Origin of the sequence: Nostoc sp. NMS2 (assembly GCF_017115105.1) — a bacterium.
Classification (GTDB): Bacteria; Cyanobacteriota; Cyanobacteriia; order Cyanobacteriales; family Nostocaceae; genus Nostoc.
In genome coordinates, this window is record NZ_JABXKH010000156.1 from 1 (window position 1) to 57,671 (window position 57,671).

33 protein-coding genes and 2 pseudogenes (1 of these 35 running past the window's edge) are annotated in these 57,671 nt (G+C 41.7%); 14 read left to right on the plus strand and 21 right to left on the minus strand.

Annotation, left to right across the window (positions count from 1 at the left end; all coding sequences use genetic code 11):
* The first annotated feature begins 147 nt into the window (after positions 1-147).
* From HWQ36_RS27900 to HWQ36_RS27915, 4 genes are all read left to right on the plus strand, one after another.
* A complete protein-coding gene (locus tag HWQ36_RS27900) occupies positions 148-996 on the plus strand; it encodes a CmcJ/NvfI family oxidoreductase (RefSeq protein WP_292708876.1) in 849 nt (282 codons plus the stop codon).
* 362 nt (positions 997-1,358) lie between these two features.
* Positions 1,359-2,261, plus strand: coding sequence for a PDZ domain-containing protein (locus HWQ36_RS27905; protein WP_292708878.1), 903 nt, complete (start codon positions 1,359-1,361; stop codon positions 2,259-2,261).
* A gap of 29 nt (positions 2,262-2,290) precedes the next feature.
* Entirely contained in the window at positions 2,291-3,127 is an 837-nt protein-coding gene (locus HWQ36_RS27910; RefSeq protein WP_292708880.1) for a trypsin-like peptidase domain-containing protein, read from the plus strand.
* Positions 3,124-3,756, plus strand: coding sequence for a response regulator transcription factor (locus HWQ36_RS27915; protein ID WP_292708882.1), 633 nt, complete (start codon positions 3,124-3,126; stop codon positions 3,754-3,756). Before HWQ36_RS27910 ends, HWQ36_RS27915 begins: the two co-directional genes overlap by 4 nt.
* Before the next feature lie 98 nt (positions 3,757-3,854).
* On the opposite strand, the pseudogene HWQ36_RS27920 reads toward HWQ36_RS27915, so the two are convergent.
* From HWQ36_RS27920 to HWQ36_RS27965, 10 genes and pseudogenes are all read right to left on the minus strand, one after another.
* Positions 3,855-4,019: pseudogene (locus tag HWQ36_RS27920) on the minus strand (Tn3 family transposase); the annotation flags it as partial.
* Between the two features lie 277 nt (positions 4,020-4,296).
* Positions 4,297-4,977, minus strand: a complete 681-nt coding sequence (locus HWQ36_RS27925) for a DevA family ABC transporter ATP-binding protein (RefSeq protein ID WP_366829833.1) — start codon at positions 4,975-4,977, stop codon at positions 4,297-4,299.
* A 47-nt stretch (positions 4,978-5,024) separates the two neighbouring features.
* On the minus strand, positions 5,025-6,197 hold the full coding sequence (devC, locus tag HWQ36_RS27930; protein WP_292708886.1) for an ABC transporter permease DevC: 1,173 nt from the start codon (positions 6,195-6,197) through the stop codon (positions 5,025-5,027).
* 14 nt (positions 6,198-6,211) lie between these two features.
* Complete coding sequence (locus HWQ36_RS27935) at positions 6,212-7,453, minus strand: ABC exporter membrane fusion protein (protein ID WP_292708888.1); 1,242 nt, start codon at positions 7,451-7,453, stop codon at positions 6,212-6,214.
* Positions 7,454-7,647: 194 nt separating this feature from the next.
* A complete protein-coding gene (sbnB, locus tag HWQ36_RS27940; RefSeq protein WP_292708890.1) occupies positions 7,648-8,673 on the minus strand; it encodes a 2,3-diaminopropionate biosynthesis protein SbnB in 1,026 nt (341 codons plus the stop codon).
* Positions 8,674-8,736: 63 nt separating this feature from the next.
* Positions 8,737-9,753: a 2,3-diaminopropionate biosynthesis protein SbnA gene (gene sbnA / locus HWQ36_RS27945; protein ID WP_292708892.1), complete on the minus strand. Its 1,017-nt coding sequence runs from the start codon at positions 9,751-9,753 to the stop codon at positions 8,737-8,739.
* A 389-nt stretch (positions 9,754-10,142) separates the two neighbouring features.
* Positions 10,143-11,456, minus strand: a complete 1,314-nt coding sequence (locus HWQ36_RS27950) for an MFS transporter (RefSeq protein WP_292708894.1) — start codon at positions 11,454-11,456, stop codon at positions 10,143-10,145.
* Position 11,457: 1 nt separating this feature from the next.
* Entirely contained in the window at positions 11,458-16,851 is a 5,394-nt protein-coding gene (locus HWQ36_RS27955; RefSeq protein ID WP_292708895.1) for a non-ribosomal peptide synthetase, read from the minus strand.
* Between the two features lie 311 nt (positions 16,852-17,162).
* Positions 17,163-21,884, minus strand: coding sequence for a non-ribosomal peptide synthetase (locus HWQ36_RS27960; protein WP_292708896.1), 4,722 nt, complete (start codon positions 21,882-21,884; stop codon positions 17,163-17,165).
* 181 nt (positions 21,885-22,065) lie between these two features.
* Entirely contained in the window at positions 22,066-32,391 is a 10,326-nt protein-coding gene (locus HWQ36_RS27965) for a non-ribosomal peptide synthetase/type I polyketide synthase (protein ID WP_292708897.1), read from the minus strand.
* Positions 32,392-33,166: 775 nt separating this feature from the next.
* On the opposite strand from HWQ36_RS27965, the gene HWQ36_RS27970 reads away from it, so the two are divergent.
* The 4 genes from HWQ36_RS27970 (at position 33,167) to ftsH3 (ending at position 37,381) form a co-directional block, all read left to right on the plus strand.
* The gene (locus tag HWQ36_RS27970) at positions 33,167-33,952 is read left to right on the plus strand and encodes a hypothetical protein (protein ID WP_292708898.1); all 786 of its coding nucleotides are present in this window, start codon (positions 33,167-33,169) and stop codon (positions 33,950-33,952) included.
* A 244-nt stretch (positions 33,953-34,196) separates the two neighbouring features.
* Positions 34,197-34,616, plus strand: coding sequence for a GNAT family N-acetyltransferase (locus HWQ36_RS27975; protein ID WP_292708900.1), 420 nt, complete (start codon positions 34,197-34,199; stop codon positions 34,614-34,616).
* Between the two features lie 17 nt (positions 34,617-34,633).
* Positions 34,634-35,431, plus strand: a complete 798-nt coding sequence (locus HWQ36_RS27980; RefSeq protein ID WP_292708902.1) for an aminotransferase class IV — start codon at positions 34,634-34,636, stop codon at positions 35,429-35,431.
* A 108-nt stretch (positions 35,432-35,539) separates the two neighbouring features.
* Positions 35,540-37,381, plus strand: a complete 1,842-nt coding sequence (gene ftsH3, locus HWQ36_RS27985; protein WP_292708903.1) for an ATP-dependent zinc metalloprotease FtsH3 — start codon at positions 35,540-35,542, stop codon at positions 37,379-37,381.
* Positions 37,382-37,780: 399 nt separating this feature from the next.
* On the opposite strand, the gene HWQ36_RS27990 is transcribed toward ftsH3, so the two are convergent.
* The 5 genes from HWQ36_RS27990 to HWQ36_RS28010 form a co-directional block, all read right to left on the minus strand.
* Positions 37,781-37,999 carry a hypothetical protein gene (locus HWQ36_RS27990; RefSeq protein ID WP_292708905.1) on the minus strand — a complete coding sequence of 73 codons (219 nt, stop codon included), beginning with the start codon at positions 37,997-37,999 and terminating at the stop codon, positions 37,781-37,783.
* A 944-nt stretch (positions 38,000-38,943) separates the two neighbouring features.
* Positions 38,944-39,678 (minus strand): redoxin family protein, encoded by a 735-nt coding sequence (locus HWQ36_RS27995; protein WP_292708907.1) that lies wholly within the window; start codon positions 39,676-39,678, stop codon positions 38,944-38,946.
* A 76-nt stretch (positions 39,679-39,754) separates the two neighbouring features.
* The gene (locus HWQ36_RS28000; protein ID WP_292708909.1) at positions 39,755-40,684 is read right to left on the minus strand and encodes an alpha/beta hydrolase; all 930 of its coding nucleotides are present in this window, start codon (positions 40,682-40,684) and stop codon (positions 39,755-39,757) included.
* 21 nt (positions 40,685-40,705) lie between these two features.
* On the minus strand, positions 40,706-41,527 hold the full coding sequence (locus tag HWQ36_RS28005; protein WP_292708911.1) for an SDR family oxidoreductase: 822 nt from the start codon (positions 41,525-41,527) through the stop codon (positions 40,706-40,708).
* Between the two features lie 135 nt (positions 41,528-41,662).
* Positions 41,663-42,148, minus strand: coding sequence for a glutathione peroxidase (locus HWQ36_RS28010; RefSeq protein WP_292708913.1), 486 nt, complete (start codon positions 42,146-42,148; stop codon positions 41,663-41,665).
* Between the two features lie 1,376 nt (positions 42,149-43,524).
* Between HWQ36_RS28010 and HWQ36_RS28015 the strand changes: the two genes are divergently transcribed.
* Positions 43,525-44,997 carry an ammonium transporter gene (locus HWQ36_RS28015; RefSeq protein ID WP_292708915.1) on the plus strand — a complete coding sequence of 491 codons (1,473 nt, stop codon included), beginning with the start codon at positions 43,525-43,527 and terminating at the stop codon, positions 44,995-44,997.
* 122 nt (positions 44,998-45,119) lie between these two features.
* Positions 45,120-45,575, plus strand: coding sequence for a DUF2141 domain-containing protein (locus HWQ36_RS28020; RefSeq protein ID WP_292708917.1), 456 nt, complete (start codon positions 45,120-45,122; stop codon positions 45,573-45,575).
* A 2-nt stretch (positions 45,576-45,577) separates the two neighbouring features.
* On the opposite strand, the gene HWQ36_RS28025 is transcribed toward HWQ36_RS28020, so the two are convergent.
* The 3 genes from HWQ36_RS28025 to HWQ36_RS28035 form a co-directional block, all read right to left on the minus strand.
* Positions 45,578-46,708, minus strand: coding sequence for a peptidoglycan-binding protein (locus HWQ36_RS28025; RefSeq protein WP_292708919.1), 1,131 nt, complete (start codon positions 46,706-46,708; stop codon positions 45,578-45,580).
* A 245-nt stretch (positions 46,709-46,953) separates the two neighbouring features.
* Positions 46,954-48,015, minus strand: coding sequence for an EamA family transporter (locus HWQ36_RS28030; protein WP_292708921.1), 1,062 nt, complete (start codon positions 48,013-48,015; stop codon positions 46,954-46,956).
* A gap of 1,394 nt (positions 48,016-49,409) precedes the next feature.
* Positions 49,410-51,062 carry a Ppx/GppA phosphatase family protein gene (locus tag HWQ36_RS28035; protein WP_292708922.1) on the minus strand — a complete coding sequence of 551 codons (1,653 nt, stop codon included), beginning with the start codon at positions 51,060-51,062 and terminating at the stop codon, positions 49,410-49,412.
* A gap of 529 nt (positions 51,063-51,591) precedes the next feature.
* On the opposite strand from HWQ36_RS28035, the gene HWQ36_RS28040 reads away from it, so the two are divergent.
* Both HWQ36_RS28040 and HWQ36_RS28045 read left to right on the plus strand, forming a co-directional pair.
* A complete protein-coding gene (locus tag HWQ36_RS28040; protein ID WP_292708939.1) occupies positions 51,592-52,473 on the plus strand; it encodes a 4-hydroxybenzoate solanesyltransferase in 882 nt (293 codons plus the stop codon).
* Positions 52,474-53,000: 527 nt separating this feature from the next.
* Positions 53,001-53,780 carry a thioredoxin domain-containing protein gene (locus HWQ36_RS28045; RefSeq protein ID WP_292708924.1) on the plus strand — a complete coding sequence of 260 codons (780 nt, stop codon included), beginning with the start codon at positions 53,001-53,003 and terminating at the stop codon, positions 53,778-53,780.
* A gap of 6 nt (positions 53,781-53,786) precedes the next feature.
* Here HWQ36_RS28045 and HWQ36_RS28050 read toward each other — a convergent pair.
* Positions 53,787-53,882: pseudogene (locus tag HWQ36_RS28050) on the minus strand (acyl-CoA thioesterase); the annotation flags it as partial.
* A gap of 30 nt (positions 53,883-53,912) precedes the next feature.
* The gene (locus HWQ36_RS28055; RefSeq protein WP_292708926.1) at positions 53,913-54,386 is read right to left on the minus strand and encodes a thioesterase family protein; all 474 of its coding nucleotides are present in this window, start codon (positions 54,384-54,386) and stop codon (positions 53,913-53,915) included.
* A gap of 1,016 nt (positions 54,387-55,402) precedes the next feature.
* Here HWQ36_RS28055 and HWQ36_RS28060 point away from each other — a divergent pair.
* On the plus strand, positions 55,403-56,200 hold the full coding sequence (locus HWQ36_RS28060; protein ID WP_292708928.1) for a sulfite exporter TauE/SafE family protein: 798 nt from the start codon (positions 55,403-55,405) through the stop codon (positions 56,198-56,200).
* A gap of 32 nt (positions 56,201-56,232) precedes the next feature.
* Here HWQ36_RS28060 and HWQ36_RS28065 read toward each other — a convergent pair whose 3' ends face one another.
* Positions 56,233-56,895, minus strand: a complete 663-nt coding sequence (locus HWQ36_RS28065; RefSeq protein ID WP_292708930.1) for a cadmium resistance transporter — start codon at positions 56,893-56,895, stop codon at positions 56,233-56,235.
* A gap of 126 nt (positions 56,896-57,021) precedes the next feature.
* Between HWQ36_RS28065 and HWQ36_RS28070 the strand changes: the two genes are divergently transcribed.
* On the plus strand, positions 57,022-57,671 hold the 5' portion of the coding sequence (locus HWQ36_RS28070; protein WP_292708932.1) for a cadmium resistance transporter. It continues 58 nt past the right edge of the window; 650 of the gene's 708 nt are visible here — the first part of the coding sequence; it begins with the start codon at positions 57,022-57,024; its stop codon lies beyond the right edge, outside the window.

The following is a 57,671-nucleotide window of genomic DNA, read 5'->3' on the forward strand; positions in this document are numbered from 1 at the left end:
AATTACGAATTACGAATTACGAATTACGAATTACGAATTACGAATTACGAATTACGCCTTGCGGTACTAGTCCGCTCACTCAAACGGGACACACAGCTTATAATTACTCAAATTTAAGTATTTAACTATACTGAAAAAGGATGTTTTATGAGCCTAGACAGTAGTTTTTTACTTGACCTGCCGCATGTTGAGGCAAAACTAACTTACTTTACGCCAATGGCAGAAAAACCTGTCATCTATGCCTACGAACCACCACCAGGGATTCCACCATCCAACCGGAAGTTCGAGACACACTTGATGCCAATCTATAATATCCGGGCGGTTTCACAAGACATATCCCTAGATCGAGAAGGCTTTAGACAAGTTGTAGCTCATAGCAGTGTCCGCAATTTTTATGACGAAGATGAGATTCTTCGTGTCTATTATCCTGAAGCCGAGCAACTCTTGAAAGAGGTAACAGGTGCCCAAAAGGTGGTGATATTCGATCACACTCTCCGTAACGCTCAACGCTCTTTATCCGGTGAAAGCGGGATCAGTGAGCCGATCAAGCGTGTACATAACGACGTGACAGCCAAATCTGGCTATACTCGCGCACGCAAGGAATTGACCTTGAGGGGGATAGATAACATTGATGAATTGCTACAGCAAAGATTTGCTTTCATTAACATTTGGCGAGCGTTCGCCCCAGTTTATGAGTCACCTTTAGCCGTGTGCGACGCTCAAAGTATCGCACCAACAGACCTAGTAGCTAGTGACCTCGTGTACCGCGATTACGTTGGTGAAAGCTACTTAATAACCTATAATCCAACACATCAATGGTTCTATTTCCCCCAAATGCAACCCTCGGAGGCACTATTGTTTAAGTGCTTTGACTCGGCAGAGGACGGACGGGCGAGGTTTCCTGCTCATACTGCGTTTGATGACCCAACAAGCCCACCAGATGCCCCAGCTAGAGAAAGTCTTGAATTGCGGACGCTGGTTTTCTATCCTAAATAAGGATGATGACTGCTGGTATCCCAAACGGAGGAGGGAAAATCGGGAGTGCGTTTATCAATTCGTTGCCCCTGATGATCAGCGTGATTCGATTTTCGGGCAGTGGTTTAATCGGGATGAAGCATTTTCTTGTGATTCGGTGTCAGTCACGAACAATATAGAGTTACAAACACCAGGTATTGACACGGAATCTCTTGACATTCCCCAAACATTATTGCATTTTATTTAATCCACGTTCCTAAGTGGATTTACGCCGTGCTGTACTAGCCATTTTTCTAGGATGAAATCTCCCCATTTTTCCGATGCCATCTGTGTTGATCAAACGGCACGATATGAACATCTAAGAACGTTGGCGGAAAAATCTTATGTCTTCATTACTGGCTTTATCCAACAGTTTAGCTGACACCGTAGAACAAGCCGGGAGTGCTGTGGTTGCGGTAAATGGGGGTACACGTCTCTCCCCAAGTGGCATTCACTGGCGTAATGGCATCATTGTTACCTCTGATGAGTCTCTCCAGCGCTATGACGATATCATAATTACCTTGTCAAATGGTAGCACTGCACCGATAACACTCATCGGTCATGATTCTAGCACTGATTTAGCTGTTTTTAAGCTAGAAAATGTAGAAATACCTGTGGCAAAAGTTGGCGATGCCAAAACGCTCAAAGTCGGTCATCTGGTGCTAGGACTGGCAAGAGGTAGCGAAGGTGACTTAAGGGCGGCGATGGGTGCGGTCAGTGTGGTTAGCGGTGCTTGGCGGAGTATGAATGGCGGGAATATTGACCAATTCATCCGTCCAGATATCACCCTTTACTCTGGTTTTGCAGGTGGGCCGCTCGTGGATGCCGCTGGTTTTGTGGTAGGTATGAATACATCGGGGCGACGTGGTACTGCTCTGACTATCCCCACTGCTACAGTTGATCGCGTCATTGACCAATTAGTAGCAAAAGGACGCATTGACAAGGGCTACTTGGGTGTGGGAATGCAACCTGTACGCTTACCAAAGAATCTAACAACTGCTCTCAATTTAAGTTCTGCAACTGGTGTAATCGTCGTTAATGTTGAGGCTTCAGGCCCCGCTGAAAATGCAGGTGTACTGCTTGGCGATGTTTTGGTAACGTTCGATGGCGTAACTGTGGGCGATACAGGTGATGTGCTGGCGCTGCTTAATAATAGCGATCGCATTGGTAAAGCTGTCAACGTACAAGTTGTGCGGGGTGGAGTGTTAGTTGAGTTAGCTGTGGCAGTTGGCGAACGACCTTTGTAATTCGTAAGAAAGGAATTCGGAACTTTGAGATGATGGCAAACATAACATTAACTAACGTTGCTGCGGAATTGACAGAGGTAGCTGCTAGGTTACGCGATTGCACTGTCAAAGTGAAAAGCGGCTCTCTGGGAGTCGGTTCTGGTGTAATTTGGCAATCTGACGGACTAATTATCACTAATGCCCACGTCGCAACCAGCAACCGCGCAACTGTGGAATTGGCAGACGGCAGGGTATTTGATGCGGTGCGTACACAATTTGATCCACAGCAGGATTTAGCAGCGTTAAAAATTGTCGTCACTGATTTAACCGCTGCAACCATCGGTAATTCTGAGGCGCTACGAGTGGGTGAATTAGTCTTGGCGGTGGGTAATCCCTTTGCTGACAGTGGTGCTGTGACAACTGGGATTATCTATGCAAATAATCAGCAAGCAGTTATGGCCGATTTACAGTTATATCCGGGAAATTCTGGGGGGCCACTTGCCGACTGTCAAGGTCTTGTCGTCGGAATTAACACCATGATTGTCAATGGTTTAGCTGTGGCAGTTAAGAGCAACACCGTTGAGCGTTTTTTACAGGCAAATCGGCGGGAGCAACTGGGAGTCACACTGCAACCTGTGCTTTTAGATCGGCGTAGCTTGGGTTTATTGGTGTTGTCAATTTTACCTGGCAGTGCGGCAGAAACTGCTGGAGTGCAAATCGGCGATGTTTTAGTTGGAGTTTCGGGGCGATTATTCACTAGTATGAATGACTTAACTAAATATCTCCATGAAAGTAAAGCAATGCCGATACAACTCCTACGCGGTGGGCAGCAATTCCTGATTTATGTTGCAGTGCAAGCTGGGAAAACTGCTGTGGAGGCGACATGATCCAGGTGATGGTAGTTGCTACTTCCCCTGTAGTGCGGGCAGGGTTATCAGCTGTGGTGACTACCAATCCTCGGTTGACGGTTGTAGGGAGTGCATCCGATTTGGATGTATTGACAAGGGAAGTTGGGCAATTACAACCAGATGTGGTGCTGGTAGATTTAAGCGGTAATCTTCAACAATCAGTGTGGGAAAAATTGCTGGTCATTCAAGAAGATCAATACCCATTGGCAATGATTGTCATTGTTGAGGATCTCGACAGCATCGACTTAGAGACGGCGTTACGTTCTGGTATCCGGGGGATATTGCCCAGTACTAGCACAGAGTCAGAAATTGTCGCTGCTGTGGAAGCGATCGCTTCTGGTTTGCTGGTGCTGCACCCGAATGCTGTAGAATTACTGTCTATTCGAGAAAAAGTAGTCACAAATCCTGTAAAAAGCCTGACACCACGGGAGATAGAAGTTTTAGTCATGCTGGGGTCAGGGTTGGGAAATAAAGCGATCGCTAAACGTTTACATATTTCTGAGCATACCGTCAAATTTCATCTCTCGTCCATTTTTCAAAAGCTCAGTGTCTCCAGCCGCACCGAGGCTGTTGCTTTGGGTATAAGACTGGGTTTGATTATGCTTTGATCCAATAGCACTAAGTTAAGAAACAGCCCTGACCCTGACTGGTATCGCATTTTCAATTTTGCTCAATTACAACGTCATCATTTAGTATTGGATCTAAATGCCTCCCCCACATCAGCCAGGCGGGGGCTGAACTGGTAGCCCAGTAGCCAGAAAAGACCGAATATCATATCACTGTAACCGCTTGTATCAGTCATGATCTCCTTGGGACAAAGAGAGGTCTGTTGCTCCAAAAGCCCAACTAATACAACCAGGGGAGCAACGCGATTTTGTGAGGTGATTACTTAACCGGAATCCTACCTTGTTTTTGACCTTTATAAATCATCTCAAAAGCTAAGGGTAGCGATCGCAGAAGTTTTCGGCCTACTGACTTTGCTGCCCTAGAGAATCAAGACTTAGGCGTGGTTAAATATCTCCGAAAGCCAGTCACCAAGCTGAATTTATCCCCCTCTCCCCATACACGATTATCATTCTTCTTAAGACTATTTTGAGTATTTTAGCTGATTAACAAAAAGCGCTTTATTCTAAACTCTCACGGATGCGCTAATACAAACACCCATCTTCCATATGAATAATGCGATCAGCAATATCAAGGATGCGGTTATCATGAGTGACTAGCAAGATTGCACAACCTTGGTTTTTTGCAAGTTGTTGCATCAATTCAACAACATCACGTCCACTATTTTTATCTAAAGAAGCAGTTGGTTCATCAGCAAGAACTACTCTCGGTTGACTAACCAAAGCCCTAGCGATCGCAACTCTTTGCTTTTGTCCTTCAGAAAGTTGTTCAGGATAGTAATTTATCCTGTGCATTAAGTGAACTACATCTAGTATTAACTCTGCTCTTTTATCTAGTTCGCGCTTAGAAAGATTATGATGCAAATTCAGGGACATCTGCACATTTTGAGAAGCTGTTAAAAATGGTACTAAATTATGTCTTTGAAAAATATAACCAATTTGGCGACGTAATCGCAGAAGTTGTTTATCGCTAGCTCTATAAAGTTCACAGTCTAATACTTTAGCACTTCCTTCTTGAATTGACCTTAAACCAGCAACTAAAGTCAATAAAGTTGTTTTTCCCGAACCAGAAGGCCCAGTCAAAATTACAATTTCACCCGGTTGCATTGTTAAATTAATATCAAATAAAACTTGCTTACGTAATAAATGTTTACCAAAATAGTGATTAAGATTTTGAATTTTAATAACTGGTTGCATCTTTGTTATTTGTTATTTGTCATTTATCATGATTTATTCTTCTAACTCCCTACTAATTAGCGAAAGAGATCGGCAGGATCAGCTGAACGTAGTTTATTCATAGCTAGTAAGCCAGCGATTGAACACATTGTAGTTGTGAGTAGAAAGACAATTATGGCTCGACTCAAAGTCATAAACATGGGTAGACGAGTTGCATCTTGAACAAATTTATATAGATAAAGACATAGAGCAAATCCAGGAATGTACCCCATCAATGACATTAAAACAGCTTGTTGAATGACAGTACTTACTAAATATAAATTAGAATATCCAATAGCTTTGAATGTTGCATATATATATAGGTTGTCAGCAATTTGTGCATATAAAATTTGATAAACAATCACTCCACCAAAAACTAAACCTATAAGTGTACCTAAATTAAAAATAAATCCAATTGGAGTGGAATTCTTCCAATGTTCTTTTTCCAGTTCCATGAATTTATTTAATGTAATTAACTTGACAGGAACAGCATCATTTTTGTCAGGGAATCTTTTGGAGAATTCTTCAATTACCTTTTCTGGTTGAATACCTGGAGCAAGTTTGACAACTCCAACAGCAACTTTTTCTAGCGGCACATTAAGTAATTGAGAGTAATTTAAATCACTAGTAATGATCAGCCCATTTTGAGACATGACTCCTCCTCCTAATGAAAATAAACCAACAACATTGATTTTGTGATTTGATAATTCAGTAGTAATCAAACCTTTATTTTGAAAATCTGAAGCAATAGGGCCATATTCACCTCGTGATAATTTATCGAATAAAACCGTATCTGGTTTTTGTAAAGTATCTAATAACTGATTCACATCTGGTAAATTTAAAACTGGTTGATCGGGTCTAAACGCGCAAACTCCTATAGTCTCTGTCACTGAAGTTTCAGGATTTTTAAATTTACCATCGGCAAAATATAATGGGCTAGCTGATGCTACACCATTAATTCCTGAAATCATATATAAATAATTTCGAGGAAATTCTTTGATACCGAAAAAGTAGTTAGTGTCAGCATGAAGTAAAACTAAATCTGCTTGAATGGTTTTATGTATAGTTATTGCGTCTTCATATAGACCATCACGAAAAGCTAATTGTATGAACATAAGAAATACTGCAAAAGTTACGCCCATTAGAGTGACTAATAAACGAGACTTTTGGTATGTTAGTTGTAGCCAAGCTATAGGTATTTTGGGAATCATTATTAAATAAAAATTTATGGATTGATATTAATTCTTACTTCAACTTGTAAGTTAATTAGTTTGGCTGCTTCCTCGGTATCCAATGAATTAAGACGAATTTTAACTTCGACTACCCTAGCATCTATGTCTAGAGTTTTATCCCCGTTAAATACTTCTTTTTTCCCAACTTGTAAACCGATTTTCTCAACTTTGCCATTTAGCTTTTTAGACAATGAACTACTAGATATGGTAGCTTTATCTCCTATTTTTAGTTTACCAACTTCAGTTTCATAAACTTCAGCCATTACATACATATCTTTGGTTTGAGCTAAATCAACTATTCCCTTATCACTAATGCTTTCTCCAGCAAAAGTGTGAATTTTTAAAATTGTGCCATCTACAGGAGCATGGACATAAGCTAAATCTAAATCTGCCTCTGCTTCAACTATGGCTGCTTTTGTTTGTTCATATTGAATTTGAGCAACTTGTACATCTTCTGGACGAACTTCTTTGAGCTTTTCTAGGTTGGCTTTACTCTCTAAAATCTGCTTGGGAGAAGTTGATAAAATTCTATTGAGATTAGCTTTTTCTTCATTGATTTGTTCTTGAAGAGTAGCAACATTTAAACGTTTACTATCAATTTCGGAAGCTGCGATCGCACCTGCTTTATATAGCTGCTCAAAACGTGAATATTCTGTTTGAGCGTTCTTCAATTCTGCATCTAAACGGGCAATTTTTGCTTTTTGAGTAGCTATTTCTCCCTGAGATTGGGCTTCTATATTAGCAATTTGTGCCTTCTGAGCAGAAATTTCTCCTTGTTTGGCATCACCACTTTTTATTTTATCAAGCTCTGCTTGAGCAACTTTGGCTTTTAACTTAGCTTGTTGTAGAGCAGCTTGTAGTTTAGCTAAACTGTCTAAAATAGCAATTACCTGTCCACGCTTAACCTGATCTCCTTCTTTGATAAAAATCTTAGATACCCGCGCATATTGAAAAGACGAAGAACCGGAGAGGTTAATAATTTTATCCTTAGGTTGTATGCGTCCTAAAGCAGTAACACTTTCATTAACAACAGGTTTAGAGGTAGGAATTACTGTAGTAGCTTTCTGACTTTGCTTAGGAGATTGAGAACTTAGAAAAATATAGAGTGGGAAAGCGATCGCAACTCCAATTACAGCCAAAAATAAGGGCACTGTCAAATTAAAGTTTATATGTTTTTTGAGCTTCATGTTCTGACTCTCATAAAAAGATTGCAGCTTTTCTAAATTCTTGGGCATGGCCATATATTTCAATTACTCCTAATAACCGATACTAATTCGTAGTTCCTAATTAAGACATACTGCAAAATGTAGAATTAACGAACTTTGGGGGTTTAAGTCCCCTGTCTCTACAGACAGCGAGTTTTGGGTCGGGGTCTAAATCCCCGTCACAAAACTTAATTACGAATTACGAATTACGAATTACGAATTATTTAATTGCGTTGTAGCCAGGAAATAGGGAAAAATGATTGAATAATTGTTCCTTGATTTTCTTTAGTAGCTAAATCGTAGGCTAGCTTTCCTAAAGCTAAGTCAAGGATGCCTAATCCAAAAGGACTGAATACAGTAATTTTGTTATCTTGTCGTGGTTGAGCGACACCATTAAGAATACTGCCTATACTACATCTAATAAAATCTCGGTTATCTGTGAGTTGTTCAGCAAGATGAATAGATGTTTGAGCACGGCATACATGGTCTATATCATCAACAATATTGTCGGCTGATAAAATGAATTCTGGTGATAGATCTCGTAGAGATATATGCAAGATTATTTTATTAGCATTACTATCTAAAGTATCGAATATATATGGTTTACTTGCTGTTGTGCCAAAAGATATTAAAGATGCAGCTTGTAAAACACTGCTGGGATCTTCCAGAATAAGAATATTTAAATGCTCACATAGCTGCTGACATTTAAGTTTGAATTGCTTTGCTCTAGCTAAACTTAAATCATGAATAAATAAGGTTTCTATTTCAGGGCGACTAGCTAAGAGAAAACGCAAGGTTTCAAAATTAATTAAACCACAGCCAATCATACCTACTTTAGTTAATGATTGCTCACCCTGCAAATGATCGGCCGCGATCGCAGCACTAGCAGCAGTACGTTTTGCACTAATCACAGAGCTTTCCATCATAGCTTGGGGACGGCCATTCTGTGTTGAATTTAAGATTAACACAGCTGAGGCTCGCTCCATATCCATAGCTAAATTGTCTGGAAAAGAAGCAATCCATTTGATGCCTGCTGCCTCAAACTCACCATCTAAATAAGCTGGTAAAGCAATAATTCTATTTTTAGTATTTTGTGGAAAACGCAAAAAGCTAGAATGAGGCAAGAAACTATTACCTTGTTCATAAGTTTGATAAGCAGATTTAATGATTTGCATTATTTCCAAATCACGGTTTTGAAATAACGAGACAATTTCATCGCCTTTCAAAATAAGTATTTGATCATCGTTCATACGAAAAACCTCTGTTGTGTAGTAAATAGAAAATACCTAAAAAATGAAGATTTTGCAGATAATTTAATCTTGCCAAGCAGAAGAAACATTACCAAAATGGTTTTCAACCCAATTATCTGAATAAATTGTGTCAAGGTAGCGTTCACCGCGATCGCATAAAATAGCAACACAGTTTGCACCATTAGGTATCTCTCGTGCTTTCTTGGCAATTGCAGAGATAATTCCTCCTGATGAACCTCCGGATAGTATTGCCTCTCGTTTGAGTAAACTACGACAACCCACAATACAATCTAAATCAGATACATACAAATGTTCATCCTCTAATCCAGGTTCAAATAACTCTGGAATTCTTGCTGCACCAGGCCCAGGGATGAGTCGTTTACCTCGTTTACCTCCGAAAATCACACTTCCTTCAACATCAACAGCAATAATTTTTGTCTTGAGCTTTTTACCCTTAACATATTCAGAGCAACCACGAAGTGTGCCACAAGTACTAGTAGCACAAAACAAGTAATCAAGCTGTCCATGTAGTGCTGTAACAATTTCATGTACAGTCTGATAATGAGCATAAGAATTATTTAAATTGGCATACTGATTGCACCAAAAGCTATTGGGAATAGAAGCAATCAATGACCTCACTTGATTAATTCGAGCTGGCAAATAATCTCCTGTGATTGGATCTGGCTTTGCCACTAGAACAATCTCTGCTCCATACGCCTTGAGAATATTGATATTTTGTTGTGTTGTTCTCAAGTCAACTACACAGATAAAACGTAAGCCGAGAAAAGTACATGCTTGCGCCAAGCCGATGCCTAAATTTCCGGAACTAGATTCGATTATTGTAGTTTCAGAATCAATCTTTCCTAATTCAAAGGCTCTTTTGAGCATATTAAAAGCTGGACGGTCTTTGATGCTACCTCCAGGATTAAACATTTCTAGCTTGCCAAAAAGTTGAAAGCGATCGCATTGCATAACCCGGTTTAACTTAATCAAGGGTGTATTACCAATTGTCCCTAAAATCCCCTGATTAATTGAAAACAAATCCAGATGTGATATATCCTTTTCTGTAGCTAATATCATTTTTTACTCCTAAAAATTTAATGTAAGTTAGCAATATCAGACCGATTACACAAATATTGAATAACCTGAAGACATAGATTTATGACTTACACACAGATTGTGGAAAAACGAACCGTAGAGGACATGGAGGATAAGAGCTTAAGATGCTTCTTAAGCTTGTAATAGTTAGCTTTTGAGTCTATTTTGCACCTTTACAACTTTGTGTGAGCTTTTAATTAATATTGTCAGCAATACCAAAGTTATTTATGCAAAAAATCTATGATTAATTCAATTCACAATAGTTGACTGATCGCCGATGACTGTTAAGAGATTTTTATAGTTTGTTGTGAATTGCGTTCATGACATCTCTTGCATAAATCTTTTTTTTAGTCAACAGTCAACATTGTTATTCATATAACATCCGGTAGTTCATCTTCTACTAGCCGTAAACGAGGGTACTGGTAAGCTGCTATAGCCACTAGTACAGTTAGTGCTCCCATGAGGATTAACATTAGACCAATGCCGCGACCTGGGCCAACACCGATAATTTGTCCAATACTTCCGGCTAAGGGGCCGTTAGCAACCATTAAAGGCTCAAATACTTTGTCAGCTAGTGGCCCGGCGATGACATAAGCCAACGGAAACGATGCATCAGCAACCATTTGCCGTATTGCAAAAACTCTTCCTTGCACATCAATGGCAACTTTTTTTTGAAAGATAACTTGAGCACAAGCGTTTATAATCGGCCAGCCGAAAAAGAATAGAAAAGCAGCGAGAGTAATCAGTGGGACGGAAGCGCGTAACCCAGCAACTACAATACAAAGCCCACCAAGTAACTGAAACCCAATCACGCTGTGAATTAATCGTTTTGGCCCGCCACGAGTACTAATAATCAAACTGCCTGCTAGCAAACCAATACCAGCAAAGGATGTCATCGTACCCAGGACAGCAGGTGAGGCAAAGGACAGCACCAATGGTCTAATTAGCACTTCAACGGCTCCCACAAGCAGATTACTGATGGTAAAGAACATTAACAGCCCTAAAAGCCCTGGTCTGACAGTGATATAATCCCAGCCAGAGGTAACCTCTTGCAGTAAGGAACTTTTTTGAACTGTCTGAGGGTGACTTATACTAGTGATTTTCGGTTCAGGGAACTTCACCAGTAATAAAGGGATGATGCCAAAGAGGAAGCTGAGGAAATCAATTAGAATAATTCCCTGTAGCTGAATGGTGACTAAAAGTAAGCCCCCCAGTATTGGTGATAGGAGTTGAGCGACTCCCCGTCCTAACTGGATCATGCCACTGGCGCGGTCAAGGTATTGTTTAGGAACCAATAAAGTAGTAGCAGCACTATAAGCTGGCAACTGAAAAGCGCTGAATCCAGAACTGACGGCGGAAGCGATGCAGATGTGCCAGACTTCCAGCTTACCAGCGAAAAGTAGTAAAGCGATCGCCAATGTACTCAGACCAGCACCAAAATCACTGAAAATCATTACCCAACGACGCGGCCAACGGTCTACCAAGACACCAGCCACCGGGGCGATTAAGCTTGATGGTAAGCTAGCAGACAGGAGAATTAAAGCCAGCAGGGTTACAGACTGTGTATTCTGATATACCCAAATTCCTAAGGCAAAACTTGTCAGAGACGAGCCGATTAGAGAACCCATCTGACCCAACCAGATGAAGATAAAGATTCGCATTCCAGTTTTAGAGTGTCGGCTCATGTTATTTCACTCCACTATTTACCTGTGCTTTCTCAATGCATGTTTGCAAGCGATCGGCTAGAGTCAGAACATGGGGTTGAGTCATCATTGTTACATGGTCCCCAGGGACAATATGAACCTCTACTGTTTTGCTAGAAAACTCGTTCCAGCCTAAAGCCGGGTCTTGTAGTATCTCTGAATATTCAAACAGGCTAGAAACATCATCAGAATTTACCTCACTTGCCCGAAAACAGGTAATTTGACTCGGATAGACATGCTGTGGCAGATAAAAATCAAAAGCTTCGCCTGTGGCTTTACTAACCTTTAAAAAACCTCGTAGTTGTTTTGTTCCTACCTGGGGTGGTAATAGGTTAGCTACTTTCAACCTCTCTGCAAGGTAATTCAATTTTGCTTCTGCATCTAGAGTCAGCAAAGTTTCATAAGAAAACTCGACTTTCTTTTCAAAGAAGCGCTCCATTAACCGAATCAAGTAGATTAGATCCTTAGCATCATCCCCGTCAATAGTTACAGGCTTATTGAGATTAGGAACTATGGCCATTACATCTAAAATGGCAAGTAAGGCTACTTCATGCCCTTGCTGTTGCAATTGTTGAGCCATCTCAAAAGCCACGTAACCTCCGAAAGAATGACCGCCTAGAAGGTACGGTCCTTGTGGCTGAATTGTCTGTATAGCTGCGATATAGCAACTAGCCATCTCTTCAATGCGGGTATGGGGTTCAAGTTCTCCATCTAAACCCCGTGGTTGCAAACCGTAGAATGGTTGCTCTGAACCTAAAGAACGAGCAAGATGATAAAATTCAATCACATCCATCGCGCCCCCAGGCACACAGAAGAAAGGTGTCTTAGAACCGTCTGGCTGAATTGCTACCAAAGGCGACCAAGACTGGGAATCTTGATGCTGGCTGATAGTACTGGCCATTTGTTCGATTGTGGGGTTTTGTAAAAGTGTCGCTAAGGGGAGATTTTTTTCTAACTGCTGCTGAATTTGAGCCATTAGGTGTACAGCTAACAGAGAATGACCACCGAGTTCAAAGAAGTTGTCTTGGACGCCGATAGGGTGAAGATTAAGAACTCCTTCCCAAATTGATGTTAGTTGTAGTTCTAGAGAACCACGAGGCGGGACAAATTTAGTCTTTCTAATAAAGTTGGATTTATCTGGTGCGGGTAGGGCGCGGCGGTCTACCTTACCGTTGGGTGTTAATGGTAGAGACTCCAGCATCACAAAAGCTGAGGGCATCATATACTCAGGTAGTCTTTCTTTGAGAAAGTGACGCAGTTGCACTTCTAAATCTGGAGTTTCCACTTGCCTATGTGGGACTACATAACCCACTAAACGCTTATCTCCTGACTGTTCCCAAAGGATGACCACGCACTCTTGCACTTTGGGGTGTTGTGCTAGCACGGCTTCAATTTCTAAAAGTTCAATGCGGAATCCGCGAATCTTCACCTGATAGTCAATCCGACCCAGAAATTCAATGTTACCGTCATTGAGGTAGCGGGCTTTGTCGCCAGTTTTGTAAAGGCGAGTTCCCGGTAGCCCAAAGGGATTAGGAATAAAGACTTTAGTTGTGAGTTCGGGATTGTTGAGATAGCCACGACCAACTCCTGTCCCTCCAACATATAATTCACCTGCTACCCCAATCGGTACGGGTTGTAGTTGGGGGTTTAGGATATACAGTTGTGTATTGGCTACAGCCTTACCAATGGGCGTATTGAGAGTTTCTATCCCTAATGGGTGGTATATAGGGTAATGCGTGACATCATCAGAACATTCTGTTGGGCCATAGGCATTTAACATGGGGATGGTGGGGTAGTATTCTAACCAGCGATCGCACAATTTGGGCGGCAATGCTTCACCTGTTAAAATCAACCAGCGTAACTTAGATAAATGAGGACGCTTTTGGTTATGTAAGTCTATTTCCTGAAGCATCATCTGCAACAGCGAAGGCACAACCTCTAGAATAGAAATTTCGTGTTGCTGAATCTGCTCTAACAATTTTGCCGGGTTACGCACAACCTCATTGTTGAAAATGTGTACCCGTCCACCTACAAGTAATCCTACCAGCAATTGCCAAACCGAGATATCGAAACTTTGGGGCGCAGTCTGAGCGATCGCATCACTTTCTGTAAGCTTGAGATCCAACACCTTAGCATATAAATGATTCAGCATCCCGCGATGGGTAATCATCACCCCTTTGGGCATCCCCGTAGAACCAGAAGTGTAGATGACATAAGCCAAGTTTTCACCTGTCACCACAGTATCAGGATTCTGCTGACTATGTTGAGAAATAACTGGCCAGTCTGCATCTAAGTAAACTACATCTGCTTTATGCTCAGGCAATTTAGTTTTTATGCTCTTGTGAGTCAACAGCACTGACACCTGCGAATTTGCAAGAATGTAGGCTAAACGTTCTTGGGGATAGGCAGGATCTAATGGCACATAAACCCCACCTGCTTTGAGAATCGCCAGAAATGCCACCAGCATCTCCAAAGACCGTTCAATATAAACACCTACTAATACTTCTGTTTTTACCCCCAAAGACTGTAAATAATGAGCTAGTTGATTAACTTGAGCATTCAACTGAGCATAAGTGACCGTATGTTCTGCAAAAACAACGGCTACTTGCTCAGGTGTCTTTTGAGCTTGGACTGTAAAAAGTTGGGTAAATATTTGCTCTGGAAATGCTGTTTGAGTTTGATTAAAATCAACTAAAATCTTCTGTTTTTCCAGTTTTGCAAGCAAACTAACCTGCAAGATAGATTGGTGACTATCCTCTAACAATGCATCTAACACCTGAAGAAAATGTTGAATTGATAAGTCAAGTGATGCCTGAACAAAAGTATCACAGTGAAAATCAAAATCAATAATCAGATTATTAGATAAACTAACATCACGTATTTGAACATTGAGACTTTCATTAGCATGTCCAGTATGAATCCAGTCAAAAGCAATTTTAGTTTCAGCGAAGTTGACAAATGTCGATGTATGATAGTTTAATACCGCATCATAAACTGGATTTTGGCGAGGGTTTCTCACTACATATTGACTATAACGTAAGCTAGTCAAAATTGTTGTGCCAATCTTTTTAATTAACGATTGGAAATTGTCGGTTTTTTCAATTTCAATGTGCAATGGTAAAACTTGCACAAAAGAGCCTATAGTCTTTTTAAAAGTTGGTGAACGTCGATTGTGTAAGGGAATGCCAATAGTTAGTTGTTGGTTCCCACTGATGTGATACAGGTAGATTGCCAATACTGCCAAGAAAATATTAAACATAGCAGTATTTTCTGTGACTGTGGCACTATCTTCTTGAATAGCCAGGGTTTTAATTTTTTGAGTGCGTTCAAAGCCTAATTCATAAGAAACCCTGTGAGCGAAAGTTGTTGTCTTGATGGGTGTTTTACCATAGAAACTAAGTGGCTCTATCGGTTCAGCTAGCTTTTGTTGCCAATAGTTTTTTACCTTGTGGTAGCGTTCAGAATCTCGATATTTTTTCTCATACTCTATATAATCTTGAAACTGAGGTATTTGTATTACCTTTGGTAGGCAATTATTGATGGCAATAACATATAATTCTGAGAGATAGTTAAAGATTAAAGATAGAGATAAGCCATCTCCGATAATTTGATGAATATTGAGATACCAAACAAACTTGTCTGGAGAAAGTTTGATTAAGACTGTATCAAACAAGCATCTTTCTAAATCGAAGATTATTTGAGAGCGTTTGTATAATAAATTAGAGACGGCTGTAGCAGAGTCAGCAACTTGCGAGAAATCTACAAAATTTACTACATAGTCAAAGTAGGGAAGTACTTTCTGTTGTGGTACACCATCTACTTCTAGAAATACCGTTCGTAAAGCATCACTAGAATTAATTAAAACTTGAAATGCAGCTTGAAAGCGGATTAAATCAATGGCGGTAGGGATAGTGAATGTCAAAGGATTATTGTAGATTAAGGCATTTGGATTAAATTTATGTCCTAACCAAATTAAGAGTTGATGCTCTGTGAGGTTAGATTGCTTACTCACATTATTAACATCTTCTGTTTTGGCCTTAAGTCCACTAGCTAGCAAAAGCTGTGAGAGAGATTGCTCTGGTTGAATTACAATATTTTCTAGTAAACTTTGTAAATGCTGCAACATTTTGGCGATCGCAGCATCATCAAAGCGGCATCGATCATAACCAATCCCTAGAGACAGTTCTGGGCTAGTTTCAGCTAGCATTGTCAGTGGATAATTGTTGCGTTCAAAAAAACGTAGATTGCCAATTTCTAAGCTGCCATACTGTTTTTGATGAGAAATGTCAGGATAGTTCTCAAATACCAAAAGGCTCTCAAATAGAGACATTCCTCTAGGTAGTTCACTCCATTCCTGAATATCAATCAGCGAACTGTATGAGTATTGCTCCCGTTCTACTTGCTGCGCCTGAAGTTGCTGTAACCAGAGAATGAGCGAAGCTGCTTTTGATATTTGCGATCGCACTGGTAGAGTATTGATAAATAATCCCACCATCGATTCTACACCTGCTAGCTCTGGTGGGCGACCAGATACGGTAGTGCCAAAGACTACATCTGACTGTCCACTGTTGTGGCTTAACAGGAGTCCCCACACACCTTGAAGCAGGATGTTCAGAGTCAAATGATGCTTGCGGATCAGAGCTTGTAAGTCTTCTGTCAGCGCCATTGACAAGTGGATTTCCTGAACACCATAAGTCTCTTTTTGACCAAGTGGATTACTGACATCTTTGTTACCGAGACGAGTAGGAGCAGTAAAGCCTTTGAGTACTTGTTGCCAGAAAGTTTTAGCAAATCCTTGGTCTTGTTGTTGTAACCAAGTAATGTAGTCTTTGTAAGGGCGTGGCGATGGTAAATACAAGTTGTGAGCTTTTTTGCCTGCTTCGTAGTAAGCTAAGACTTCTTTAATGATCAAAGATGAAGACCAACCATCAAGCAGTAGATGATGATGACTCCAAACAAATTGGTGGATATCCTCAGCTAGCCTGATGAGGGCGCAACGCATCAGTGGAGCCTGGTTTAGTTGAAAGCCTTGTGTTCGATCTGCCTCTAAAAAAGCCTCGACACGTTCTTGTTGTGCAACTGAGGATAATGTCCGCCAATCATGGTTAATCCAGGGTAAATTTACTGACTTGCGTACGATTTGTAAAGGTTTTTGAGTGTTTTCCCAAACAAAGAGAGTGCGTAATACTGAATGTCTTTGTACTATTGTTCGCCAAGCTTGCTCGAAGGCTGAAACATTTAATTTGCCGTAGAGGTTGTAGCTTGACTGCTCGAAATATATACCCGAATCTGGCGCGAACAGGGTATGAAAGAGCATACCTTGTTGCATGGGAGATAGGGGGTAGATGGATTCAATGTTTTTGTTATGTTGATTCATTTGCTTATGAAAAAACGAACCACCGAGGACGCAGAGAACACGGAGAAATGAGAGTTTTTGCGTCAGTTTTGGAGTTTACTTCTCTTTCTTTCTCTGCACCTCTGCGTGAGATAAAAAAGATTTTGGTACGAACCGCCAAGACGCTAAGAATTAAATAATTCGTAATTCGTAATAGAGCCTCCGGCACGCTACGCGGTTTTCATGCCCAAAGGGCTGTACGTAATTCGTAATTAAGTTTTGTAATGGGGATTTAACCCCAACACAAAACTTGCTTTTTTATTGAACCGGGGGACTTAAACCCACGGAACTTGTTAATCTAAATTGAGTTGGGCGACTAAATCATCGAGTTCTTGTTGATTTAACTGCGCTTCTGGAAAGTCTGAGGGTGTAAAACCTCCTGCTTGGGGGGATTGACAATGAGTAATTATATCTGTCAATGTCTTGATGAAAGTCTGAGCTAGATGCTCGATTGTGGATTGTTGATAAACGTTTTTGCTATAAGTTAAATTCAGTTGTAGTTTACCTAATTCCACGAATCCATCGATTTCTAACTGATAGTTGCGATTTCTCCAAGGAGTGTAATTTTCTCCTGAGGATTCTTGTGCAATTCTTAATAGTGGTGATTTGGAGATTGCTTGATCAAATTGGCCTAAGTAGTTAAAGCATACTTCTGCTTGGGGTAAGGCTGCTAGTTGTGACTGTTTTACTGTGTCTTGGCTGAGATATCGCAGGATGCCGTAGCCGATGCCTCGATTTGGTAGATAACGCAACTGTTCTTTAACTGATTTGAGTAATTCTCCTAGATGTTCAGTTTCTCCTAGCTGCAACTGGATGGGGAATACAGTCGTAAACCAGCCGACTGTACGCGATAAATCTACGTCTTCAAATAGTTCTTCTCGTCCATGTCCTTCTAAATCAATTAGTAGGGAAGGTTCTCCTGTCCACTGGCAGAAAGTTTGCAGTAAGGCGGTAAGTAGTACATCGTTAATTTGAGTGTTATAGACAGCAGGTACATCATGTAGGAGGGCTTGGGTTTGTTCTATACTCAGAGAGACTGACACTTGAGCGGCAAATGCAACTGTGTTAGCTGTTTTGGTTAATGGATAATCTATTGGTAAGGGAGCAACAGTACTAGATTGAGCTAACCAATAATCCCATTCGCTAGCTACTGTTTGCGATCGCCCATACTCGATTAAGCGAGAAGCCCAATCTTTAAAGGCGGTTGTCTTGGCGGGTAGTTGAATAGGTTCACCTTGGCTAAGTTGTTGATATGCTGTTGCTAAATCTTCTAGTAAAATTCTCCAAGAAACGCCATCAACTGCTAGGTGATGAATAACAATTAACAATCGACTTGGTTTCTCGTTGCCAAGTTTGAATAAAGCCACGCGGATAATTGGGCCGTCTGCCAGGTTGAGGCTAGCTTGCAGTTCGTTAGCAGTGGCTTCGAGGAGCGATCGCTGTTTTTCGTCAGTCAGTCCTGATAAATCTGCGACTGTAAACGGCACTGTCTCATCTACCCCGGCGTTAACTTGCTGCCAACCATTCGCGCCTGTAAACCGCAGCCGCAAAGCATCATGATGCATTAATAATTGCTGCACGGCTTGCTTGAGTAGTTCTGGATTGAGTGGTAGTACTTCCACCAGTACAGATTGGTTGTAGTGGTGTAACTCTGGCTGATTTTGGGCGAAGAACCATTGCTGAATCGGGGTTAGCGGTACTTGGCCTGTAACTACTCCCTGTTCAGCTTGCACTTTGAGCGTTGTACTGACTACAGTAGCTAATTCGGCGATCGTTTGGTGTTGAAATAGTAATTTAGGAGTAACTGAAAAACCTGCTTGGTTAGTTCTAGCAACTACCTGAATGCTCAGAATCGAATCTCCCCCTAATTCAAAGAAGTTATCGTGAATCCCAACCTGTTCTTGTCCTAAAACGTCAGCCCAGATTTTGGCTAGGGTTGCTTCTGTAGTAGTGCGGGGTGCAACAAAGTTCGCTTCTAAACCAGTTATTGATGAATCTGGTACAGGCAAAGCCCGCCAATCTATCTTGCCATTAGGTGTTAATGGGAAGGAGTCTAGTACTACAAAGGTTGACGGGATCATGTACTCAGGCAGTTTTTCTCTGAGAAAACGCCGTAGTTCCTGGGCGGTGGCTTGCTCATGGTTGGGGATAACATAGGCTACTAAGCGCTTTTCTGTGGGGTGATCTTCTCGTGCAATTACTACAGTACGTCGTACTTCTGGATGTTGCGCCAATATCGCTTCGATTTCTCCTAATTCGATGCGGATTCCCCGAATTTTGACTTGGTTATCAATTCGGCCGAGAAAATCAATAGTGCCGTCGGGAAGGTAGCGCACTAAATCCCCAGTTTTATAAAGTAATTTGCTATTAATTTCTGCAAAGGGGTTAGGAATAAAAACTTTACGAGTTGCAGTTTCGTTATTTAAATAACCAAGTCCTACACATTGCCCACCAAGATACAGCTCACCGGGTACGCCAATAGGGACAGGATTTAAGTGTTGATCGAGTATTAATGCATAAACGTTATGCAGTGGTTTACCGATGGGTATAGGTTCTGTAAATGTAGGGGAAACTTCATTAAAAATAACACCAATTGAAGTTTCTGTAGGACCATAGGCATTACTAATGCTGATAGATGGAAAATACGACTTAAACTGATAAATTGCTTTTGCGCTCATCGCTTCGCCACCAACGACTAGTTGTCGCAATGAGTGGAGGTGACAACGCAATTGGGGATTCTCTACTAAATAATCGAGGAGGATATTAAAGACAGAAGGAACAAAATCTGTAATCGTTACCTTTTGCTTTTCAACGATCGCAATTATCTGCGGCAAATCTAAACCAAAACTCGGAGCAGGTATAACTGTACGGGCACCATTGATTAATGGCCAGTATAATTGCCAAACACAAGAATCAAAAATAAAGTTGCTGGTAAATAAAATGACATCATCTTCTTGAGAACCATAGCGATCGTTCATATTGAAAAATCGGTTGACAATACCACGATGTTGATTGATGGCTCCTTTCGGTTTTCCTGTCGAACCAGAGGTAAAGATAGCGTATATCGGATCGTCTAAATTGATAGCAACATTTAAATTAGGTGTTGCCTCTGTTAGCTGCTGTTCATCAACAACAATACAAGACCACTCTGCTAATGCTTCCCAATGCGGCTTGTCTTGACTGACAAGCACAACTTTAGTGTTTAATTCATGCAGAATTTCTTTAATTCTTTCTATCGGCCATTTGGGGTCCATTGGCACAAAAGCAGCACCAGCTTTCATAATGGCTAGATGAGAAAGCAGCAACTCTAGACTTTTTTCCATTAACACGGGCACAAATTGGCCTCGGTTAATTCCCTTTGCTTGCAGTAAAGATGCTAACTGGTTGGCTTTATGATTAACTTCTGAGTATGTGAGTGTTTTGTTTTCAAAGACAGCAGCAGTGCGCTTTGGAGTTTTCTCCACCTGAGCTTCAATCAATTGATGAATGCATTTGTCTTGGGGATACTCTTTATAAGTATTATTCCACTCTACTAGTAATTGTTGGCGTTCCGATGCTGTCAGTATGGGTAATGCAGAAATTTGCTGCTGGGGATTAGCTACAACCCCTTTTAACAAGGTGTAGAAATGTCCAACCATGCGTTTAATAGTGGCAGCATCGAACAAGTCTGTATTGTATTCCCATGCCCCTATTAATTCTTGCTCTGTTTCTTCAATTGATAGACTCAAATCAAAATTGGCTGTGACATTCTCCATTTCTAAACTGAGGCTCAATCCAGCTAGTTCTAGTTGCGGTTGTGGTGTATTCTGCAAAACGAACATCACTTGAAAGAGCGGGTTATAACTCAAACTTCTTTCTGGATGTAATTCCTCTACGAGTTTTTCAAAAGGAACATCTTGATGAGTATATGCATCTAAAGCAACCTGCCGGACTCGATGGAGTAACTCAGAGAAACTTGGTTCGCCTTGCAAGTCCACACGCAGCAACAAAGTATTGACAAAAAAGCCAATTAATGGCTCGATTTCCCTACGGTTACGGTTAGCAATTGGAGAACCAACGACAATATCTGACTGATTGCTGTAACGTGAGAGTAAAGTTGCAAAGGCTGTTAACAAAGTCATAAACAGAGTTGCCCCTGACTGTCTGCTTAGATCCTTAAGTTTCTTCGTCAAATCGGGGTTAATCTGAAAACGTTCGACATCACCTCGGAAAGACTGAATATTCGGGCGGGGGCGATCGCTAGGCAGAGATAATAAAGCAGGTATCCCAGCTAATTGTTGCTTCCAGTAATTGAGTCCTTTTTCTAATAGTTCACCTTGTAACCACTGTCGTTGCCAGTGAGCAAAGTCAGCATACTGAATGGGTAATGCCGCTAAAGGCGAAGGTGTTCCCATCACCAAGGCTTCGTAGAGACTAGTCATCTCCCGGAAAAATATTTCTATCGACCAGCCATCAGAAATAATGTGGTGTATCGTTACCAGCAGTACATGTTCCTCTTGACTCAACTTGAGTAAGGTGATTCGCAATAAAGAGTCATAAGCCAAATCAAACGGTTTATCTGCTTCTGCTTTCGCCAACCGTTTTATCTCAGCTGACTTTTCTGCTACTGTTAACGTCTGCAAATCCACTACAGGTAAAGTCACAGTTAAAGTTGGAGCTATGACTTGCACAGCAGTGCCATTCACCGTCTGAAAATTGGTGCGTAAAACCTCATGACGTTGGACAATTGCCGCAATCGCCCCTTCGAGTGCAGCCACTTGCAAACAACCAATCAACCGCACTGCCGCAGCCATGTTGTAATTAGCACTCCCATCTTCTAACTCATCCAAAAACCACAAACGTTGTTGAGCAAAGGATAAAGGAATTGTCTCATCTCTGGAGATTGTGGCGATCGATGAAAATTGGTCTATCTTGCCTGTGGAAAAAGTTTGTTTCTTCTGTGTTTTTAGCTTCTGAAGTAAAAGTTCGCGCTTTTCTATAGAAAGATTTTCCAGACGTTTATGCAAATCAGTCATAATAAGATTTTTCCTAAAATGATTTCAGAAAAATGGATGGGGGGAGGACTGTTTATTCAACAGTTAATAGTCTAGGGCTTATGCAAGAATTCTTTTTTTTGTCTCACGCAAAGGCGCAAAGACGCAAAGAAGAGTAAGAAAAGTAACAAAATAACAGGTCTAGTCCATCAGTCAACAGTCATCACTCAGCCAATAATTGCCTCACTTCTTCATCCGATAACTCGTCAATTTCAGTCAAAAGTTGCTCTAGCATATTAGTTTCTGCTTGTTCAATCTGTTGAGCAGTCAACAATTCAGCTAACTCAGCAATGGTAGGACTTTCAAATAAGTAACGCAGAGGTAACTCAATAGAGAAGGCTTCGCGCAGCCGAGAAATAAGTTGAGTGGCTAATAAGGAATGTCCTCCCATTTCAAAGAAGTCATCGTGAATGCCAACTTTTTCTAGTTCTAAAACCTCAGCCCAAATGTCAGCCAAAATCTCTTCTGTAGGAGTGCGAGGTGCAACAAAGTTATTTTCAAGGCAGATTTGAGATGGATCTGGGGCTGGTAGGGCCCAGCGGTTGATTTTGCCGTTAGGTGTCAGGGGTAGAACATCCAGTTGCACGAAAGCATAAGGAATCATGTAATCGGGCAACTTTTCTTTGAGCAGCTGGCGCAGTTCATTAGAGGTGAGTGCTGATTGCTGGAAAACAACATAGGCTACAAGACGCTTGTTTCCTGGTTGATCTTCTCGAACTAAGATCACAGCTTGGAGAATTGCAGGGTGCTGGGTCAATATAGATTCAATTTCTCCTAGTTCAATGCGGAAACCACGAATCTTGACTTGATGATCGAGACGTCCTAAGAACTCAATGTTGCCATCATTCAGGTAGCGGGCGCGATCGCCTGTTTTATAAAGACGGGTGTCTAAAGTACAATGATGGATGAATTTCTGTTCGGTCAATTCTGGTTGATTGAGGTAGCCACGAGCCAACCCCGCACCACTAATGTACAGTTCACCAGGAACGCCAATCGGAACGGGTTGTAAGTTCTGGTCTAAGATGTAAATTTTTGTATTGGCAAACGGACGCCCAATCGGAACCAGTCCATCAGCAGACAAATTAATTGCAGCACTTTCAAAATATGAACTGTCGATGGTGGCTTCGCTCACTCCATAAGAATTAATCAAGCGAGTCTCTGCACCTAAAAACTTTTGAAATTGCTGATACTCCTGTACATACCAACTATCTGAACCTGCGATCAATAATTTCATAAAGCTCAGGTTTTGCTCTGTTTTCTCTAGGTACTGAATTAAGTTCCTAAGCACAGGTGGCACAAACTCGGCACAATCAACTTGCTGTTGTTGCAACAAGTTATATAGCTTTTCCGGTTCTAAAAGCCACTCTCGTGGACAGATGACTAGTTTTGCCCCAGAACAAAGCGCACGCACCATGTCCCCAGAAAAAACATCAAAGGAGAAACTCGCCATTTGTAAATGACTGGTACACGAGGAGCGCAGATGATAAGCATCTTCCCAAGCCATATAGGCGTTAACCAAGTTGCGATGAGTTATCATCACTCCCTTCGGGTTACCAGTAGAACCAGAGGTGTAGATGATATATGCCAGGTTCTCTGCTGCTACTTCACTTACCGGATTTTGCTGACTTTGTTGAGAGATTGTTTGCCAGTCTGTATCTAAGCAGATGACATCAGCTCTGTGTTCAGGTAATTCCTTTACCAATTTCTTTTGAGTCAATAGCACGGATACTTGTGCGTCATTTAACATGTAGGCTAGGCGTTCTTGGGGATAGTCTGGGTCTAAGGGTACGTAAGCCCCGCCTGCCTTAAGGATTCCTAGTAATCCCACAATCATCTCTAGGGAGCGCTCAACACAGATACCTACAGGAACTTCTGGTTTGACGCCTAGAGTTTGTAGATAATGGGCTAACTGGTTAGCTCGATCATTTAACTCTCGGTAGGTAAGTTGTTGATTGTCAAATACTATTGCTACGGCTTCTGGTGTTTGCTTTGCCTGTTCTGCAATGATTTGATGGATGCACTGGTTATTGGGATAATCTACTTGAGTATGATTCCACTCGACTAACAACTGATGTCGCTCGGATGCGCTCAACAAGGGCAATTCTGAAATTCGCTGCTGTGGATGAGCAACAATTACCTTGAGCAAGGTTTGAAAATGTCCTAACAAGCGTTCAATTGTGGCAGCGTCGAATAAGTCGGTGCTGTAATCGCAGTCTAAGACAATCTCACCATTAATTTCGGTGGCGTTTAAATTCAGGTCGTAATCAACAGAACTAATGGGTTGCCAAAACAAATCTGTCTCGATTCCCAACATATTGACAGCCACAGGTCGTTCTAGGTTAAATGTGACTGTTACTAAAGGTGAACGGCTGAAGTCCCAACCTCCTCTGAGTTGATTGAGCAGTTTGGCAAAGGGATAATCATGGTGTTCGTAGGCTTCCAATAACAAACCCTTCAAATTATCCAGAAACTCAGAAAATTTTGCTTCTCCAACAACGCAACTTCTAATGGGCAATATGTGGGCACAATAGCCAACTAAGCGATCGCTACCCTCCAGAGAGCGTCCAGCAGAAGGAATACCGACTACAAGGTCATCTTGGGTTGTGATGCGATGCAGTAAAATTGTATATACTGCCAGCAGCGTCATAAATAGAGTACAACCCTGCTCTTTATTTAATTTTTTCAGATCACGATACAGGTTCGCGTCGAGTCGTATAGTTTGCCTACTACCTTGATAAGTTTTAATTGCCGGACGAGAGCGATCGCTCGGCAAGTTTAAAACAGGAATTGACTGACCAAACTTTTCCAACCAGTAAGACTCATGGATTGCCATTGCTTCAGTCTGGCTTTGCTGCTCCTGCCACTCAATATATTCTCTAAATTGCATTGGTGGTTGGAGTTGACAAATCACTCCCTGATATGCTGCTGAATATAACTCGCCCATTTCTTGCAAAATCACACTCATTGACCAGCCATCAACGACAATATGATGAGCCGTTAAAACTAGCAAATGCAGTTGTTCTTTTAGTTTGAGGATATGAATACGGAACAGTGGACCTTGGCTCAAGTCTAAAGGTACTTGGCTATCTTTCTTAAACCACTCAGCTACTCTAGACTCGCGTTCATAACTATCTACATCTGAAAAATCAATCAAAGGAACGTCTATCTTCAAAAACGGTAGAATGTGCTGAAACTCACCTTGATTATCAATAACTGTCCGTATGGCTTCATGGCGGTCTACAACTTTTTGTACTGCTTGATGCATTGCCGCTAGACTAAACATCCCCCGCAATTGCAGACTCAAGGAAACGTTATATGCTAGAGAACCATCATCCCCGATCTGCGTCAAAATCCAGAGTTGCTTTTGAGCTTCTGTAAGAGGAACTATTTGTGTGTCTTTTGCTGCTTCAAATGAATGCTGACTGCTGACTGATGACTGCTGCCTCACCTCGACTGCGCTCGGCGACCACCTGCCTTCTGCCTCCTGCCTCCGGTCACTGAGCGTAGCCGAAGTGCTGCCTTTCACCTCGACTGCGCTCGGCGACCACCTGCCTTCTGCCTCCTGCCTCCTAAGTAAAAATCCTCCTTTTCGTAACTCCTCGACGCTATCTTGAATTGCTTGAATCACATAATCAATATCTGCATCTGTGTGGGCTGTGGAAAGGAAACATGTGCGTCCTTCCCAAATGTAGACTCCTTTTTCGATGAGGTGATAAAACAACAAATCCAGTTCTAAAGGCTGGTACAAATAGCTGGAATTACCTGATAATACAAAACGGAAGAATGAGCTAAAGTGTACTACCTTGATTGGCACATCCTCTTGTGCAAAATAAGCATTGAGTGTTGTGGTCAACTGTGATGTGCGCTGATTTAACTCTTGTTGTAGTGTCGCTCCTTCCGTTATGAGATGGTTGAGTACAGCTTGTGCGGCTGCCATCGTTAGAGGATGTTTGGAAAATGTACCTGCAAAAAACGTTGTTGCGGTTTGGGGATATGACTCATCTCCATAGTTCCACATGCCACCGTCAATACTATCCATGTATGCAGCCTTGCCAGCAACAACGCCAATCGGCATTCCACCACCGATGAGTTTGCCATAGGTGACTATATCTGCATTAATGCCAAACCATGCTTGTGCACCACCAGGATGAATGCGGAAGCCAGTAATAACTTCATCGAAAATTAACACTGTACCTGCTGCTTGCGTTAACTGTCTAAGTTCATGAAGAAAGGTTTTTGGCTGTAAATCTGGTCTGCGACTGGGTACAGGCTCGACTAAAACAGCAGCTAATTCATGAGCAAAAGCTTTGATGATTTCGAGAGATTCCGGCTCACCATAGGGGAGAATCAGAACATCATCAACTACATTTTGCGTTACTCCTAAAGCCATCGGAACAGACTGGCGCTTACCATCGATAGTTCTGGCTATAGCTAAAGTGCCGTCAGAGTGTCCATGATAGGCATCTTGGAACATTACAATCTTGTCTCGACCTGTGACGGCACGAGCCAAACGTAGAGCTGTCATCACGGCTTCTGTACCTGAGTTACAGAAGGTGACTCGCTCCATACCCGTCAATTTACAGATTAATGCTGCTACTTCACCTGCAAGTTTTGATTGGGGGCCGATTTGGATACCTTGCTGAAACTGCTTTTCTAAGGCTTCTGTGACGAAGGGAGTACGATGACCAAATAGATGTACACCAAACCCCATAGAGATATCTATATACTCATTGCCATCGATATCCCAAATTCTAGAACCTAAAGAGCGATCGCCAACAATCGGATAGAGCATTTCTTTTGTTTCCAAACGGAACCCGGTTGATGATCTCCTGTCGGCAATCACTGGACGATAAGTTTGTGTTCTTTGCTTTGATTGTTGAGTACGGTTTGTATATCGTAAGATAAGTGCTTCTAGATGCTGCTGTTGCTGTACACTCAGTTCCCTAACTTTCGGCGCTTCTACTTTAAACAAAGCCTGAGATTTTTGTCTAGCAGTATCAGAATGAACGAGCGGTACGTTTGTGGGATGAGCTAACGCAGATAGTTTGTTGCTTGATGATAAGCCATTGCTACGCAAGACATCTAATTGCTGAGACATCACCTGAAGTTGCTGCATCATAATTTTTTCTAGTGCAGTTTCAGGTATATTTTGCTCCTGCCTTCCATTTTGTCTATCCTGCACTTCCGGCTCAGGTGAGGAATCTGTCACAGCCCATTCTGATGAGAGATTCTTGTCTAGGTAGAGTGCTAATGCCTCGATGGTTGTTAACTCTTCAAATAACTGGCGAATGGTAATTTTAATCGCGTAAGTGTTTTCAATGTTTCGTATAGCATCAATGAGAACAATTGAATCAGCTCCCATATCTAAAAAATGAGCATGAATCTTGACTTCAGACGGGGCTACCCGCAACAAATCTCCAACTATACAACGTAATTTAGAGACGATAGCATCCTGACGTTTTTGAGATGGTTGGACTCCATTCACACTAATTTTATTCTCTGCGATTAATAAGTTTTCTGCTTTTGGTAAAGAATGGCTAGTAAGTGAGGGTTGATTTTGTGAGTAGTCTTTATTAGATCCAATCGAGTTAAAATTCGCAGATGGTCCTACATGTAACAAGTCTTTGACATTGTGCTGTTTGATGGCCGAGTCTTCTGCAATCCAATAACGTTGTCGTTGGAAGGGATATGTGGGGAGTGACAGCAAATGTCGTGAGTAGTCTCGATCAAATCCAGTCCAGTTAACATCTATTCCCTGCACATAGATAGTAGATAAACTTGCTAACAACACCTGCCAATCATCTTGTCCTTTTACTAAAGAAGGTAGCCAAGTTGCAGTTCCTTGCTGCTGACGTTTGCCCAAAGTTGAGAGAATAGGTTTTGAACCGATTTCTAAGAATAGTTCGTAACCTTGTTCAAATAAAGTATTTATTCCTACCATAAATCTCACTGCCTCACAAGTATGGCGTCGCCAATAACTAGCATCTGGGATATAACCTGGCGGTAGCATCTGACCTGTGAGGTTGGAAATAATGGGAATACAAGGAGCTTGAAATTGGATGCGACTAGCTATATGTTGAAATTGATCTAGTATTGGCTGCATCAAGGGCGAGTGAAAGGCATGGGAGACTTTTAACCGTCTAGTTTCAATTCCTTCTGTTTCTAAGGCTGCAATGATTTTCTCTACTGACTGACGCACACCGGAAATTACAATATTTTTCGGCGCATTAATAGCAGCGATCGCCACTTCTTGAGAATATGGTTGAATAATCGCTGCAATTCTGCCCTCATCGGCAAATACAGCTACCATTTCCCCATTTTGGGGTAGTGTTTGGATGAGGCGCGCCCGCTCGGCAATTAACTTTAAACCATCTTCTAAACTGAAGACCCCAGCAACACAAGCTGCAACATATTCACCCAAACTATGACCTACAACTACGTCTGGAACTATGCCCCAAGACTTCCATAACTGGAAGAGAGCATATTCTAGAGCGAATAAAGCAGGTTGAGTATAAGCTGTCTGATCTAGCAAAGAACTCTCTTGTGATGTAGGGTAGAGGACTGAGAGCAAAGGCTTTTCTAGATAGGGACGCAGAATTTCATCACAGTAGTCGAGAGTTTGCCGGAAAGTGGGTTGAGTGTCGTAGAGTTGCCGTCCCATCTCAATATACTGGGAGCCTTGACCTGTGAATAGAAATGCTATCTTCGGACGTTGTTTACTATCGAGTTGATTACTTACTAGTTTGCTAGTCTGTTTACCACTAGCAAAAGCATCTAATGTTTCTCGTAACTGTATTGTAGATTCAGCAGCGATCGCTAGTCGATGATCAAAATGCGATCGCCCGGTATTAGCTGTAAAGCAAATATCTGCAAGAGATGCTGCCGAATTACGTTCTAAGAATGTTTGATAACGCTGTACCAATTCCCGCAAAGCTGGCTTACTCTTAGCCGATAAAGTCAGAAGTTGCACAGGACGCTCGATTGCATCTATCTTTTGAATTTTGAATTTTGAATTTTGAATTTCTAAGGGTGCTTCTTCCAAAATTACATGAGCGTTAGTACCTCCGAAACCAAATGAAGATATACTCGCTAACCGTTGTTGATGCTGTTGAGGCCATTTTTGGCGCTGAGTCGGAATTGATAATGGTGTGTTTGCTAAAGAAATATAAGGATTTAACTGCTTGAGATGCAAGTGCGGAGGAATTTCTCCATGTTGCAGAGATAGCACCACTTTAATTAAACCAGCAATACCAGCCGCCGCTTCTAAATGACCAATATTGGTCTTAACTGAACCAATGTAACAAAGCTGGTCTGGTGCTCGACCCTCCATCAATACTTCTTTTAAAGAATTTACCTCAATGGGGTCGCCTAAAGATGTGCCTGTGCCGTGAGTTTCTACATAGTTAATTTGTGCTGGTTGCACCTTGGCGTTTTGGAGAGCCTGGCGGATGACTTGCTGTTGAGAAATGCCATTCGGTGCTGTTAATCCATTGCTGCGACCATCTTGGTTAACCGCCGAGCCTCTAATCAAGGCAAGTATGTTATCTCCATCTTTTATGGCATCAGAGAAGCGTTTGAGCACAACTATTCCGCAACCCTCTCCCCGTACATAGCCATCGGCGCTAGAATCGAAGACTTTGCAGCGTCCATCTGCTGCCATCATTCGCGTTTGGGAGAAAGTAATAGTTAATTGGGGAGTCAGAATTAAATTTACTCCACCAGCTAAAGCTAATTGACACTCCCCTTGGCGTAAACTTTGGCAAGCCTGGTGAATTGCTACCAACGATGAGGAGCAGGCCGTGTCTACTACCCAGCTAGGACCTTGTAAGTCCAGCAAGTAGGATAAACGGTTAGCAGCAATACTTAAAGCGTTGCCAGTACCGTAGTAAGCATCAGTACCAGCAGCATGATTAACTAGTAAGCGGGAGTAATCATAATTGCTAATACCAATAAATACTCCAGTTTGACTTTCTGCTAAGTGTGCTATCCGCCCGGCATTCTCCAGAGCTTCCCAACTCACCTCTAGTAAAAGTCTTTGTTGAGGGTCCATAATCTCAGCTTCCCGTGGAGAAATCCCAAAAAACTGAGGGTCGAACTGATCCACTTGTTCCAAAAAGCCACCCCAACGGGTGTTCATTTTACCAGGATGTGCTGGTGTTGGATCATAAAAAGTACTATTATCCCAACGTGATGAAGGCACTTCTTGAATAGCATCAACCCCATCGCGCAAAAGCTGCCAGAAAGCCTCTGGATCTTTAGCACCTGGGAAACGGCAGCCAAGACCAATAATGGCGATCGCTTCAGTGGAAATGGGGAGTGGAGAAGAGATTTTCGTGCTTTCGTTGTGGACTAATAGATCATGATTGTCTAGCTTGGAAGTAGCTTCTACTCCTAAATGCTGGGCTATGTCTGTAATAGTGGGGTAATCGTAAAATATACTAGGAGCAAGCTGGCATCCCAAAAATTGCTGTAACTCACCAGAAAGCCTGACTGCTGCCAAAGAACCTAAACCATAGTCAGCTAATGGTTGGTGAATGTCTATCTGCTCTGGAACTACTTGCAGTTGCTGAGAAACCTTTGAGATTAACCAAGCTGCAATCTCTTTTTGACTATGAGATTTATCTGAAGTAGCTGGTTGATGAGAATTTTTACTTTTGATAAACTTTGCTGACTGTGTAGTTGTTTGCACTTGTTGCAACAATGATTTGACTTCTGTCTCTAAATGCCGGAATGTGGTTTTGTTTTGAGGATTAGCACACCAATCTGCAACTACATCTAAGCTGCCAGATAAAAACCCTTTCCTACAAGCGCTACGCTGAAGTTTACCACTGGAAGTTTTGGGCAGGCTAGCAGTCTTAAGCAGCAGTACCGCATAAACTTCTATATCGTGTTGTTGTGCTACTGCTTGACAAATTGCCTCAATTACCTGACTAGCGTTGAGCTTTCGCAGATAACTTCGTTCTACTTCTTGGACAATTACTAGCTTTTCTTGTCCCCCAATATCTACTGCAAATGCTGCTCCACAATTGGCTCTTAACGCTGGGTGAGACTGTTCTACAGTTTGCTCAATATCCTGGGGATAATGATTGCGACCTAAGATGATGATTAGATCCTTTAATCGACCTGTGATAAATAGTTCACCATCTAGTAAAAATCCTAAATCTCCTGTACGCAGAAAAGGCCCTTCGCCGGTGTCTGCCAAATAAGCCTGAAATGTTTGCTCTGTTTGTTCTGATTGTTGCCAGTAACCCTGACTAACACTCGAACCTGACACCCAAATCTCCCCGACTTGATTGGGAACACACCGCGTTAGTGATTCTGGATGAGCGATCGCTATTTTTGTATCTAACCACGGATGTCCACAACCGACTAAATGTCTAGCATTGTGGTTGTCAAAAGAGGTCTTCACTACCCGATTTTGTTCGAGTGCATCTGCTTGAACTGCACAGTAAATTGGCTCGTCTTTGACTTTACCACCCGAAATCATCAGAGTAGATTCAGCCATACCATAACAAGGATAGAAGAAGTTAGGACAAAAACCGCAAGGCTGGAATGTGTCTGCAAACTGTTCTAACGTTTCTTTACGAACTGGTTCAGCACCACTGTAAGCGCTGCACCAACTGCTTAAATCAAGGTTTTGTCGTTGTTCTGAGGTAGTACTTTTTACGCATAATTCATAACCAAAGTTCGGGCCGCCGCTGTGGGTAGCTTTGTAGCGCGAAATTGCCTGTAGCCATCTAATCGGTTGCTGAACAAAGGCTGTTGGTGGCATGACGACACCCAAGAAACCTGTATATATGGGTTGCAGAATGCCGTCAATCAATCCCATATCATGAAAACTAGGTAACCACGTTACAGAAACGCTATCTGGTGTGAGTTCAAAGGCTTGTTTGATGTACTCCAAATTGTGCAGTAAATTACCATGACTTACCATCACCCCTTTTGGCATTCCTGTAGAACCAGAGGTGTATTGCAGAAAAGCTAATGTATCTATGGTTAGTATTGGTTCTTGCCATGTACTCACCTGTTCGCTGGCCAGATTATCTGTTGTTAGCCACTTCATCCCTGCCAAGTCTAGATTTTCGGCAACGCGATCTTCTATGTTGGTCAATAGTTCTTTTGTAGTCAGAGTGATTGTTGCTTGAGCATCATTTATAATCGCCTGTAGCCTAGATATCTTCTGATTGCGTCGGGGAGGATAAGCGGGAATTGCCACAACAGAGGCATACAAACATCCGAAGAAGGCAGCGATAAATTCTAGACTAGATGGATACAGCAGTAAGGCTCTGGAACCTGGAGTTACAAGAGATTTTAATTGAGTTGCAATCGCTTGAGCTTGTAAATCCAATTCTCGATAAGTCAAGCTTGAGCTTTCTGTTTCTCCATCTGCAAGAAAGGTAAAAGCTGTTTTATTGGGCTGGTGCAATGCTCTAAAGCGCAGCATATCTACAGGAGTAGAAAATTTAAAATCCCTTGAATAATCACTCATTTTATTAGTTTAATCTTGTGAAAACTGCTATGTAACAGAGAAAACTCAATGTACAGTAACACTATAGTCTTTGAGTGTAAGTACCAAATAGTATAGCCACCTGGCACGGCTGCTAAAGCTTCATTTAGGGTATTGTAAACAAATCTTGAAAGCACATCACGATTGAATGATGTATTCTGAATCCCGCCAAACGATATTTTGTCTTTTCAAACTATCAAAGTACTATACTGCTGTTTACCTCCTATAAATAGTACCCTCTGGGGTAATATCAATAGCCAGGTAACCAGACCCAAAATTTGTCAGGGTTTGGAAGCATAAGCGAGGATTTTAGTGTCACTTAAAGGATAATGCGGCCGCAGTTGTGACTTAAAGGAAAAGATTTGTAGTTTAAAGGATAAGATGGTTTTTGGCAACTTTTGCCTCAAAGTAGTCTGGATCGTGTATGGAATAAATTTCTTGATATGCCTCCCAAGCATTAAACTTTGAAGCATTAATCCTATCTACAACCATCGTATTTACTCTAAGGCTGTGATGTCAGAAACTAATGTCTGTACAGAAGATACTAATAGGATGTGGTTTTTGTACCTCACTCAACTGGGAACCGCTATAATACTTAGTTTGCGGTTCTACCTGTTTTCGGTTTCTCTTGAGGTAAAGATAGACTGCTATAGTAGCTTGCTTAATGGATGCTCTCTTGTGACTATATAGCTGAGTAATTTTACAAGAAGTATATTATATACAATGAGTTGCTTCTGCCTGATAAGACAAGAAAAATATGTTATTGCAGCGTAAAGCCATTGCTACACCTTTTATAATTTGTGTGTCTATTTTAGGAATTGGCTTAATTCAATTCCCTCAATTGCAAACACTAATAGATAGCAAACAATCTGCCTCTTTAGAGACTCTGGAAAAAGAAATAAAATCAGAACATCTCCGTCTGAATTTCCTTCAAAAAATGCCTAGTTTTGGTTATGACAATTTAATTGCAGATTTAGTATATCTCAATTTCTTACAGTACTTTGGAGATGATGAAGTTCGGGATAAAACAGGTTACAGTTTAAGTCCAGAATATTTTGAAGTAATTTTAGAACGCGATCCGCGATTTTTAGCGGCGTATCGGAGTCTTTCTATCAGTACTTCATTATATGCTGCCATGCCAGAACGCACGATCGCACTATCAGAGAAAGGCTTAAAATCACTATCTCCTTTTGTCCCCGAAAAGTCTTATTACGTATGGCGTTACAAAGGAGTTGATGAGTTATTATTTTTAGGCAATGCTAAAGCTGCCCAAAAGTCTTTCGCAATGGCGGCAAACTGGGCTGGTAATTTTTCAGATGCAGAAAGTCAGCTTATAGCTTATACTTCCCAAAAAACTGCGGAATTTTTGAGTCGAAATCCTAACAGCAAATATGCTCAGATTGCTACCTGGGCAATAATTTTAAATAATCAAGTTGATGATAGAACTCGAAAACGAGCAGTTAGGAAAATTGAAGCTTTGGGAGGAAAAGTAATTACAACTTCTGAAGGTACTCATAAAATTATATTTCCTCCTAAAGATTAAATTATTATTGTTCGCGGGTTGCTACAAGTGCAGTAGAGAATTATATGCACCCAATTGTTTTAAAATTCCTCAAGCATGATTAGACGTCTTGTACAAATGCAAAATTTTCCCTCATCCCCCAACCCCTTCTCCCAATATTGGGAGAAGGGGAGCCAATTCAAAGTCCCTCTCCCAAACTTGGGAGAGGGATTTAGGGTGAGGGCTTTTAATTCATCCAAGAAGTCGATTGAGTAAGGTAATACTGATGTTAATAAAATTGGCAGAGTTTGACTTTCAAATATTAGGGTGTTTTCCTATTATTTTCCAATTGCGCCCTCACCTTGAAGAAGCTAAGTTTATCGAACAAGTTCGATATCAAATGAAAGAAGGATATCAACTTGCATTCTTGGAACTAGAGGAGCAAGCTGTTGCAGTAGCTGGGTTTCGCATTTATACGTGTTTAGCATCGGGAAAGTTTTTGTACATTGATGACTTAATTGTTGATGAACTGAAGCGATCGCAAGGTTATGGTAAACAATTATTTCAATGGCTCATTGAATATGCAAGAAATCATGGGTGTGAACACCTCAGTCTTGATTCTGGTGTTCAACGATTTGCAGCTCACAGGTTTTATCTCATGGAACGCATGAGCATTACAAGTCATCACTTTTCAATGGAGTTGTAGATACAAGCAATCTAGTTGTGACAAATAATATTTTTTGGTATGATGGCAAATTAATTAATTCCCAAACCATAGAATTAAACATTAACGATTCGGGTTTGCTTTATGGGGCGACTATTTTTACAACGTTGCGGGTTTATGAGAACTCGCTAAATAGTAATTTAACTAATTGGCAAGCACATTGCGATCGCTTACTTTTCTCAATCCAAACTTTTGGTTGGCAGCAACCAGACTGGAACCGTCTACGTCAAGGCGCTCAAATTCTCCTCGCACACTTCCCCGTTCTCAGAATTACCCTTTTTCCCGATGGACGAGAGTGGATAACAGGTAGATTTTTGCCACAAGATTTGACAGAAAAACAAAACAATGGTATAATATGCGCCGTCGCTAGATGGGAATTTTATCGCTCTCTCCCCTCTCATAAAACTGGAAACTATTTGAGTGCTTGGTTGGCAAAAACTAGCTTAGATGCTCAAGAAGCAATATTAGTTGATGCTCAAGGAAATTGGCTAGAAACAAGTACAGGCAACCTTTGGGGATGGTGCGATCGCAGCTGGTACACGCCGCCTTTGACAGCAGGAATATTGCCGGGAATTGTGCGATCGCAACTTTTAAACTGGTTACAAGACCACCAGCAGCCTGTGCAGGAAGAACCTTGGACGGTGAAGCTATTCCAGAGATTTGAAGCGATCGCCTACACTAATAGTGTCGTAGAAATTATTCCCATTCATACCGTTAATCAGCCTTCAGGGTCGCTACAATATAATCCCTACCACCCTAGCTTTCAGCAAATTAGGGAGCTTTTTGTAGCACGATAGCTACGCCACTTTGTTACACTTAAGATAAGTTAACATAATTCTTAATAATGACCTTTCCGAGCAGAGACGGTAAGCGATGGCGCGAAACATACAGGAGGATAGACCTTAGTGAATAAAAGATGGAGAAATGCAGGGCTGTACGCGCTGCTGTTTATTGTCGTCATTGCGCTGGGAACAGCATTTTTTGACAAACAACCCCAAAGCAGAGAGACATGGCGATACAGTCGCTTTATTCAAGAAGTTCAACAAGGCAGAGTAGAAAAAGTCAGTTTGAGTGCAGACCGTTCTACAGCACTGGTTACACCCAAATATGACCCAGCTAAACGGATTGTTACCTTAGTCAACGATCCAGATTTAATCAATACTCTGACTTCAAAAGGCGTTGATATTTCTGTTTTGCCCCAAACCGACGAAGGATTTTGGTTTAAGGCACTAAGCAGCTTATTTTTCCCTGTATTGCTTTTAGTTGGCTTATTCTTCTTGCTACGTCGCGCTCAAAGTGGCCCAGGTAGCCAAGCGATGAACTTTGGCAAATCCAAAGCCAGAGTGCAAATGGAACCACAAACTCAGGTGACATTTGGCGATGTAGCTGGTATTGACCAAGCCAAATTGGAATTAAACGAAGTCGTAGACTTCCTGAAAAACGCCGATCGCTTTACCGCCGTTGGTGCAAAAATTCCTAAAGGTGTGTTGTTAGTTGGACCTCCTGGTACTGGTAAAACCCTCCTAGCTCGTGCTGTAGCTGGTGAAGCAGGTGTACCATTCTTCTCAATCTCCGGTTCGGAATTTGTGGAAATGTTCGTAGGTGTGGGTGCATCCCGCGTCCGCGATTTATTTGAACAAGCTAAGACCAATGCTCCTTGTATCGTCTTCATCGATGAAATTGACGCAGTAGGTCGTCAACGGGGTGCCGGTTTAGGTGGTGGTAACGATGAGCGAGAACAAACTCTCAACCAGTTGCTCACCGAAATGGACGGCTTTGAAGGTAATACAGGCATCATCATTATTGCTGCTACCAACCGTCCTGATGTCCTAGATGCAGCCCTATTGCGTCCTGGTCGTTTTGACCGTCAAGTAGTGGTAGACCGTCCCGACTATGCCGGACGTAGCGAAATTCTCAAGGTACACGCCCGTGGCAAAACCTTGGCGAAAGATGTGGACTTGGATAAAATCGCCCGTCGTACCCCTGGATTTACTGGCGCAGATTTATCCAACCTGTTGAATGAAGCCGCAATTCTGGCAGCACGCCGGAATTTGACTGAGATTTCGATGGATGAAATCAACGATGCGATCGATCGCGTATTAGCCGGGCCAGAAAAGAAAGACCGGGTAATGAGCGAGAAGCGCAAAACCTTGGTGGCATATCATGAAGCTGGTCACGCCTTAGTTGGTGCTTTAATGCCAGATTACGATCCGGTGCAGAAGATTAGCATCATTCCTCGCGGTCGTGCAGGTGGTTTAACTTGGTTTACCCCCAGCGAAGACCGGATGGACACTGGTTTGTACAGCCGCGCTTATCTGGAAAATCAGATGGCTGTGGCTTTGGGTGGTCGAATTGCTGAAGAATTAATCTTTGGTGAAGAAGAAGTTACCACTGGTGCTTCTAATGACCTCCAACAAGTAGCACGGGTTGCGCGTCAGATGATTACCCGATTTGGGATGAGCGATCGCTTAGGCCCTGTTGCCCTTGGTCGTCAACAAGGTAACATGTTCCTGGGACGGGATATCATGTCAGAGCGTGATTTCTCTGAAGAAACCGCCGCCGCCATTGATGAAGAAGTCCGCAAACTTGTGGATGTAGCCTATACACGCGCTAAAGAAGTGTTATTAGGCAACCGCCACATTTTAGATCAAATCGCCCAAATGTTGGTTGAGAAAGAAACGGTAGATGCTGAAGAGTTGCAAGAAATTCTATCGAATAACGATGTAACAACTGCTGCTTTTGCCTAATTTAATTAGTAGTTAGGAGTTAAGAACAATTCCTAACTCCTAAGTGTCAATAAAAGCCCGGTCTTAATGACCGGGCTTTTATTATGGGGTTATATACCCCGAAGTTTCGTTATAGAGTTTCAGTATAAATCGCTTGTCTGATAGAGACTACCATCTGAGCATAATCAATTCCGGAAAATTAGAAAATTTTTTTAGATACACCCAAATCAAAAAGCGAGAACTTTGACTTCAAAAGGAAAAAGATACAATCTAAGTAAGTTGGTAGAAATAAACCAAATTATGTTACGAAACGCAAACAGGCTTAAAGTCCTTACTAATGACCAATACTTCGACTACGCTCAATACCAATTTGACAGAACTAGTGTTAAGAGTGACTCGATACTCAACCAGTCGCCAATCTTAAACTCTGGATGTCGGTTTCAAAAATAGCCACGCCACAAAGAATGTAGCCGCCGTGAATAGTTGCGTCAAATCTAAAGCCGATAGATAGCCATCCGCAAATGATGCAATACTGCGATCGGTAATGCCAAATACCCAGGATGACAGTCCAAACAGCCAAATCCCATTCTTGAGATTTCCGACGAATTGCTTAGAGTTTGATGGTTTTTGGTCTTTCATGAGCTTATGTCCCGTTGTTGAGAAATTTGATGATTAATGCGAAATACCTGCCATTAAGAATTTTTTCCAACTCCTGACGTTGAATCCACACTGCCTATTAATAATATTAATAAATATTTCGCCTGCTTGACTTAAATACCCAAAAGTACATCATCTAATGATGACATTCATCCTTTGGTTCTGCTACCTCTGATAGACGGCCATGAATCGAGTAGGGTAGCATAGCTGGCTGTCATTGCTGTCAACTTAAGTGAGAAGCCACTATTCAGATGTAATCTCAGAACATCTAAGTTGAGAACCGTAGTTTTCGCCCTCACCCTAAATCCCTCTCCCAGATATGGGAGAGGGACTTTGAATCTAGCTCCCCGAATCCCATATCTGGGAGAAGGGTTGGGGGATGAGGGCATTACATCATGGCTAGGAAACCTCCAGGGACTTCCAAGAAATAAATTAGGGCAAGCATCCTGCCATTGGTGTCAACTTAACGTGAAATCCTGGCAATGCACGTTATATCAAGCCGACTCAATTACCAATTAAGTCTTCGGAACCCCACCCCGCTTTTGTCTAACGACAAAATCTCCCCTCCCCGTTCACCTATGGTGTACACACAAGTCTGCTAGAGTTGCGCCACAGGCTTTTGATCCCCCCTAACCCCCCTTAAAAAAGGGAGAACCGGAGTCAAAGTCCCCCTTTTTAAGGGGAGCCACTGCGGTCTTGGGGTCTCCCCAAGTGGAGCATCTGGCGTGGTTTCCCCCATGAGCGGGTGGCATGGATTCAGGGGGATCTTCAACGATTTTGGTTTTCTAGAAAGATGTGTGTACACCGTGGCCCCGTTCACGGGGAGGAGATTAAGGGGAGCATCTGGCGTGTGGGGTAAAATGACTGTGGGATAAGCGTTTGAATTTAAGTTGACACCAATGGCATCTGTACGCCCCTAGTGAAAACTATTTAGCAGCGAAGTAGGCTTCTAATGCCTCAGAACCACCAATTAATTTACCATCGATAAATACTTGGGGAACTGTTGTCGCTCCTGTAACGGCTTGTAACGAGCGTGTGGTGACATCCTTACCCAAAGTAATTTCTTCGTAGTTAATGCCGTGTTCTTTGAGCATGGCTTTAGCACGCGCACAGAAGGGACAACCCACTTTCGCAAACAGAGAAACTAATTCGGGCTTCACTGCTTGGGGGTTGATGTATCTGAGCATTGTTTCAGCATCGGATACCTTAAAGGGATCTCCTGGCTCGTCTGGCTCAATAAACATTTGGTTAATGACACCATCTCTTACCAGCATAGAATAGCGCCACGATCGCTTACCAAAACCCAAGTCTGATTTATCTACTAGCATTCCCATGCCTTCAGTAAATTCACCATTGCCATCGGGAATTAGTGTAACATTTTCTGCTTCTTGATCCTTTGCCCATTCGTTCATAACAAAGGTATCGTTGACAGAAATACAGATAATGTCATCGACACCATTTTCTTTGAAAATCCCAGCCAACTCGTTATAACCAGGGAGATGAGTGGATGAACAAGTCGGAGTATAAGCACCTGGTAAGGAGAAGACAACCACTGTCTTATTAGCAAATAATTCATCGGTTGTCACATCCGCCCACTGGTTGTCCTTGCGAGTATGAAAAGTGACATTAGGAACTCTTTGTCCTCGACGATTCGTTACCATGTTCTTGTTTCCTGAAGTAATCAATTCCAGTCATAACCTAGCATGGGAAGACTAGTATAATGTAATTATCAATCAGTTAAAAGGCTTCATTGATGAATGGTGCGATCGCTGCTACAAATTCAGCAGTGGATTCATAAGGCAAAACGTTACGCCCATTTATTTTTATACCTCGACTTTGAGGCAAACAGGCGAGGTAGTTAGCCAAACGCTCGTCTGGCGTTTCTTTTCTATTGTCTTGGCTAATACTCGATGCAGTTTCCCCCACAACCGCTAATGTTGGTTGCTGAATCGAGGCAATAAAATTAGTATAATCCTGTCGCCAAAACCCTGCTAAAAAAGAAAACACTGCATGGCGACTAGCAGGATTTGCTGCACCTGCAACTAATGTATTTAACCACTCTGCATCTACAGCACTCTCAGAAGCGAAGAGTTGGCGAGTCGAGAAAGAACGTAAAAACTTAGGAGTGCGTGCATAGCGATAAAAAGGAATCCCAAAAGGGGAATCTAACACATTCCAAAGAAATTTTTGCTGCCATTCTGGTGGTTTATTTGTCATCAAAGCCCAAGTTGGAGGCCCAGAAAGTACAAGCCTGGAAATTAAGTTTGGTTCCTTTTGAACTAATGCAATCGCAACTGGTAATAAAGCACCTTGTACTACTACAATAACAGGTTTCTGTACGACTGTTTGTAAAAAGTACTGCAACTGTTCTGCCCAATCACTAGGAGTATAAGCCAGATGAGGCATATCACTTTCGCCACATCCTAGTAAATCAGGGTTGTAAATTGAATTACGCTGACCTGAATTATACCATTCATGACAAAATCGCTGCCAAAACTGCCGCGACAATCCGACACCAATAGGATGAATTAACAGTAAGGGAATCCCCTCAGATGTTATGTTAGTTGGTTGATGAATTTCGTAGGCGCAACGATAATTCTGCCAAGTGTAAAACTGGCTAGGAGATGCTGTCAAATTAGTTGTGTTAGTTACAGCAGATGGTTGCATAATTCCTAGTTTTAATACTTGCTAAAAAATCATCTGTGGATGAATTAACTGATATCCAGCTTCTTTCAGCTTTTCATTCGATACCCAAGCATTATATGGGCGGGTACTTTTGACAGAAGTATCCCATATAACTTTGGGTAAATGATGTTTTTCAAATAGACTATCTAGCAAGTCTCGGCTGGTGAGATGTGCATCATCTACCAGATTATAAATCCCTTGTAAACGACGGTTACGGGCAAATTCTATCGCACCAACAATATCATCTAGATGAATCCAATTGGTGATATCCTCACCGCCAGGACGGTTTGTACCAGCATATCTGCTAAATATTTTTAACAGTTCCCTACCAGGGCCATAAATTCCTCCCAAGCGGAAGATACAAACGCGGAGATTTTCGCTAGATGCTGATAGCAAAATATCTTCTGTTTTTCGGAGAATTTGGGCATTTAAATTAGCTGGTGCAAGTGGTGTTTCCTCATCTACCCATACACCATTTCTGTCACCATATACTGCATAGCTTCCTGTATATATTAATTGTTTTACACTCGGAATTTGCTGTAAAGATGAAACTAAATGTTGAGCAGTTTGGAGATAAGTTTCTTCATAAACTTCGCCACCTTTTGCACCAACGCTCAAGAGTACAACATCTTGATTGTGCAAAACTGATTTTAGACTATCTAGGTCATTCCCGTAGGTAACGAAAACTCTTTGGGATACTGATTTTAGTGCAGGGACACGCTCAGGAGAAGTTGTGGTTGTACTGACAACAAAATTCATTTCTTGCTGCCAATATTGAGCAACTTGATAACCAACATAACCACAACCAATGATTGCAACGTTCATGACAAATTGACACAAATAAAATAAACTACTTATTGAGACAATATTCTTAACTAAGAAACTGGACGGAAATAAATTTAACAGCCCAGAGCCAAAAATCAATACCAATAGTACAACCGAATGACCAATGACCAATGACTATTTTGCTAATTCTTTCTCAATTATGGCAATTAACTCTGGTGAATTTGGCTGGATACTACTATTAAATCTAGCTATGACTTCACCTTTTTTATTAACTAAAAATTTTTCAAAGTTCCAAGCAACAGTTCCCGTTGGCTCAACAGCTTTGGTAAGTCGCTCATAAAGTGGATGCTGCTGTGAACCTTTGGCATGGACTTTATCAAATAGTTCAAAGGTAACACTATATTTACTAGTGCAGAACTGCACAATTTCTTCATTACTTCCTGGTTCCTGCGCTCCAAAATCGTTACAGGGGAACCCCAAAATACGTAATCCTGCTTCCCCATACTTTTGGTTCAACTTTTCTAGTCCCTCGTATTGAGAAGTATAACCGCAGTAGGAAGCTACATTCACAATTAAGAGTACCTTCCCGGTGTAGTTGTTTAATTGCTTCTCCTCACCGTTGATAGTCTTGACTGCGATATCCGAAATTGTGTTAATCATCTTGAATCTGATTTATAGGGAATATTGCCAAGTCTCCCATATTACAGGTACTCTAAACCCTGTTTCTTTAAGGAAATTAGCTTTGTTAGCCTTGTTTGGGACTAAGATTCTGTTTAACTCAGGTGAGACGGCGAATGGGGAGTGGTGTATTTAAATTACTTGAAAAACGCTGTATAGCGATCGCCTGTGAGTTTACCTGAGTGATAACTCTTCTGTAATATATAGGATTTAGGCAAACAATAGTCAAAACTCTTATTCCCAGGTAGGGGCAATAGCCTGCGGGTACTCCGTTGAATAACTCATAGAGTAGCAGCTTTGCGTTGCGTAAGTCCTAATGTATATAGCTCGACAATCTGTTGTCTCAGGATATATCTTGGAAATCTGCGTTACTTTTAATACATTTTTCATCGCATAAGATAAATTACAGTCAGTTAATTTCCTGTGGGGTGGGCCGAAAAGCCATTGGTGTCAACTTAAGTCAGAAAGCTCATTCCACAGTCATTTTACCCCACACGCCAGATGCTCTACTACAGCGCAACTCTTGGAGACGCTTTGCGTTAAGCGAAGCTATGCCGTTCGCGCAGCGTCTCGTAGAGAAGGCTTTACGCGCATCCTGCGGCGGGGGAGACCCCTGTTCCCGCACTGGCTCCCCTTAATCCCCTCCCCGTTCACGGGGAGGGGAGATTTTGTCGCTAGACAAAAGCGGGGTGGGGTTCCGAAGACTTAATTGGTAATTGAGTAGGCTTGATATAACGCCATTGCGAGGGTTTCACGTTAAGTTGACATCAATGACATCTTGCTCGCCCTAAACATAAGGCGGGCAAGATGCCCGCCCTACAAGATTGGATAATTTATTTGTTGGAAATCCCTAAAGGAGAATTGCCGCTCTTCAACGCAGCTTTAAAGTAACAAATAATTAACTTTTTGTATAAAAAATTAATAACATTCAAGATTGTCCTATGCTGACATCGGGAAATACTTAGCTATAAAGGATACGATTGCTTTATTTATTGCATCAGGAGCTATTTCTCATAAACATAATCAAAAAAAAGTATTCTAAGATACAGTTTTTTTGGTTTGAGTAAATAGACAATCAATCAAATTTATCCGCTTAGGCATAAATTTACAAAGGTGAAACAAGAAGTAGTGTTGGAATTTTTGGGAAGGAATATTTATGTTGTTTCTCAATCAGAGTTTTTGATATTAGACAAAGTGTGTTCCAAGGAAAACAAATAACTGCACAGACAATGAGATAATTATCTCCCGAAAGCCTACCTTGGCTAAAGCTTTATTTGGTCGGTCTAATTAAATTAATTGATTTTGCTAAGTCTATTACAAACAGAAATTACCACTTTCTCCGTAGGAAAAAATAACCAATGAATAAGCACATTCGACCCTGGCAACGTCTACTGGCGCTAGCAATCGGTTCAATGGTGTTTGCAGTTTTTGCCCCCACAATTGTACAAGCGGCAGATCCTCCAACTATTCAGTCTTTATCTGAAACTACAACGAAACTGCAAATTTCTATTGATACTACCTGGGTATTAATCACCGGGTTTTTAGTATTCTTCATGCAAACCGGCTTTGCCATGTTAGAAGCAGGTTTGATTCGCCAAAGAGGTGTAGTTAACGCCTTACTAGAAAACTTTATTGATGCTGCTGTAACCATCTTAGTGTGGTGGGGAATAGGCTTTGGGATTGCTTTTGGTACAAGTGCTGGCGGGTTAGTTGGCATAGATACCTTTTTCCTGAGTCAGCTACCTGGTGCTGATGGTAGTTATCCATTGGGTGCGCCGGGTTCTACAGCCGCCATCAATACTTATGCCTTGTTTTTCTTCCAGTTTGCTTTTGCTGCTACGGCCAGTACAATCACCACTGGTTCAATGGCTGGAAGAACCGACTTTGTTGGTGACTTAATTTATAGCGCCATTATGGGGGCTATTAGTTACCCACTTATCGTTCACTGGGTATGGAACTCCGGGGGATGGTTAGCCAAATTGAGTTATCACGACTTTGCTGGTAGTTCTGTTGTCCACAGTGTTGGTGGCTGGACAGCACTGGTAGGTGCATATTTACTTGGCCCCCGTCCTGGTCGTCCAGCTTGGGGAACTCTACCACCAGCACACAATTTAGGGCTAGCAACTCTAGGAACAATGATTCTGTGGTTTGGCTGGTACGGGTTTAACCCTGGTTCAACCCTCAGTACAGGTAATACGGGGTTGATTGGTTTGGTGACAGTCAATACCACCTTAGCCGCAGGTGCAGCCGCACTCTCAGCGATAATTTTCCAATATACTCGTACAGGTAAATGGGATTTAGTTTATTGTCTCAATGGTTCACTAGCAGGATTAGTGGCAATTACTGCTCCTTGCGCTTATGTTGCACCTTGGGCTTCAGTTTTGATTGGGTTAACGGGTGGTATTTTGGTTACTTTGGGAGTTGATTTGATTGAGTCGCTCCACATTGATGACCCGGTAGGAGCATTTGCCGTACACGGGATGAATGGGATGATGGGTACTCTCTCTGTTGGCTTCTTAGGTCAAGCAGAATTGACCCTTAACAAAAAGGCAGGGTTGTTTTTAGGCGGCGGCTTTGATTTGTTAGGTATACAACTTTTGGGCGTAGTAGCGATCGCAGTTTTTACCGTCGCCTTTAGCTTTTTGATGTTTAGTGGTCTAAAAGCACTGGGACGACTACGTGTCGATCCCGAAGCCGATCGCATTGGAATCGATGCTTACGAACACGGCGCGTCAGTATGGCCTGATGTTTATGCGATCGAGCAATTTATTGAAGAAGAAGACAAAAATCGCATTAATACTCCTGGAGTTAGCCCCATCGATCGCAAATAGAGCGAACAATCACGCTTTTAGCTGCAAAATAGTCGGGGAAAAGTAGAGGGTTTTATACCTCGTACTTTCCCCGCTTTCTGTCTGAATTGATGCTTTATTAAGCAAGTTGGTGCGAAAATTTTATGGTTATAAAATTGAGAGTTGGTATGCTGCTATTAGCAGTTGTAGGAAATCTGGCATGGTCATTGAGTGCCAAGGCAAATTTTAACGGCAAACTCACCCTAGAAATTGATGGCTTAAAGAATAAAGAAGGAGAAGTCTGTGTCAGTATATTTGCTAGTAGTGAAGGATTTCCTAGCGATCGCGATCGCGGCTTACAAAAGCAGTGTACCAAGATTACTGACACTCCCTTACCCATTACCTTTGAGAACTTAAAAGCAGGTAGTTACGCCGTTGCTGTCTTCCACGATCAAAATAATGACCGCATTCTCAACAGTAATGTTTTTGGTATACCAAAAGAAGGCTTTGGATTTTCCAGAAATCCAGAAATTCGCACAGGTGCGCCCAAATTTAGCGAAGCAGCATTTTTAGTGGCAGGCCCAAACACTAATATCCAAATCCAGTTGAAATATTTTTAGACTTATTCTTGTGAATCATTGTGTGAATCTTCTGGTAAACCTTGTTGTTCCGGCAAGCCACGCATTCGATTCATCTGAGTTAAAGCATATCGTGCCGTTGCTTGCACTTCGGCATCTGGGTCATCTAATGCATGGCGCAACATCTGACTCATTTGACCCATCATGTCATAAACGCGCGTCAAGTCTCGGATCGCATTTTGCCGTACTTGTGGACTTTCATCTTGCATTGAAATTGCTAAACCCCGGTTCATCGGTTTGAGTGTGCGGATACCAATTTCTGCCAAAGCTGCCAAAATTAAGCTGCTTTCTTGAGAATCAGCATCAATCATTAGGTCAACCATTGGCTGAATTGCCCGCGAATCTCCCTGCTGACCCAAATCCCAAATAGCCTTGCGTCGCTTCGTTGGTTCAGAACTGTGTAAGTCTTGAATTAATTCGTCAACGATATTGAGTTTAGCAAGCCGGGAAGTTTTTTCTGGCAGTAGTAATTGTGTGGCTAGCGGTGGCGTAGCTGTTTCTTGACTAGTTACAATCTCTGGTGGTGGTGGTATCATAGTTTTTCTGTTAGCTTCACTCAAACTTTTAGTATTTGATATTTCAGACTTTTGCACTTGTTTAATCTGACGAAACCACCTCAGCAGGTAAATAAGTGCGCCAATACTTCCTAGAATTCCGATGGCAAATATAAACCACCAGACGAAACCTTTCTCAGGTGGCTTGGGTTTGGGAGTTGGATTAGGAAAAGTGACTATTGGAGAGGTGACAATCTGATTTTTGGCAACCAAAGCTGCTTGCAGGCTCCTCCTAGTCGCCAGACCAGCAATGCCATCTACTTTTAAACCTTTTGCTTTCTGGAATTTCGTTACAGCGATTTCCGTACTAGCGTTGTACTGTCCATCTACCACGCCATTGTAGTATCCCAACTGCTTTAATTGGGTTTGTAATCTCTGCACATCTGATTTTCGACTACCATATTTTAAAACAGACGGACTAGCGGCAACTGTCGAACTAGCTTGTGCAAGTTCTAAAATTTCAGGCGCTAGGTTAGGCGTGGCTGTACTTGCGCGATTTGGGTAAAAACCCACGCAAGAAAAACAGGTAAATATCAGAATTGAGGAACGGCATAGCCTCATATTGAAAGTTTCAGCCTGAACGTGCTTTTGAAGTCTTGGATACCACAATACCTTCTAGATGGACAAATGTTAACTGTCATTGGGAATTGGGAATTGGAAATTGGGCATGAAAAAGAGGCAGAGGGGCGGGAGCGGAGGGCAGGGGGAAAACTCTTTTCCCTTGCTCCCTGCTCCCTCATCTCCCGGTTGGTGAGCGAAGTCGAACCACATCTCCCTCATCTCCCCACTCCCCTAACGACTTAGGGTCAAATTTCTGATTCAGATTCTCTAACTGCTAAACTTACAGGGTTTAATTTTTTAGCAGATGAATCTAAAACTGGTTGCTGTATATTAGCTATTTCGCCGACAGTAAGTGTGTCGTTTTTCGCTGCTAAAGCATCACGTTGGTTAATGAGATAGATGCTAATTAAAGTGAGGAAAACACCTACCCACTGTACCGGACTGAGGATTTCTGAGAGAAAGAGATTGCCGAATAGTAGGGCAAAGACGGGCGTAAGGAAGGTAAGAGAACTAAGACTAGTGAGACTGCCACTAGAGGCAAAGTAGAAGAATAACCCGTAGGCGATCGCACTGCCAAAGACAGTAGCATAACTCAAAGCCACTAAATCAGATCCTCCGAGATTTTCCCACTGCTGAGATTCGACAACTGATGATATTCCCCATAGTGGCAATCCCCCTAAAATCATGTGCCATCCCGTAGCGGTTACTGGGTCAGCATGTTTACACACAAACCGAATCAACACTGTTCCCACAGCCATTGATAAGGCTGCCAATAGCATCAACCACTCGCCGCTAGCAAACAAATCTTGCCAGTTGCCAATTGTGATATTTGCGCCTGAGTCGAGAATGTGTAAAATCCACTCATCAGGTAAGCCAATTAAACTAATACCTGTGACTCCCAAACCTAACCCCAGCCATCCCCAAAAACCAATGTGTTCTTGGAATAGCCACAACGACAGCAATGCTACAGCCAAGGGTTGCGAGTCAATCATCACAGACCCTAACCCCGCACTGGTTCTGACTAATCCCTCAGCCAAAAAGCCTTGAAATAACGTCCCATCTATTAGAGCAAATAAGGCAATCCACAGCCATGCAGCCCAACCCTTCGGTTGTGGTTTACCCATGAATGCTGCTGCTATTAAAATTAACACCCCAGCTGGTATCAGGCGCACTCCCGCCATGAATAGCGGTGTGGTGTGGGGTATCACTCCTTTCATGGCTACCATTGCCGTCCCCCATAGGAAAAAGGGGGCAATTAACAAAAGAGGGGCGAAGGGAAGTCGAGATGCACTGAGTTTCAGTTGCATGGGTTTGCTGATGCCTTTGTTTAACAAGCACAAAAATTGCTTTACCCAATTTTACCGAATTATGTAGTTTTGCGATCGCCTTTGGCGGGTGCTTTGCACCATCGCGTAACGTCTCAACGTCTTTTACCCCCTTTCTAAGGGGGTTGCCGCAGGCGGGGGGATCTTAACTGAACCGTATTGCCAATGATAGGGTCAAAAAAGTAGCAATTCGCTTGAGATTTTAAATTCAGCCAAAGAATAATGGGAAGCTAATAATATTACTCTGAAGTTTTTTACTATACACAAATAGGTTAAGGCTCTTTTATGACTCTCGTCGGATAAAAATCATCCACTCTTATTTTTAAGGACTTTGATGAATTTAGGTGTAGGTTGGGTTGAGGAACGAAACCCAACACCAACAATCCCTGGTTTTGTTGGGTTTCGTTCCTCAACCCAACCTACGAATATTTTATTTTTTCGGAGTAATAAAAGAGGGTTAATTTAGCCCTGACTTTTCACGGTATCTGGAAAAGTCAGAATTTAGCCTGGAGACAAATTAAGATATACTCCAATCCTCTAAATGCAAATTAGGCACTTTTTGAAAAAGTTCAGCATTTTTCCTTCTTTTTCTTTAGTTATATATGTAGCGCCAGTTTCTAAAACTTTGGTCACACGAGTATACATACTTGCTTCTCTGCAATTGGAGCGGTTTAATGCAGAAAAACAAGCAGTCTCAACTGCTCTCTTGAAATTTTTTTATGAGAAGAATTCAGGAGTCAGAATTCATACTGAATTCTGTACGAGTGGGTGATGAATATTGGTTAAAACCGTACTTCGTCCCGCTACGCTAACGCCCGAAGTTAAGCGAAAGTAAAATAAATATTTTTCGTAATCAAAACTCTATCCCGCAAGTGGCGTAGAGTATTCTGAATTCTGACTCCTGTTTTATATTTTTTTATATTATAGAAGGATACCTAAGTTTTCCCGGCTTAGGTATCCAATAGCAACATAACCTATTAAATAGATTGTTAGCTATATTGTAATTACTAATTTTTATTTTTAAATGCTTCTTAGGACACTTTATAAATTGCTCCTTAAGTAGGATGTCAAAATTAGAGATGAGGTTTAATTTGATTCCAAAAGCATCTTTATCAAAACAGAATTCAGGAGTCAGAACGGGCTAAACGCCCCGCTACTGCTAACAGAATTCATTCAGAATTCTGACCAAAAAAGCGGATAGTGCAGCCTAAAGCCTGCAAAGAAGCAAGCTACGCGGAGCATCTCGTAGAGAGTATCTTGATTCTGACTGCTGTTGGCGCAGTGGGGCGTAGCCTATTCTGACTTCTGAATTATTTTTTAACTGCAAAATATTGTTTTATAACAGGTGCGTTACATTACGTTAACGCACCTACTTTTTAGAACAATTTAGCAGCGCTAGATTTTTCTAAATTCGCTACTAATTTAACTCCAAATTCTTCCTCAAACACTCCTTTTTTATAATCTAAACTCCAAAGTTCTAAAGCACAGTCATCATCCGCTTTAGATGGAAAAATCAGCAGGTTTACCTGCCGAAGTTGTTGATAATACTCACATTTTACTTGAGATATCGCACCAATCTGTCGCCTATCTAATGCCACCGCCAATCTTAAAATTGCACTCAATTGACTAACCATTTGGCACTGCTCTTTAGTCAGCAAACTCTGGTAAATTTCATGTTTTTTCTTGGGCGGCGATTTGCGATGATAACGCGCTAAGTTAGCTATGATTTCAATCTCGGTTTCTGTATAACCAAGTAATTCACCATTGCGAATTAGATAGTAAGAGTGCTTGTGGTGAGACGAATGACTGACATAATGACCGCAATTGTGTAATATTGCAGCGGCCCACAGCAGTTGTCGCTCGTCAGATCCCCAGTGATGTAATGTACCTTGAGTTTGGTCAAATAAACTCTTAGCAAATTTGGCGACGCGATCGCTATATTCTAAGTTAACGTGGTATTTGTCAGCGATTTTTAAAACATTCCGTTCCCGAACTGAACTTTGGTAGCGTAGCTTATCTTCAATTAAACCGTGGACTAACATCCAGTCTACGATTACACCTTCCCTCAGAGAACGCTCACAAATTGTGACCGATTCACTACCTAAAAGGGTCATTACTTCCTGTAATATTACTGCCCCGGCAAGTATAACTTCAGACCGCTTATCTGGCATTCCCGGAATCGCACCCTTTTCTGAATTACTCAGTTTCCGCAAGCGGTTTACCAACTCTCGCAAGTCTTTAAGACTAAACTGGTAGCCATTGAGAGTGGAAGGAATAACACCCGACTTTTCTCGCGCATGAATCATCGCCAGGGTTTCAATCGTGCCAGATGTACCCACCAAACGGGGAGATTCCCCAAGCTGGAAATTTGCTAATACCTCATCCACGGAACGTTCTAACATACCGCGTGTATAAGATTGCAAATACACAAACTCCGTGTTGCTGATAGGATCGGTGGTGATTAACTCGCTAGTGAGTCGCACCGCACCGACTTTGGTACTGGTGAGAGTGCGTGGTTCTTGACTATCGCCCAAAATTAATTCTGTGGAACCACCGCCAATATCGACAATAATATGGGGTTGGTTGTGAAATTCCATCCCCGAAAGTACGCCAAGGTAGATTCGTCGCGCTTCTTCTTGACCAGAAATCAAGTTAACGCTTAAACCCAATTCCTTTTCTACTCTGTGCAAAAAATCTTTACCATTGGGAGCTTCGCGCACGGCACTAGTCGCCACAGCAATGATTGTTTCAGCGTCGATGGTTTTGGCAACTTCTTGGAAGCGTCCTAAAGCAGCGATCGCCTTTTTAATGATCTCTGGTTTGAGTTCCCCAGTGGTAAGATTGCGATCGCCAAGTCTCACAGTTTCTTTTTCTCTGGCGATAATGCTAAAGGCTGGTAGTGTGGGGTCAATTTTGACTACTACCATGTGTAGAGAATTTGTCCCCAAGTCAATGGCAGCAATAATCCGATGTTGCTTAGGTGGTTGAGTTGGAGAACTCTCCCAGCTAGCCGAAACTAAATTCTGCATCTAGTTTTCTCTCTTTATAAGAAATGATGGCAAACGGTGGTATGTCGGGGTAGCTGGCACTGATATTTATTGCAACGCACTTACTCAAACTGAAGACTGAGTAAATTAAAAAATACTCAGCACTCGCAACTCAGTTTCGTCGAGGGCAACTGAGCTAAGTATATTCACCCTAATGCGTCTAAGCTAGTGACTATTAAAAGATATTTAAAGTTGCCACTTTGGGTGATGTTTTTACAAATAACAAATAACGTTATTCTATAGATGTAAAGATGTGTGAATTAGGGAATAGGGCATGGGGCATAGGGCATAGGAGCAAAGAAGTAAGGGGAGAAATAACTAATTCCCAATACAACTCTTGGAGACGCACTCGCGTTCGCTCAGTACAAGTGCCCAATTCCCAATGCCCAATACTTCGACTTACCTCGACTTCGCTCGGCACAAGTCGCTCAGTACAAGTGCCCAATTCCCAATTCCCAATACTTCGACTTCGCTCAGTACAAGTGCCCAATTCCCAATGCCCAATCCTATTATGTTAAGGACACCAGAACGCCCCCAGTCACCAGTTTGGCTTGTAATTATCCGGCTTTTGCGCTGGCATAAACCAGAAGGACGATTAATTTTAATGATTCCTGCTCTTTGGGCTGTGTTTTTAGCAGCTTCTGGGAAACCGCCTTTACCTCTGGTTGGTGTGATTATATTGGGTACTCTGGCCACAAGTGCGGCGGGATGTGTTGTCAATGATTTATGGGATCGGGATATCGATCCAGAAGTGGAGAGAACACGCTCACGCCCCCTCGCTTCTCGCGCCTTGTCTGTGAAAGTTGGGATTGTAGTTGCGATCGTATCACTAGCATGTGCAGCTATCCTAGCCCTTTACCTTAACCCCCTAAGTTTCTGGTTATGTGTGGCAGCAGTGCCCGTCATTCTCCTTTATCCAGGCGCAAAGCGAGTTTTTCCTGTACCGCAACTAGTACTTTCCATCGCTTGGGGTTTTGGGGTGTTGATTAGCTGGAGTGCAGTTACCCAAACCATCACGCAACCAACTTGGTTACTTTGGGGCGCGACTGTACTGTGGACATTGGGATTTGATACAGTTTATGCCATGAGCGACAAGGAAGACGATCGCCGCATTGGTATTAATTCAAGCGCCCTATTTTTTGGGAATTATGCCCCTGTAGCTATTGGAATTTTCTTTGCTGGCACAATCTTGTTATTGGCTTGGTTAGGTTTACTCATAAATCTGCACTTAGCCTTCTGGATTAGCCTTGCAGTTGCTGCTATTGGATGGCTTTGGCAATCTCTGCGATTAAGACAGCGAGACTTACCTAATCCTCTTTATGGTAAGATGTTTCGGCAAAACGTATGGATTGGTTTTATTTTGCTTGCTGGGATGATCGCTGGATCTTTTTAACAAGTAAAAAGGAAATTCTCATAATTTTAATTATGGGATTTTTTATTGAAGCGTACTTTTAAGTCGAAGCAGCTGCGCGTCTATAAGTTAGAGGTTGTTTGAAAAGTGTTTCGCTATGACTTTAGGCACTTTGAGATCCCCCCTAACCCACGCCAGTCGCTCCACTACAGCGCTTCGCGCATCCGGCGGCGGGGGAGACCCCAAGACCGCGCTGGCTCCCCTTAACGCTCTTTTATGACTCTCGTCGGATAAAAATCATCCACTCTTATTTTTAAGGACTTTGATGAATTTAGGTGTAGGTTGGGTTGAGGAACGAAACCCAACACCAACAATCCCTGGTTTTGTTGGGTTTCACTAAAGTTCAACCCAACCTACGAATATTTTATTTTTTCGGAGTAATAAAAGAGGGTTAAAAAGGGGGGAACCGGAATTAAAGTCCCCCAATTTATCGGGGGATTTAGGGGGATCTAGAACTTTTGATACCGACAACAGGACTTTTCAAACATCCTCTTGGATAAAAAATATTTATGAGTTTTTCTATGAGTACATTCTTTGATTCGTTTAGTACATTAATTCAGTATATGCGTACTTGGGCAGCAATAAGTCTGCTATGTTTAGTTGTCGCCTGGTCATTTCCTGCACAAGCTGCTAGCCGGATTGATCCGCAATTAGAACAGCAAGTATTACAAATTATCCGCGAACATCCAGAGGCAATTATTGAATCTGTTCAAGCTTATCAGCAGTTACAACAACAGAAACTCAAGCAAGCACAGCAAGCATTTTTACAAGATTTAAAGACGAATCCTCAAACAGTTATTGGTGAGTCTCCCACCACAGGTTCAACTAAATCAAAAACTGTGCTAATAGAATTTTCCGATTTTCAATGTCCCTACTGTGCTGAGGCGCATAAAACATTGAAACAATTGTTAGCAAAGTATCCAGATAAAGTAAAATTAGTTTACAAGAATTTACCACTAATTTCAATTCATGCTGAAGCATTACCATCTGCGACAGCAGCTTGGGCAGCATATCAACAGGGCAAATTTTGGGAATATCATGATGCGCTATTTACTAATCAAAAGCAACTAGGTGAGGCATTATATTTAGATATTGCTAAAAAACTGAAGCTAGATTTAGTTAAGTTTAAACGCGATCTTACTCTTGCTACTCCCGCAATTACAAAAGATATCCAATTAGCAGAGAAGTTGGGTGTTTCTGGCACACCTTTCTTTGTCATTAATAGTCCAACTTTTTCAGGAGTTGTACAGCTAGCGGATATCGAAAATATATTGACTGGTGCTAAGTAAATAAATTCAAGTTTGTAGCGACTCTAAATATTTATTCTTTAATTCCTCTGGAATAGGAATAGGACGACTATTTTGTAAACTGACAAAAGCACCCTTCTGACTAGGGAAGCATCCACTTTTGGCGGATTGCCCTCAGACTAGAAGTCTGGGGCTATACAAACCAAACCCGCCTTCGCGGGTTTCAGAGAGTCCGCGAAGGCGGACTTCGTTTGTGTAGCCGCGATTTCCAATCGCCCGGTGTTTCTTCCAAAAGTGGATGCTCCCCTGACTAGCTACTGCTGCTAACTCATTGTTAGATAAAATTTCAGCTTGTACAGTCCACTTCAATCGTCCTAAATTACTTAGCCATAAACGTCCAATTACTTGGTCAATAATTTTTATCGGACGTTTATATTCAATTTCAGTTCCAGCTATAACAGGTGCATATCCTTTATCAATTTGTTGATTGAGATGCCAATGTTCATCTAAAAACTTTAAACGTAAATCTTCTAACCATCTGATATACACAATATTGCTTACGATTCCCATAAAATCAATGTCGTATGTTCTTACAGGAATTTCTAATACTACTTCTAATGGTCTGTGCAAACTGTTATTTATTAGCATTATTTCTCTTGAGATTTTAAAACCGATCGGTCTGTAAAATTACAAAAAATTTTACTCTTTTCAAGCATGGGGAATTATTAATTGCCTAATAACCCATTACCCACAACAATTTCAAACTTCTACTTTGTAGTTTAAGGTTAACTCGTCGCCAGGTAAACCTCTAATACCCCAATTAGATTTGGGCGTTTCAAAAATTGTGATTTCAATATCGTATAAAAGTAAAAATTACCGACCGAACAGTCTGTATACTTCTAGCATGATATATGCTTGCAGGTCAAGTATTTTTCAATGCCGAGTTTTGAACAAAGATTTATTCGATGAAATAAAGCCATACATAGATTTGCACTTTGCCAAACAGGATTTTGACTGGGTTGTAAAAAACAAAATTTTCCATGAGTCATTAGACTTGCGGCGTATTATCTAGAGAATATAGCGATATACAAAGCGAATACGCTGGACGTTTGGTCGTGTTTACAAGTAAAATACGGTAAGTACATAGCTTTACCGGCTTTTATATGTAAAACCGCAGAAAAACCAGTAAGAAGTTGATTTTAGTAGAGCAACTGACCCATAAGCAGTTATCAAAGTCTGTTTTAGCTAAATGCCAGTTGTCATGCTGCCAAAAACTTCAGACAGGTTTTAAGTTGTCGAGCAATCCTCTGCCCTAACTTTTAGCTGGATAACCTTTCTTTGTGTCACTCATCCTTTGAGAAACACAATAATTTGCCATGACTAGCTCTATCTAGCACCGGGCTGTAATTCGGCTGAGTTATTGAGGAAGGCAGTTCAAGAGAGAGGAAAACTGCACTCTCTCAAGTACCGCGACCAGACGGGTCTTGGGTTTAAGACAAGAACACTGTTGCGTCAGCTTCCCGCTTTCTTACGAGAGTTCAGGGCTGCTAAATCATCCGGGTTGAATTCCCTACTGATTTACTCCTCCTGCCTCCTGCCTCCTGCCTCCTTCATTGCTCTCTAGTAATGAAGCTCTAGCTGACTTTCTCAAACCCCCAAAGAGTATGCACTATTTATTACTACCATTCTTCAGCTTCTTTGTTGGCATCATAGTTGGTTTGACTGGAATTGGCGGAGCCTCGCTCATTACCCCAATGTTGATTTTTGTTTTTCAGGTTCCGCCTTCCATCGCAGTAAGTTCTGATGTTGTAGCTGCCACATTGATGAAGATTGTTGGTAGCGTCAAGCATTGGGAACAGAAAACCCTGGATACAGAAGTTGTCAAATGGCTGGCATTCGGGAGTGTTCCAGGCTCACTGTTTGGAGTGGGAATTTTGCACTTTCTTAAACGTACAGGTGAGTATAACCTGGATAACATCTTGCTCCGTTTGCTTGGTGTGATGATTTTGCTAGTCACAGCGTTAGCACTAGTGCAATTGTTGTTATTGACTTTTTTGCCCAAATTCAATTTACCCGAACTACCAAAGTTAGACTTAGAAACTAACTTTGACCGCTTCCTAACAATCACTTTGGGAGCAACTTTAGGTTGTTTGGTTGGTCTAACTAGCGTCTCATCAGGTTCAATGTTTGCTCTAGTGCTGATTGGGTTTTTCCGCCTTGATGCACGGAAGCTAGTAGGTACTGATATTTCACACGCAGCAATTTTACTGCTGTTTACAGCCCTTGGTCATCTCAGCCTGGGAACAGTTGATTGGAGTTTGGTAATACCTATCTGGCTAGGCTCTGTGCCAGGAGTCTTGCTAGGTGCTAGAATCTGCCAAGTAGCTCCCCAGCGCCCACTACGGTTTATTATTTACGCCATTTTGATGATGGTGAGTTGGAAATTAGTTCATCAAGTGTAACCAGATTGAGATTTTAGATCCCAAATCCAGCATTAATTTCTCACCCAAGGTAGCAAAGTGAATGTACCTCGCTCATACATAATAAATAGACCCAAGCCAATTAACACAAAAGGTACGGCAGCTTTACCGTAGCGACTTAAAATATTAGCAATGGTAGGTTGACGACTTAAAAAATAAGCGATCGCACACCAAACCCCTACCATGATAAAAAATATACCTAAAATTACTCCCAAACTGGCAAGATCGTGACCAGCGAACAAAGGGATATATATACTAATATTGTCACCACCATTAGCGATCGTTACTGCTGCAACTTTATAAGTTTGGGGGTGCAAAATACTCAAAATAAAAGACAATACCGGGTTAGTAGGTGTAGACTGCCTAAAATCACTACTGACTGTCTGAACTGTGATAGTTTCTTCTTTTCTAGATACTAATTGTTGAATCCCAATTGCTATTGGTAGCAGTCCTAGCAATCCTATCCATTCTCGTTGTACGACCAATCCACCAAAAAATCCTGGCAAGCTAGCGATGATAATAGCTGTAAAACCCAGATATTGACCGAGTAAGATATGCCGCCGTCGAAAATTAACATCTACCTGTGAAAAAAATATTAACAAGATAATGATGTCATCTATGTTAGTAGCGATAAAGGCAATTATCCCTTCACTGAAGACTGTCCCTAGCTGACTCATGCTGGATTTTTAGAACTTACAATTTACCACCATACCAAATTAACCTTTCAAGTAATTGAACTACACTACTTCCTACTCCCCATCCCCTGTCTCATCTGTCTAAATATCTGAAAACTGCTGTGAAACATGAACGAATTAGTTACTGCAACTACTACAGGGGCAATTGCATTCATTGCCACTAACGTAGATGATATTGTCATTCTATTGTTATTTTTTTCTCAAATAAATGCTAACTTTCGCCCCCGGCATATAGTTGCTGGTCAGTTTCTAGGTTTTACAGTTCTGCTAATCCTTAGTCTTCCTGGTTTATTTGGTGGGTTAGTTTTATCAAAAAACTGGATTGGATTACTTGGTTTACTACCAATGTCCATAGGTATCAGTAGTTTGGTGAATTGGGAAGAAGATTCATCACAAGAAGTTGTCGCTGCAACAGAAGAAACTGAAGCATCAACAATTACGAGTTTTTTTTCTCCCCAAGCTTATAGTGTGGCAGCCGTTACACTTGCCAATGGTAGTGATAATATTAGCGTTTATATACCTTTGTTTGCTAGCAGTAACTTAGAGAGTTTTGTGGTAATTATCGGATTATTTTTTATATTGTTAGGAATTTGGTGTTATGCAGCATACAAATTAACTCACTACAGAGTAATAGCTGATATATTGACTCGCTATGTTAATAATTTTGTGCCTTTTGTTCTTATAGGATTAGGCGCTTTTATTGTGTTAGAAAGTGAAGCTTTGAGCTTAATAAAGCTAGTTGCTAGTTGTTTCTGTTT

What these genes read in the sequence shown, in the direction of transcription:
- HWQ36_RS27965 (WP_292708897.1), bottom strand. Translation starts at nt 32,391, where the DNA reads ATGAGTGATTATTCAAGGGATTTTAAATTTTCTACTCCTGTAGATATG.
- HWQ36_RS28065 (WP_292708930.1), bottom strand. Translation starts at nt 56,895, where the DNA reads ATGAGTCAGCTAGGGACAGTCTTCAGTGAAGGGATAATTGCCTTTATC.
- HWQ36_RS27950 (WP_292708894.1), bottom strand. Translation starts at nt 11,456, where the DNA reads ATGAGCCGACACTCTAAAACTGGAATGCGAATCTTTATCTTCATCTGG.
- HWQ36_RS27900 (WP_292708876.1), top strand. Translation starts at nt 148, where the DNA reads ATGAGCCTAGACAGTAGTTTTTTACTTGACCTGCCGCATGTTGAGGCA.
- HWQ36_RS27935 (WP_292708888.1), bottom strand. Translation starts at nt 7,453, where the DNA reads ATGCCCAAGAATTTAGAAAAGCTGCAATCTTTTTATGAGAGTCAGAAC.
- HWQ36_RS28005 (WP_292708911.1), bottom strand. Translation starts at nt 41,527, where the DNA reads ATGAACGTTGCAATCATTGGTTGTGGTTATGTTGGTTATCAAGTTGCT.
- HWQ36_RS28015 (WP_292708915.1), top strand. Translation starts at nt 43,525, where the DNA reads ATGAATAAGCACATTCGACCCTGGCAACGTCTACTGGCGCTAGCAATC.
- HWQ36_RS27970 (WP_292708898.1), top strand. Translation starts at nt 33,167, where the DNA reads ATGTTATTGCAGCGTAAAGCCATTGCTACACCTTTTATAATTTGTGTG.
- HWQ36_RS27960 (WP_292708896.1), bottom strand. Translation starts at nt 21,884, where the DNA reads ATGACTGATTTGCATAAACGTCTGGAAAATCTTTCTATAGAAAAGCGC.
- HWQ36_RS28025 (WP_292708919.1), bottom strand. Translation starts at nt 46,708, where the DNA reads ATGAGGCTATGCCGTTCCTCAATTCTGATATTTACCTGTTTTTCTTGC.
- HWQ36_RS27915 (WP_292708882.1), top strand. Translation starts at nt 3,124, where the DNA reads ATGATCCAGGTGATGGTAGTTGCTACTTCCCCTGTAGTGCGGGCAGGG.
- HWQ36_RS28045 (WP_292708924.1), top strand. Translation starts at nt 53,001, where the DNA reads ATGAGTTTTTCTATGAGTACATTCTTTGATTCGTTTAGTACATTAATT.
- HWQ36_RS27975 (WP_292708900.1), top strand. Translation starts at nt 34,197, where the DNA reads ATGTTAATAAAATTGGCAGAGTTTGACTTTCAAATATTAGGGTGTTTT.
- sbnB (WP_292708890.1), bottom strand. Translation starts at nt 8,673, where the DNA reads ATGAACGATGATCAAATACTTATTTTGAAAGGCGATGAAATTGTCTCG.
- HWQ36_RS27990 (WP_292708905.1), bottom strand. Translation starts at nt 37,999, where the DNA reads ATGAAAGACCAAAAACCATCAAACTCTAAGCAATTCGTCGGAAATCTC.
- HWQ36_RS28030 (WP_292708921.1), bottom strand. Translation starts at nt 48,015, where the DNA reads ATGCAACTGAAACTCAGTGCATCTCGACTTCCCTTCGCCCCTCTTTTG.
- HWQ36_RS28010 (WP_292708913.1), bottom strand. Translation starts at nt 42,148, where the DNA reads ATGATTAACACAATTTCGGATATCGCAGTCAAGACTATCAACGGTGAG.
- sbnA (WP_292708892.1), bottom strand. Translation starts at nt 9,753, where the DNA reads ATGATATTAGCTACAGAAAAGGATATATCACATCTGGATTTGTTTTCA.
- HWQ36_RS28040 (WP_292708939.1), top strand. Translation starts at nt 51,592, where the DNA reads ATGTTAAGGACACCAGAACGCCCCCAGTCACCAGTTTGGCTTGTAATT.
- HWQ36_RS27995 (WP_292708907.1), bottom strand. Translation starts at nt 39,678, where the DNA reads ATGGTAACGAATCGTCGAGGACAAAGAGTTCCTAATGTCACTTTTCAT.
- HWQ36_RS27955 (WP_292708895.1), bottom strand. Translation starts at nt 16,851, where the DNA reads ATGAATCAACATAACAAAAACATTGAATCCATCTACCCCCTATCTCCC.
- HWQ36_RS28055 (WP_292708926.1), bottom strand. Translation starts at nt 54,386, where the DNA reads ATGCTAATAAATAACAGTTTGCACAGACCATTAGAAGTAGTATTAGAA.
- HWQ36_RS27910 (WP_292708880.1), top strand. Translation starts at nt 2,291, where the DNA reads ATGATGGCAAACATAACATTAACTAACGTTGCTGCGGAATTGACAGAG.
- devC (WP_292708886.1), bottom strand. Translation starts at nt 6,197, where the DNA reads ATGATTCCCAAAATACCTATAGCTTGGCTACAACTAACATACCAAAAG.
- HWQ36_RS28000 (WP_292708909.1), bottom strand. Translation starts at nt 40,684, where the DNA reads ATGCAACCATCTGCTGTAACTAACACAACTAATTTGACAGCATCTCCT.
- HWQ36_RS28035 (WP_292708922.1), bottom strand. Translation starts at nt 51,062, where the DNA reads ATGCAGAATTTAGTTTCGGCTAGCTGGGAGAGTTCTCCAACTCAACCA.
- HWQ36_RS27905 (WP_292708878.1), top strand. Translation starts at nt 1,359, where the DNA reads ATGTCTTCATTACTGGCTTTATCCAACAGTTTAGCTGACACCGTAGAA.
- HWQ36_RS28060 (WP_292708928.1), top strand. Translation starts at nt 55,403, where the DNA reads ATGCACTATTTATTACTACCATTCTTCAGCTTCTTTGTTGGCATCATA.
- HWQ36_RS28020 (WP_292708917.1), top strand. Translation starts at nt 45,120, where the DNA reads ATGGTTATAAAATTGAGAGTTGGTATGCTGCTATTAGCAGTTGTAGGA.